General features: G+C 72.9%; 53 protein-coding genes (1 of these 53 running past the window's edge). 32 read left to right on the top strand and 21 right to left on the bottom strand.

Annotation, left to right across the window (positions count from 1 at the left end):
* Nucleotides 1-43: 43 nt before the first annotated feature.
* Complete coding sequence (locus ACFV57_RS25150) at nt 44-1,036, bottom strand: GlxA family transcriptional regulator (RefSeq protein WP_385236496.1); 993 nt, start codon at nt 1,034-1,036, stop codon at nt 44-46.
* Nucleotides 1,037-1,106: 70 nt separating this feature from the next.
* Between ACFV57_RS25150 and ACFV57_RS25155 the strand changes: the two genes are divergently transcribed.
* From ACFV57_RS25155 to ACFV57_RS25180, 6 genes are all read left to right on the top strand, one after another.
* Nucleotides 1,107-2,468, top strand: coding sequence for an APC family permease (locus tag ACFV57_RS25155; protein WP_385236500.1), 1,362 nt, complete (start codon nt 1,107-1,109; stop codon nt 2,466-2,468).
* Nucleotides 2,468-3,151: a hypothetical protein gene (locus ACFV57_RS25160; protein WP_385236503.1), complete on the top strand. Its 684-nt coding sequence runs from the start codon at nt 2,468-2,470 to the stop codon at nt 3,149-3,151. Before ACFV57_RS25155 ends, ACFV57_RS25160 begins: the two co-directional genes overlap by 1 nt.
* A 305-nt stretch (nt 3,152-3,456) precedes the next feature.
* Nucleotides 3,457-4,410, top strand: a complete 954-nt coding sequence (locus ACFV57_RS25165) for an alpha/beta fold hydrolase (RefSeq protein WP_385236506.1) — start codon at nt 3,457-3,459, stop codon at nt 4,408-4,410.
* A 160-nt stretch (nt 4,411-4,570) separates the two neighbouring features.
* Complete coding sequence (locus ACFV57_RS25170; protein WP_385236509.1) at nt 4,571-5,809, top strand: MFS transporter; 1,239 nt, start codon at nt 4,571-4,573, stop codon at nt 5,807-5,809.
* A 19-nt stretch (nt 5,810-5,828) separates the two neighbouring features.
* Entirely contained in the window at nt 5,829-7,226 is a 1,398-nt protein-coding gene (locus ACFV57_RS25175) for an aminotransferase class V-fold PLP-dependent enzyme (protein ID WP_385236512.1), read from the top strand.
* A gap of 66 nt (nt 7,227-7,292) precedes the next feature.
* Nucleotides 7,293-7,793, top strand: coding sequence for a peptidylprolyl isomerase (locus ACFV57_RS25180; RefSeq protein WP_385236515.1), 501 nt, complete (start codon nt 7,293-7,295; stop codon nt 7,791-7,793).
* Nucleotides 7,794-7,874: 81 nt separating this feature from the next.
* Here the strand turns inward: ACFV57_RS25180 and ACFV57_RS25185 are convergent, their stop codons facing one another.
* The 6 genes from ACFV57_RS25185 to ACFV57_RS25210 all read right to left on the bottom strand — a co-directional run bounded on the left by ACFV57_RS25185 (nt 7,875) and on the right by ACFV57_RS25210 (nt 14,751).
* Nucleotides 7,875-7,952, bottom strand: coding sequence for a 50S ribosomal protein bL37 (locus ACFV57_RS25185; protein ID WP_370443954.1), 78 nt, complete (start codon nt 7,950-7,952; stop codon nt 7,875-7,877).
* 179 nt (nt 7,953-8,131) lie between these two features.
* Complete coding sequence (locus ACFV57_RS25190; RefSeq protein WP_385236519.1) at nt 8,132-10,363, bottom strand: ArnT family glycosyltransferase; 2,232 nt, start codon at nt 10,361-10,363, stop codon at nt 8,132-8,134.
* Nucleotides 10,364-10,413: 50 nt separating this feature from the next.
* Entirely contained in the window at nt 10,414-11,316 is a 903-nt protein-coding gene (locus ACFV57_RS25195) for an SAM-dependent methyltransferase (RefSeq protein WP_385236522.1), read from the bottom strand.
* A gap of 383 nt (nt 11,317-11,699) precedes the next feature.
* On the bottom strand, nt 11,700-12,761 hold the full coding sequence (locus tag ACFV57_RS25200) for a trypsin-like serine peptidase (protein ID WP_385236526.1): 1,062 nt from the start codon (nt 12,759-12,761) through the stop codon (nt 11,700-11,702).
* Between the two features lie 189 nt (nt 12,762-12,950).
* Entirely contained in the window at nt 12,951-13,751 is an 801-nt protein-coding gene (locus ACFV57_RS25205) for an SDR family oxidoreductase (protein ID WP_385236529.1), read from the bottom strand.
* A 49-nt stretch (nt 13,752-13,800) separates the two neighbouring features.
* Entirely contained in the window at nt 13,801-14,751 is a 951-nt protein-coding gene (locus ACFV57_RS25210; protein ID WP_385236532.1) for a DUF4429 domain-containing protein, read from the bottom strand.
* 282 nt (nt 14,752-15,033) lie between these two features.
* Here ACFV57_RS25210 and ACFV57_RS25215 point away from each other — a divergent pair, with 282 nt between their 5' ends.
* From ACFV57_RS25215 to ACFV57_RS25230, 4 genes are all read left to right on the top strand, one after another.
* Nucleotides 15,034-16,638: an alkaline phosphatase D family protein gene (locus ACFV57_RS25215; RefSeq protein WP_385236810.1), complete on the top strand. Its 1,605-nt coding sequence runs from the start codon at nt 15,034-15,036 to the stop codon at nt 16,636-16,638.
* Nucleotides 16,639-16,816: 178 nt separating this feature from the next.
* Nucleotides 16,817-18,136 carry a multidrug effflux MFS transporter gene (locus tag ACFV57_RS25220; RefSeq protein ID WP_385236535.1) on the top strand — a complete coding sequence of 440 codons (1,320 nt, stop codon included), beginning with the start codon at nt 16,817-16,819 and terminating at the stop codon, nt 18,134-18,136.
* Nucleotides 18,137-18,192: 56 nt separating this feature from the next.
* Nucleotides 18,193-19,290, top strand: coding sequence for a serine hydrolase domain-containing protein (locus tag ACFV57_RS25225; protein ID WP_385236538.1), 1,098 nt, complete (start codon nt 18,193-18,195; stop codon nt 19,288-19,290).
* A gap of 90 nt (nt 19,291-19,380) precedes the next feature.
* Nucleotides 19,381-20,367 (top strand): small ribosomal subunit Rsm22 family protein, encoded by a 987-nt coding sequence (locus tag ACFV57_RS25230; protein ID WP_385236541.1) that lies wholly within the window; start codon nt 19,381-19,383, stop codon nt 20,365-20,367.
* Nucleotides 20,368-20,395: 28 nt separating this feature from the next.
* Here ACFV57_RS25230 and ddaH read toward each other — a convergent pair whose 3' ends face one another.
* Together ddaH and ACFV57_RS25240 are read right to left on the bottom strand one after the other, a co-directional pair.
* Nucleotides 20,396-21,226 (bottom strand): dimethylargininase, encoded by an 831-nt coding sequence (ddaH, locus tag ACFV57_RS25235; protein WP_385236544.1) that lies wholly within the window; start codon nt 21,224-21,226, stop codon nt 20,396-20,398.
* A 107-nt stretch (nt 21,227-21,333) separates the two neighbouring features.
* A complete protein-coding gene (locus ACFV57_RS25240; protein ID WP_030019783.1) occupies nt 21,334-21,522 on the bottom strand; it encodes a DUF6243 family protein in 189 nt (62 codons plus the stop codon).
* 121 nt (nt 21,523-21,643) lie between these two features.
* Between ACFV57_RS25240 and ACFV57_RS25245 the strand changes: the two genes are divergently transcribed.
* Nucleotides 21,644-22,246 (top strand): TetR/AcrR family transcriptional regulator, encoded by a 603-nt coding sequence (locus ACFV57_RS25245; protein WP_385236547.1) that lies wholly within the window; start codon nt 21,644-21,646, stop codon nt 22,244-22,246.
* 175 nt (nt 22,247-22,421) lie between these two features.
* The gene (locus tag ACFV57_RS25250; protein WP_385236550.1) at nt 22,422-23,171 is read left to right on the top strand and encodes a bifunctional DNA primase/polymerase; all 750 of its coding nucleotides are present in this window, start codon (nt 22,422-22,424) and stop codon (nt 23,169-23,171) included.
* Between the two features lie 34 nt (nt 23,172-23,205).
* On the opposite strand, the gene ACFV57_RS25255 is transcribed toward ACFV57_RS25250, so the two are convergent.
* A complete protein-coding gene (locus ACFV57_RS25255) occupies nt 23,206-24,183 on the bottom strand; it encodes a hypothetical protein (protein WP_385236553.1) in 978 nt (325 codons plus the stop codon).
* Nucleotides 24,184-24,513: 330 nt separating this feature from the next.
* Here ACFV57_RS25255 and ACFV57_RS25260 point away from each other — a divergent pair, with 330 nt between their 5' ends.
* On the top strand, nt 24,514-24,837 hold the full coding sequence (locus tag ACFV57_RS25260; protein ID WP_385236556.1) for a nuclear transport factor 2 family protein: 324 nt from the start codon (nt 24,514-24,516) through the stop codon (nt 24,835-24,837).
* Between the two features lie 36 nt (nt 24,838-24,873).
* Here ACFV57_RS25260 and ACFV57_RS25265 read toward each other — a convergent pair whose 3' ends face one another.
* Genes ACFV57_RS25265 through ACFV57_RS25275 form a run of 3 tightly spaced genes read right to left on the bottom strand, consistent with a single transcriptional unit; the run spans nt 24,874 to nt 27,921 of the window.
* Nucleotides 24,874-25,728, bottom strand: coding sequence for a heme ABC transporter ATP-binding protein (locus ACFV57_RS25265; protein ID WP_385236559.1), 855 nt, complete (start codon nt 25,726-25,728; stop codon nt 24,874-24,876).
* A complete protein-coding gene (locus tag ACFV57_RS25270) occupies nt 25,725-26,867 on the bottom strand; it encodes a FecCD family ABC transporter permease (protein ID WP_385236562.1) in 1,143 nt (380 codons plus the stop codon). The genes ACFV57_RS25265 and ACFV57_RS25270 overlap by 4 nt, the downstream gene beginning before the upstream one ends.
* A gap of 1 nt (nt 26,868) precedes the next feature.
* Nucleotides 26,869-27,921 (bottom strand): hemin ABC transporter substrate-binding protein, encoded by a 1,053-nt coding sequence (locus tag ACFV57_RS25275; protein ID WP_385236565.1) that lies wholly within the window; start codon nt 27,919-27,921, stop codon nt 26,869-26,871.
* Nucleotides 27,922-28,060: 139 nt separating this feature from the next.
* Between ACFV57_RS25275 and ACFV57_RS25280 the strand changes: the two genes are divergently transcribed.
* The 3 genes from ACFV57_RS25280 (at nt 28,061) to ACFV57_RS25290 (ending at nt 32,142) form a co-directional block, all read left to right on the top strand.
* On the top strand, nt 28,061-29,506 hold the full coding sequence (locus ACFV57_RS25280) for an HtaA domain-containing protein (RefSeq protein WP_385236568.1): 1,446 nt from the start codon (nt 28,061-28,063) through the stop codon (nt 29,504-29,506).
* A 45-nt stretch (nt 29,507-29,551) separates the two neighbouring features.
* Nucleotides 29,552-31,177, top strand: a complete 1,626-nt coding sequence (locus tag ACFV57_RS25285) for an HtaA domain-containing protein (protein ID WP_385236571.1) — start codon at nt 29,552-29,554, stop codon at nt 31,175-31,177.
* A 260-nt stretch (nt 31,178-31,437) separates the two neighbouring features.
* The gene (locus ACFV57_RS25290) at nt 31,438-32,142 is read left to right on the top strand and encodes a PhzF family phenazine biosynthesis protein (protein ID WP_385236574.1); all 705 of its coding nucleotides are present in this window, start codon (nt 31,438-31,440) and stop codon (nt 32,140-32,142) included.
* A gap of 86 nt (nt 32,143-32,228) precedes the next feature.
* Here ACFV57_RS25290 and ACFV57_RS25295 read toward each other — a convergent pair whose 3' ends face one another.
* Together ACFV57_RS25295 and map are read right to left on the bottom strand one after the other, a co-directional pair.
* Nucleotides 32,229-32,918, bottom strand: a complete 690-nt coding sequence (locus ACFV57_RS25295) for a heme oxygenase (biliverdin-producing) (protein WP_385236576.1) — start codon at nt 32,916-32,918, stop codon at nt 32,229-32,231.
* 199 nt (nt 32,919-33,117) lie between these two features.
* The gene (gene map / locus ACFV57_RS25300; protein WP_385236579.1) at nt 33,118-33,975 is read right to left on the bottom strand and encodes a type I methionyl aminopeptidase; all 858 of its coding nucleotides are present in this window, start codon (nt 33,973-33,975) and stop codon (nt 33,118-33,120) included.
* 67 nt (nt 33,976-34,042) lie between these two features.
* On the opposite strand from map, the gene ACFV57_RS25305 reads away from it, so the two are divergent.
* Nucleotides 34,043-34,279 (top strand): hypothetical protein, encoded by a 237-nt coding sequence (locus ACFV57_RS25305; RefSeq protein ID WP_385236582.1) that lies wholly within the window; start codon nt 34,043-34,045, stop codon nt 34,277-34,279.
* Nucleotides 34,280-34,351: 72 nt separating this feature from the next.
* Here ACFV57_RS25305 and ACFV57_RS25310 read toward each other — a convergent pair whose 3' ends face one another.
* Nucleotides 34,352-35,674: an MFS transporter gene (locus tag ACFV57_RS25310; RefSeq protein ID WP_385236585.1), complete on the bottom strand. Its 1,323-nt coding sequence runs from the start codon at nt 35,672-35,674 to the stop codon at nt 34,352-34,354.
* 346 nt (nt 35,675-36,020) lie between these two features.
* Here ACFV57_RS25310 and ACFV57_RS25315 point away from each other — a divergent pair, with 346 nt between their 5' ends.
* The 10 genes from ACFV57_RS25315 to ACFV57_RS25360 all read left to right on the top strand — a co-directional run bounded on the left by ACFV57_RS25315 (nt 36,021) and on the right by ACFV57_RS25360 (nt 45,032).
* Nucleotides 36,021-37,154, top strand: coding sequence for an exo-alpha-sialidase (locus ACFV57_RS25315; protein ID WP_385236588.1), 1,134 nt, complete (start codon nt 36,021-36,023; stop codon nt 37,152-37,154).
* Nucleotides 37,151-38,536, top strand: a complete 1,386-nt coding sequence (locus ACFV57_RS25320; RefSeq protein WP_385236592.1) for an ABC transporter substrate-binding protein — start codon at nt 37,151-37,153, stop codon at nt 38,534-38,536. The genes ACFV57_RS25315 and ACFV57_RS25320 overlap by 4 nt, the downstream gene beginning before the upstream one ends.
* Nucleotides 38,537-38,601: 65 nt before the next feature.
* Nucleotides 38,602-39,528 carry a carbohydrate ABC transporter permease gene (locus tag ACFV57_RS25325; RefSeq protein WP_385236813.1) on the top strand — a complete coding sequence of 309 codons (927 nt, stop codon included), beginning with the start codon at nt 38,602-38,604 and terminating at the stop codon, nt 39,526-39,528.
* Nucleotides 39,525-40,439, top strand: a complete 915-nt coding sequence (locus ACFV57_RS25330) for a carbohydrate ABC transporter permease (protein WP_385236595.1) — start codon at nt 39,525-39,527, stop codon at nt 40,437-40,439. The genes ACFV57_RS25325 and ACFV57_RS25330 overlap by 4 nt, the downstream gene beginning before the upstream one ends.
* A 13-nt stretch (nt 40,440-40,452) precedes the next feature.
* A complete protein-coding gene (gene npdG, locus ACFV57_RS25335) occupies nt 40,453-41,202 on the top strand; it encodes an NADPH-dependent F420 reductase (protein WP_385236598.1) in 750 nt (249 codons plus the stop codon).
* A 259-nt stretch (nt 41,203-41,461) separates the two neighbouring features.
* Nucleotides 41,462-41,767, top strand: coding sequence for a hypothetical protein (locus ACFV57_RS25340; RefSeq protein ID WP_385236601.1), 306 nt, complete (start codon nt 41,462-41,464; stop codon nt 41,765-41,767).
* 157 nt (nt 41,768-41,924) lie between these two features.
* Entirely contained in the window at nt 41,925-42,131 is a 207-nt protein-coding gene (locus ACFV57_RS25345) for a hypothetical protein (RefSeq protein ID WP_385236604.1), read from the top strand.
* 85 nt (nt 42,132-42,216) lie between these two features.
* Nucleotides 42,217-43,458: a helix-turn-helix domain-containing protein gene (locus ACFV57_RS25350; protein WP_385236607.1), complete on the top strand. Its 1,242-nt coding sequence runs from the start codon at nt 42,217-42,219 to the stop codon at nt 43,456-43,458.
* Between the two features lie 93 nt (nt 43,459-43,551).
* A complete protein-coding gene (locus tag ACFV57_RS25355; RefSeq protein WP_385236610.1) occupies nt 43,552-43,866 on the top strand; it encodes a hypothetical protein in 315 nt (104 codons plus the stop codon).
* Nucleotides 43,863-45,032 (top strand): methyltransferase domain-containing protein, encoded by a 1,170-nt coding sequence (locus tag ACFV57_RS25360; protein WP_385236613.1) that lies wholly within the window; start codon nt 43,863-43,865, stop codon nt 45,030-45,032. Before ACFV57_RS25355 ends, ACFV57_RS25360 begins: the two co-directional genes overlap by 4 nt.
* Before the next feature lie 101 nt (nt 45,033-45,133).
* On the opposite strand, the gene ACFV57_RS25365 is transcribed toward ACFV57_RS25360, so the two are convergent.
* Nucleotides 45,134-45,922 (bottom strand): site-2 protease family protein, encoded by a 789-nt coding sequence (locus ACFV57_RS25365; RefSeq protein WP_385236616.1) that lies wholly within the window; start codon nt 45,920-45,922, stop codon nt 45,134-45,136.
* Nucleotides 45,923-46,073: 151 nt separating this feature from the next.
* On the opposite strand from ACFV57_RS25365, the gene ACFV57_RS25370 reads away from it, so the two are divergent.
* Together ACFV57_RS25370 and ACFV57_RS25375 are read left to right on the top strand one after the other, a co-directional pair.
* A complete protein-coding gene (locus ACFV57_RS25370) occupies nt 46,074-46,541 on the top strand; it encodes a DUF6578 domain-containing protein (protein WP_385236619.1) in 468 nt (155 codons plus the stop codon).
* Nucleotides 46,538-50,140, top strand: coding sequence for a BTAD domain-containing putative transcriptional regulator (locus tag ACFV57_RS25375; protein WP_385236621.1), 3,603 nt, complete (start codon nt 46,538-46,540; stop codon nt 50,138-50,140). The genes ACFV57_RS25370 and ACFV57_RS25375 overlap by 4 nt, the downstream gene beginning before the upstream one ends.
* 24 nt (nt 50,141-50,164) lie before the next feature.
* Here ACFV57_RS25375 and ACFV57_RS25380 read toward each other — a convergent pair whose 3' ends face one another.
* The 3 genes from ACFV57_RS25380 to ACFV57_RS25390 form a co-directional block, all read right to left on the bottom strand.
* Entirely contained in the window at nt 50,165-51,007 is an 843-nt protein-coding gene (locus ACFV57_RS25380) for an ABC transporter permease (RefSeq protein WP_385236623.1), read from the bottom strand.
* Nucleotides 51,004-52,068: an ATP-binding cassette domain-containing protein gene (locus ACFV57_RS25385; protein WP_385236625.1), complete on the bottom strand. Its 1,065-nt coding sequence runs from the start codon at nt 52,066-52,068 to the stop codon at nt 51,004-51,006. Before ACFV57_RS25385 ends, ACFV57_RS25380 begins: the two co-directional genes overlap by 4 nt.
* A gap of 87 nt (nt 52,069-52,155) precedes the next feature.
* Nucleotides 52,156-52,614 (bottom strand): Lrp/AsnC family transcriptional regulator, encoded by a 459-nt coding sequence (locus ACFV57_RS25390; protein WP_385236628.1) that lies wholly within the window; start codon nt 52,612-52,614, stop codon nt 52,156-52,158.
* 62 nt (nt 52,615-52,676) lie between these two features.
* Between ACFV57_RS25390 and ACFV57_RS25395 the strand changes: the two genes are divergently transcribed.
* Nucleotides 52,677-53,426 carry an AzlC family ABC transporter permease gene (locus tag ACFV57_RS25395; RefSeq protein ID WP_385236632.1) on the top strand — a complete coding sequence of 250 codons (750 nt, stop codon included), beginning with the start codon at nt 52,677-52,679 and terminating at the stop codon, nt 53,424-53,426.
* Complete coding sequence (locus ACFV57_RS25400; protein ID WP_385236635.1) at nt 53,419-53,748, top strand: branched-chain amino acid transporter permease; 330 nt, start codon at nt 53,419-53,421, stop codon at nt 53,746-53,748. The genes ACFV57_RS25395 and ACFV57_RS25400 overlap by 8 nt, the downstream gene beginning before the upstream one ends.
* A gap of 93 nt (nt 53,749-53,841) precedes the next feature.
* Here the strand turns inward: ACFV57_RS25400 and panB are convergent, their stop codons facing one another.
* Nucleotides 53,842-54,747 (bottom strand): 3-methyl-2-oxobutanoate hydroxymethyltransferase, encoded by a 906-nt coding sequence (gene panB / locus ACFV57_RS25405; protein ID WP_385236638.1) that lies wholly within the window; start codon nt 54,745-54,747, stop codon nt 53,842-53,844.
* A 177-nt stretch (nt 54,748-54,924) separates the two neighbouring features.
* Here panB and ACFV57_RS25410 point away from each other — a divergent pair, with 177 nt between their 5' ends.
* On the top strand, nt 54,925-55,514 hold the 5' end (the start) of the coding sequence (locus ACFV57_RS25410; RefSeq protein ID WP_385236641.1) for an MFS transporter. The gene runs 1,033 nt beyond the window's last position; only the first 590 of its 1,623 coding nucleotides appear in the window; it begins with the start codon at nt 54,925-54,927; its stop codon lies off the right edge, out of view.

A 55,514-nucleotide genomic window follows, 5' to 3' on the forward strand; every position in this document is an offset into this window, starting at 1 on the left:
GCTCCGGAGCGGGCCGCGCACCGCGTGACCTGGCGGCCGGGCCTCAGGACGCGGCGCTGCGCAGCTGCCGCTGGGTGGCGGCGCGGTGCCGGAAGACGTGCCGGTAGGTCTGCGGGGAGACGCTGGTGACCCGGCCGAAGTGGTAGCGCAGGTTCGTCGCGGTGCCGAAGCCGCTGTGCCGGGCGACGCTGTCCACCGGTTCGTCCGTGGTCTCCAGCAGTTCCTGCGCCAGCCGCACCCGCTGCTGGAGCAGCCACTGGAGGGGTGTGGTGCCCACCGCCTCACGAAAGCGCCGCGCGAAGGTCCGCTCGCCGAGGTTCGCCACCCGGGCCAGCTGCGGCACGGTCAGCGGCTCGTGCAGGTGGTCGCGGGCCCACTGCAGGACCGGATTGAGCTCGTCGCCCTCGCGCGGGCGCACGGGCGGCTTCGTGTACTGCACCTGCACGCCTTCGCGGTGCGGCGGCACGACCATCCGCCGGGCGATCTCCGTGGCGACCGCCGAACCGTGGTCCTGGCGTACGAGGTGCAGGCACAGGTCGATGGCGGCACCGCTGCCGGCCGAGGTGAAGACGTTGTCGCTCTCGGTGTAGAGCACCGAAGGCGAGAAATCCACGTCCGAAAATCGCTGGCCAAAATCCGCCGCGTTCATCCAGTGGGTGGTGGCCGGACGGCCGGTCAGCAGACCGGCGTGCGCGAGCACGTACGCGCCGGTGCACAGGGAAACGATCCGGCGCCCCAGCTCGTGGGCCTTGCGCACGGCGGCGATCAGGGACGCGGGCGGATCGAGCTGGACGGGGCGGGCACAGGCCGCCACGATGACGGTGTCCGCCTCCAGCAGGTCGTCCATGTCATAGGGCGCCTCGATCCGCAGGCCGGCCGGGGTCCGCAGCGGCGCCGGCTCCGCCGCGCACAGCCGTAGTTCGTACCAGGGATCGGCGATGTCGCTGCGGTCGATACCGAAGACCTCGCAGGGGACGGCCAGTTCGAAGGTCGGCGTCGCATCGGTGACCGCGATCGCCACGACATGACGGGGCATGGCAGGAACTTAGCGCACGTCGGCAGTTCTGCAGGTGTTCCGGAGGGCTTGTTCACGTCAAGCTACCGACGTGACGGAGACGTTGATCAAGGGAGCTGCCCAGGAGGGCCGGCTCACGGCGGTACAGGGCACCGCCCTGTACGTCGGCGCCGTGCTGGGCACCGGGGTGATCGCCCTGCCCGCGCTCGCCGCCGAGGCCGCGGGCCCCGCCTCGCTGCTGGCCTGGATCGCCATGGTGGTGGTCTCCGCGCCGCTGGCGGCCTCCTTCGCGGCGCTCGGCGCCCGGTTCCCCGACTCGGGAGGCGTGTCGACGTACGCGCGGCTGGCGTTCGGCGACCGGTTGGCGGCCGTCGTGGGCTGGTGCTTCTACCTGGCGGTGCCCACCGGTTCGAGCGCGGCGGCCCTCTTCGGGGGCGCGTACGTCTCCGAAGCCCTGGGTGGTTCCACGGCCACCACCGTCGCCACGGCCGTCGGCCTCATGGCGGCGGTCACCGTGTCCAACGCCGCCGGTGTGAAGATGGCCGGACGCTTCCAGCTGGCCTTCGTGGGTCTGCTGGTGGTGCTGTTGCTGCTGGCGCTGGCGCTGTCCCTGCCGCACGCGCGGGCGGCGAACTTCCAGCCGTTCGCTCCGCACGGCTGGTCGGCGATCGGCCCGGCGGCGGCGCTGCTGGTGTGGAGCTTCGCGGGATGGGAGGCGATCACGCATCTGGCGGCGGAGTTCCGCCGGCCGGCCCGTACCGTACCGCTGGCCGCGGGCCTGGCCGTCGTGATCGTCGGCGTGCTGTACGTGTCGGTCGCCTTCGCCGTCATCGCCGTACTGGGACCGGGCGCGGCGGACACCGAAGCGCCGCTGGGCGAACTGATGGCGCGCGGCCTGGGAGGCCAGGCCCGCCTGCTCGCCGCCGGGGCCGCCCTGCTGCTCACCCTCGGCGCGATGAACGCCTACTACGCGGGCGCGGCCAAGCTCGGCGCCGCCCTGGGCCGGGACGGTGCGCTGCCGGCGTGGCTGGCCCGCGGCAGCGTGGTCGGCGAGGTGCCGCGCCGCAGCCTGTGCGTGGTCTCCGTACTGGGCTTCGCGGCCCTGTTCGCGACGGTCCTCACCCACACGGGCACCCGCCCGCTGGTGCTGCTGACCACCGGCTCCTTCGTCGCGGTGTACGCGGTCGGGGTCGCCGCCGCGATCCGGTTGCTGCCGCGCCGCAGCAAGGGGCGCGCGGCGTCCTTCGCGGCGCTGGCCGCCGTGCTGGTCCTGCTGGCGATGTCGGGCGGCTATCTGCTCTGGCCGCTGGCCGTCTCCGCGGCGGCCCTGCTGTACGTGGGGTGGCGCCGGCGGCGGGCGCCCCGGGACGGCCCGCCGGCCGCCCCCACGGACGGGCCCTCCGCGGCCCGGCCCGCCACACCGGACGTCGTCGAGGCCACGGAGGTCATGTGATGGGAAACGAACTGCTGTCCGGCGCGGGGGCGCGGACGCCCGGTGCGCGGGACGACGCGGCGCCGGATCTGGAGACCCTGCGCGCCGCCGTCGCCGCGTTCACCGGCGGGGCGTCCGCCGCGGCCGCGGACGGGGACGGGGCGGTCCTCGATCCGGCGCTGCACGGCCATCGCCGGGAACTGCTGCGCTGGCTGAATTCCTGGGGCTGCCGGCTGAGGTATCCCCGGCCGGGCGAGATCGACCTGTTCGAGGTCGGCGTGCGGGACTGGTGGAGCCGGTGGGCCGCAGCTCTGCCCGTCGGCGGTTTCCTCGCGGAGCTGACCGACCCGCAGGTCGACGCCGTGGCGGGGAGCTTCGAAGATCTGTCGGCGGTGCCCGTGGGGGCTCCGGAACGGCCCCGTCCGCTGGGGCCGACGGCCGCCTCCAAGCTGCTGTACCGGCTGTGCCCGCGGGCCGTCATGCCGTGGGACGAGGCCATCGCCCGCCGCCTGCACGGCGCCCGGGACGCCGCCGCCTTCGCGGCCCACCAGCGTCTCGGGCGGTCCTGGGCGCGGCAGCTCCTCGCCGGGACGGGGCTCGACGAGCAGGCGGTGGCGGTCGAGCTGGGCGGACCGGGCCGCTCCCTCGCGAAGATCCTGGACGACTACTGCTACCTCCGATTCACCCGGGCGGCGGAATGGTGACACCTGCCGCGTACGAATCCGGCCACTTGGAGCACTCCATTCCGGCCGAATGGCGAGAATGGCCCGCCGGTTTTTCCCGGGAGCCCGGCGGGCGGGCCCGGCCGGTATGAAGCGGCCCCCGATACCGGCTGTATATGGCAGGAATTCTGTGCCCACTGACGCTTCTGCTGATTGCCGCCCGGCGGGCGCCTCCGGAATCCTTGAACAGCGGTGCGTCGGGATGCCGGACACCGCGGCCGGCGGGTCGACCGCGAAGGCGGAAACCGGCCATGGCCCCATGCGTACGTGAGTGAGGAAAGAGCAGGATGATCCCAGCCGCAGAGACCTTCGACGGCACGTGGCCCTACCGGCCGCATTTCACCGACGCAGCGGGATTCCGGCAGCACTACGTGGACGAGGGAGCCGAGAGAGCCGAGGGAGCCGGGAGCGGCGGCCCCGTCGTGTTCCTGCACGGCGAACCGACCTGGGGTTACCTCTGGCGCCACCTGATCGGCCCGCTCGCCCGTGAACGGCGGGTCGTCGTCCCCGACCACATGGGGTTCGGCAAGAGCGACACCCCCGCGGACCGCACCTACCTCGCCGCCGAGCACGTGGACAATCTGGAGACGCTGCTCGTCGACGTCCTCGACCTGCACGACATCACCCTGGTCCTGCACGACTGGGGCGGCCCCATCGGCACCGGGTTCATGCTGCGGCACCCCGACCGCGTCGCCCGGATCTTCGCCACCAACACCGTGCTCCCGCTCGGCCTGCCCGGTTACGACAAGCTGATGGCCGAGAACATGGCCGACAGCCACTGGTTCCGCTGGGCGGGCGCCGCCCACGCGAACGGCACGCTGGAGCGGGCGCTGGGCGGCGCGGGGGACAGCGTCACGCACCTGATGCTCTCGTTGCAGACCATCGCCCGCCCGCAGATCGTCACACCCACCTGGGTACGGGCCTACGCCGCGCACTTCACCGACCGGGCCGCCTGCGAGGGTGTGCTCCGCTTCCCGCAGCAGCTGGTGGCCCCCGACCCGGAGGCGGCCCCCGCGCCGGAGCCGGACCCGGCCGCCGTCGCCGCCGTACGCGCCAAGCCCGCCATGCTCGTGGAGGGGATGCGCGACACCGCGCTGCTGCCCCGCCACGTCATCCCCGCCTTCCAGCTCGCCTTCCCCGACGCCCCGGTGATCGAACTGCCGGACGCCGGGCACTTCCCCTCCGAGGACGCCCCCGAGACGCTGCTGGCACTCCTCCAGCTCTTCCTGCAGACCACCTGACCACACCGGCAACGTCACCCTCGACCGGGTCACCGACACACGCCGCGCAGCTGAGGCCCCCCGGTTCCCGGCAGCCCCTTTCCAGGGGCCGCCGGCCGACCGCTCCCACCCGGCCCGCGCGTCACCTCGGGGCCCGGTCCGTCCTTGGAGGTGCTCTCCCATGTTCCGCCGTGTATGGCTGCTGATGCTCGCGGTCGGCACGTTCGCCATCGGCACCGACGGTTACGTCATCGCCGGTCTGCTGCCCGAGATGGGCCGCGACCTCGGCGTCACCGACAGCCAGGCCGGCCAGTTCGTGACCGTCTTCGCCCTGGCCTACGCGATCGGCGCCCCGCTGCTGGGCGTCGCGATCGGCAGCCTGCCGCGCCGCCCGCTCCTCATCGGCAGCCTCGCCCTGTTCGCCGTGTCCAACCTCGCCGCCGCGCTCGTCGACTCGTACGGGACGATGCTCGCCGTGCGGGTCCTCGCGGCGCTCACCGCCGCCGTGTTCACCCCGGCCGCGGCCGCCGCCGTGCCGCCGCTGGTGCCCGCCGAGGAGCGCGGCCGGGCGCTGGGCACCGTGGGGGCCGGCATCGCCGTGGCCACCGCCGTCGGCGTGCCGCTGGGCACCTTCATCGGCGGGGCGTTCGGCTGGCGCACCACGTTCGTGGTCGTGGCCGGGCTGAGCGTGCTGGCCACGGCCGGCCTGATGTGGAAGCTCCCGACGATGCCGCCCGAGCCCGCGGCCGGCATCGCGACCCGGCTGTCCGTGGCCCGGGTCCGCGGCATCCCGACCGCGCTCGGCCTGACCGTGCTGTGGATCTCCGGCGCGTTCGCCGTCCTGACCTACATGAGCCCGGTCCTGGACGCGATCGCCGGCATCCACGGCGGCATGCTCAGCATCTGGCTGATGATCTTCGGTGTCGCGGCGGTGGCGGGCAACGCGCTGGGCGGCCGGGCCGCCGACCGGCTGCCCACCACCCGGCTCATGGTGATCAGCACCTGTGGCCTGACCGTCGCCCTGGCCTCCTTCGGCGCGCTCGGCTCGCTGGGGGTGCACGGCTCGCTCGGCGCCGCCCTGTCGGCCGTGGCCCTGGTGGTCTGGGGCGTCTTCGGCTGGTCCTTCGCCCCGCTCCAGCAGCACCGCCTCGTGGAACTGGCACCGCAGTCGGCGGGCGTCGTCCTGTCGCTGAACGCCAGCGCCATCTACGCCGGAATCTCCCTCGGCGGGTTCCTCGGCTCCGTCGCCCTCGACCACTCCGGTCCCTTCGCCATCGGCTGGACCGCCGCCGGCCTGGAGATCCTCGCCGTCGCCGCCGCGGTCGCCATCGCGGTCCGCGCCAAGCGGCACCAGCAGGACACCCCCTCGACCTCCGCGGCTACGCCCACGAGCGCGGACAGCACCTCACTGCCACTCTGACCACGAACGGGGAACCGCCTTGAACGCCTCGCTCAGCCCCTCGCACAGACCCTCGCCCACCACGGAGCCCGGCGCCGGCCGGAGCGCCCTGAGCCGCCGCGGCTTCGCCACGGCCGTCATCGGCGCCACCGCGGTCGCCGGATTACCGGCGGCCACGGCCCAGGCGGCCCCCGTCCGGGCCGGCTCCGCCGCGCCCGCCGCCCCCCGTGCCTTCGACCCGCAGGACTGGGCCTCCGTACGCGACCAGTTCGCCCTGTCGCGCGACTACCTCCAGTTCTCCGCGTACGTCCTCGCCTCACACCCCCGGCAGGTACGCGACGCCATCGACCGCACCCGCGACCAGCTGGACGCGGACCCGATAGCCGTCGGCGCCGGCTTCGTCGACGAGGACCGCAGCCTGGAGGTCCGCACCTCCCTGGCCGGCTACCTCGGCGGCCACCCGGACCACGTGGCGCTGACCGACAGCACCACCATGGGCCTCGCCCTCCTCTACGGCGGCCTGAAGCTGCGGCCCGGCCAGGAGATCCTCACCAGCGAACACGACTTCTACGCCACGCACCAGGCGCTCCGGCTGCGCAGCCAGCGGGACGGCACGCCCGTCCGCAAGATCCGGCTGTACGGCGATCCGGCGCGCGCCACCACCGACGAGATCGTCTCCCGTATCGTCCGCGCCCTCACCCCGCGCACCCGCGTGCTGGCCCTGACCTGGGTCAACTCCGACAACGGCGTCAAGCTGCCGGCGCGGGCGGTGGCCGACGCGCTGCGGGACGTCAACGCGCGGCGGGCCCGCGCCGACCATGTCCTGCTCTGCCTGGACGGGGTGCACGGCTTCGCCGCCGAGAACGTCACCATGGCGGACCTGGGCTGCGACTTCTTCGCCACCAGCACCCACAAGTGGCTGCACGGGCCGCGCGGCACGGGCCTGCTGTGGGGCAAGCCCGAGCACTGGCCCCTCGTGCGGCCGGTCATCCCCAACTTCAGCCGGGAGGGCTACGAGGGCTGGGTCGGCGGCCGGGACCCGGTGGCGGCCCCCGCGATCCTCGGCACGCCCGGCGGCTACCACTCCTTCGAACACCGCTGGGCCGTCCCCGAGGCCGTCCGCTTCCACGAGATGATCGGCCGGGCCCGGGTCACCGCCCGCATCAAGTCCCAGGCGGCCCTCCTCAAGGACGGCCTGCGCGAGCTCCCCGGCGTGCGCGTGCTGACGCCCGACGACCCGTCGATGTCGGCCGGCGTCGTCTGTTGCACGGTCGAGGGCTGGACCGCCGCCCGCGCGGAACACGAACTGCGCGCCGCCCATCGCGTCATCGCCACCGAGACCCCCTACGCCGAGCCGCACCTGCGCTTCGGCCCCACCGTCGTCACCGGCCCCGAGCAGATAGGGAAGGTCGTCAGGGCCGTGGCCGCCCTCCGCTGACCGGGGCCTTGCGGCTACGCCGACCTGCGGCGCTGCGGGGGCAGGGGAAGTGGAAGGATGGGTTCTATGAGTTCAAACGTATTCTTCGACATCACCATCGACGACGTCCCCGCAGGCCGCATCACCTTCAAGCTGTACGACGACGTCGTGCCCAAGACCGCGCGCAACTTCCGTGAGCTGGCCACCGGCGAGCACGGCTTCGGTTACGCGGGTTCGCCGTTCCACCGGGTCATCCCGGAGTTCATGCTCCAGGGCGGCGACTTCACCCGCCGTAACGGCACCGGCGGCAAGAGCATCTACGGCGACCGTTTCGCGGACGAGAACTTCAAGCTGAAGCACGACCGCCCGTTCCTGCTGTCCATGGCGAACGCCGGCAAGAACACCAACGGCTCGCAGTTCTTCGTCACCACGGTGGCCACGCCGTGGCTGGACGGCGCGCACGTGGTCTTCGGCGAGGTCGTCGAGGGCTCGGACCTGGTGAAGAAGATCGAGGGGCTCGGCTCCCGCTCCGGCGCCACCTCCGCGAAGATCGAGGTGGCGTCCTCGGGCGTCGTGGACGCCGCGTAACGGGTCCGCCGCGCCCCAGACAGCGAAGACCCCCGGGACCTGGTCCCGGGGGTCTTCGCGTCGTCCGGCGGGCGTGGCCGCTCAGGACTGGGGACGGCTGCCGTGATTGGCGCCGTTCTTACGACGTGCCTTCTTCTTACGGCGTCGCTTCGACGACATGGCGTCTCCTCTCCGCAGGGGCATTGCTCCGTATTTCTACCATTTCATACCGGTGCCCTGCCTCGGGGTCCCGGGGCCGGATACCCGCCTCACGGATCGCCATACACCTCGTGAGACACCTCACGGTGAACGAGGCGAGGGGCGGCAGGGCACGGGGGAGCGGAGCGGGAAACGCGCGGTCAGGAGGCGGAGGAGCAGTCGTAGAGGGGTTCGGGGAGGGAGGGGTCGCCGGCAGCCGCGTACGCCTTCGGGTCGACCTCGGCGCAGGCCGAGCGGACCCAGGCGTTGATCTTCGCGGTCTCCGAGCGGCCGCCGCCCGCCGCCCGGGTGGGGTTGAGCAGGGCGAACCGCAGCTGCCCGGACGCGACCAGGTGCCGGTACCCGTCGAGGGTGACCGAGGTGGCCATCCCGGCGAAGCCGCCCAGCGGCAGGATGGGCAGGCCGGTGTGGGTGATGGCCCGGGACCGGGCCCAGCCGCCGTCGGCGGAGAGGGTGTACCTGGCGTCGCCGTCGTGCCGCCGCACGTAGTCCAGCAGGCGCTTCTGGGCGGCGGTCAGCGGGGCCTGCGACATGTCGTACGAAGCGCCGCCCGCGCCTCCGTAGACCGCGCCGCCCGGCGCCCCGGCCGTGGCGTTCTGGCCGCCCGGACCGGCGTGCGCCTCGAACGACGAGCCCGCGTACCGCTGGTCCAGTACGGACAGCGACCAGGCCGCCGGAGCGGCGAACAGGGCGACGCAGGCGGCGGTCAGGGAGGCCAGGGCGAGGCGGCGTACGCGGCGGCCGGTGGCGCGGCCGTAGGACAGCAGGCTCAGGACGCCGGTGAGGGCCGCCGTGATGACCACGGGGACGAGCCAGGGTGCGAAGTCCGTGTGCGCGGCGGCGAGGGAGGACGCCCAGGCCGTCTGTACGGCGAGGGCCAGGGGGAACAGGCAGCGCGCCGGGCCGCTCGCGGCGGCGCGGTGGACGCGCCACAGGGTGACGGCTCCGGCGGCGGCCAGCGCGGCCAGCGCGGGGGCCAGGCCGGCCACGTACGCCGTGTGCGGGATGTCGATCAGGCTCAGTACGGCGGCCGTGGTCAGCAGCCAGCCGCCCCACACCAGATATCCGCCGCGCAGCCGGTCCGTACGGGGGCGCCGGCCGCGCAGGACCAGGCCGTGGACGAGGCCGATCAGGGCGAGCGGGTAGAGCCAGCCGATCTGCGTGGTGAAGCGGGAGGTGAGCAGCTTGTACCAGGTGTTCTTCTCGCTGCCGAGGCTGACCGTCTTGCGGACGCCGGGAGAGCTGCCGGGGCCGGTGCGCGGGGTGCCGCCGGACCGGCCGCCCTCGGCGGTGGGCGGGGCCGCCGCGCCAGGGCGGCCGGGCCCGTCGGGCCCCGTGCGCGGGCCGGGGCCCCCTGGCCCGCTGTCGGCCGGGCGGCTGAAGCCGTTGTACTCGAAGACCATCGACAGCGCGCTGTTGTTCGTCGAGCCGTCCGCGTACGGGCGTACGTCCTTCGGGGTGAACGTCATCATCAGCACCCACGAGAACGACACCGCGAGCAGCACCACGCCCGAGGTCAGTACGTGGCCGATCCGGGCGCGCAGGGTGACCGGGGCGGTGACGAGGTAGCCGACGGCGAGGGCGGGGACGATGAGCCACGCCTGCATCATCTTGGCCTGGAAGGCCAGCCCCACCCAGACACCGGCCCACACCAGCGAGCGCAGGCGGGCGCCGCGTACGGCGAGCTGGTAGCGGTCGACGGCCAGCAGCAGGCACATGATCAGGGCCGCGTCGGGGATCGCGTGGCCGAACATGGAGGCGGTGACGGGGGTGAGGGTGAGGAGCGCGGCGGCCAGCAGGCCGGTGGCGGGACCCTGCCAGCGCCGTACGACGCGGTACAGGACGAGGACGCAGACGACGCCCTCGACGCACTGCGGCAGGGTGAGCGCCCAGTCGTGGAAGCCGAAGAGGCGGGCGGAGAGGGCCTGCGGCCACAGGAAGCCGCCGATCTTGTCGAGCGTGATGGTGGCCGAGGGGTCGTAGGCGGTGAAGAGGAACGCCTTCCAGCTCTCGGTCATGCTGCGGGCGGCGACGGAGTAGTAGGGGGCCAGGCCGCTGGTGGTGATGTTCCACGCGTAGAGGAGCCCGGCGAGAGCGGCGACGCCGAGCAGGGCGGGGCGTGCCCAGCGGGGCTGGTCCCCTGGGGAGCGCCAGAATTCGAGGCGGCGGCGCGGCCGTCGGCCCGGCGCGGTGCGCGGGGGCCCGGGCGCGGGAGTGCGCCGGGCGGGAGACGGAAGCGGCGCGGACCCGGTGGGGGCGGCGGACGGGGCAGCGGCGGCGGGTGAGGTGGAGGCGTCGGCCGGGGCGGGGGAGGCGGCGGAATTCGGTGCCGCCGGGGAAACGGGCAGGCCGAAGGGAGGTTTGGCGAACATGGGGGAAATTCAGCTCTCGGGTCGGTGCGGGCGGGGCGGCCGGCCCCGGGTCAGCTCTCCGGCTTGCTGAGCAGCAGCAGGTAATAGTCCACATGGTGCTGGCAGAACGTACGGAACGGTTTCATCAGCGGGTCGGTGTGGGCGACCGCCTCTTTTCCGAAACGCTGCTCGATCTCGTCGCGCCGCTCGTTGTAAAGGGCGTACATCAGCTCGCCGCACAGTGCGACGTTCGATGTCATGTTCTGCACCCGGGCGACGCGGAAACCGGCTTCCTCGATCTCGTCGGAGAGTTTCGCGAAGGAGGTGGGCGGCGGGGATGTCCACAGCCGGGTGAAAGCGTCCACCTCCGTCCGGTCGGCGGTGCCGCGCCGGGTGAACTCCGTCATCAGCAGGTGGCCGCCGGGGCGCAGCACGCGCCGGGCCTCGCGCAGTCCGGCGGGCCGGTCGGACAGGTGGGGGAAGCAGTCGATGGACCAGGCGGCGTCGAAGGAGTCGTCCGCGTGGTCCAGGCGCATCGCGTTGCCGTACGCGAAGTCGACGCGGCCGGCCAGCCCGGCGGTGCTCAGCCGCTCCTCGCAGCGGGCGAGCTGGCTCCCGCTGACGGTGATGCCGGTGACCCGGCCGCCGGTGCGCTGCGCCAGCCGGATCGCCGGGCCGCCGGTGCCGCAGCCGATGTCGAGCAGGCGGGCGTCCGGCGGGAGCCCGGCGGACAGGATGTCCGCGAGGTATTCGGTCTGCCGGTCCTGGGCGAGGTCGCAGAGGTCGAGGAGGGAGGTGACCGGGGTGCGTTCGCCGTGCGGGACGTACATGCCGACGTGCAGGGCGCTGCTGCCGAGCACCATGGCGAGCAGGTCGCCGAACCGGTCGTACATCGCGCCGACCTCTTCGGGAGCCGGCGCCGGACCGCCGCTCCCGCCGGTGCCGTCGCTCGTACCGTTGTCAGTCAGCGTCATGAAAGTCCCCTCGGCGACGGGTGGTCGGGCAAGGAATGGGTGAGCCTGGAGTGCTGTACTTCCGCTCAATGGACGCTAGCACCGGAAAGGGCCGGGTGGGGGGCTTACATTCCACAAGGACCGGAATCGGACAAGTAATTCAAGATCCATGAACCGATGGCGTGCCGGAGTAATTGTGATCGGCTGGGCGGCGTCGATGAGTTTTCCATGAGAAGGACATGAAAAGCGTGAGAATTGGGCTCCGGGCATACCGCGCCCTGCATAATCCGTGCGTGAATTGACGTGCCGCCCCGGAAACGAGAGCTCCGGGGAACCCCGTGTGCGGTGCTGCCGTCCGGAGGAGGGCCCGCGGGCCCTCCTCCGAACGGCTCGTGCGGGTGGGGTCAGCTCGACTGCGCCTCGTCGTAGAGGTTCTCGGCGTCGTCACCGAAGTACGGCCCGAACATCGTGTTCGGCAGGAAGGTGTAGCCGAAGCTGTTCACCGAGGACTGCAGGCCGGTGCCGGTGGCCTCGTCGAAACCGGTGAACCAGGGGCCGCCGCTGGAGCCGCCCGTCATGTTGCAGGACAGGCCGTGGTCCGTGGAGAACAGCGGGTCCTTGATGGTGTTGCCGCTGCAGTAGATGAGTTTGCTGCCGTCGTACGGCGAGGCGGCGGGGTAGCCGAAGGCGTACATCGGCTTGTTGTAGCCGGTGTTGAAGGCGAGGCCCTGGCCGCCGACGACGTCGGTCAGCTGCTGACCGCCGACCGGGGTGACGACCGCGGCGCCCACGTCGTAGTTGATGTCCTCGCTCGCCGTCCACTGCGGTGTCGCGAGGGTCTTGGCGGCGGACCACTTGCCGTACGGGTCCTGGCCGTCGTGGTAGCCGGGCACGAAGACCCAGTTGGTGTGCCAGGCGCCGTTCAGCTTCACGCAGTGCCCCGCGGTGATCACCGTGCTCTTGTTCGCGCTGGTGACGGCGTTGCCCGAACAGGAGGCGGTGCGGCCCTGATAGGTGAAGAACACCCGGCCGGCGGTGTGCGTCACGGCGCCGCCGCCGGTCCACGGGCCGCCCGCCTGCGGGAAGGACCTGAGCGCGGGGGCGGGCGCGGTGGTGCGGGGGAGGCTGGGGCGTACGGTGCGTTCGGCGCCGCGCCGTACGGACGGGGAGGCCGTGTCCGCCGCCTTGCCGGAAGGTTTCGCCGACGCTTCGGGGCCGGCCGTGCGCAGGTCGAGCGGGGTCGCCTCGCGCATCCGCTGCGCCGTCCAGAAGCCGGCCGCGGAGGAGGACGCACCCGTGGCCGCGGTGCCCGCGGCGCCGGCCGTGCCCGCCGTACCGGCCGCGCCGGCCGGGCCCGCCTGGAGAGCCGAGACGAGCAGGGCGCCGACGGCGGTCAGGGCACCGGCGACCGCACGGGACACACCGCGACCGCGGGTGCCGGGGAATGTGCTGACGATTCGTCTCACGCGTGACTCCTTCTGCGGGGCCGCGTGGTGGCGAACCGCGCGGCCGTCGACTACGTGGCCGCGGGTCCCGCGGCCCGGCAGATGAGCGGTGCGGATGGACGTGCGTCAGGAAGAGTCCCACCGGACGCGCCGTCTGTCAGGAGCGCGTCGCGGGGAAGTCCGGAAGCCGGTCGGTGGCCGGCGGGCGTGTCAGCCGCGGCCGATGTACGGCATCGCCGTCGCCATCACCGTGGCGAACTGGACGTTCGCCCCGAGCGGCAGCCCCGCCATGTGCAGGACCGTACGGGCCACGTCCGCCGCGTCCATCACCGGTTCGACCGCCGTGGTGCCGTTGGCCTGCGGGATGCCGGTCCGCATCCGTCCGGTCATCTCGGTCGCCGCGTTGCCGATGTCGATCTGCCCGCAGGCGATGTCGTACGGGCGGCCGTCCAGGGAGAGCGACTTGGTCAGGCCGGTCACCGCGTGCTTGGTGGCGGTGTACGCGATCGAGTGCGGGCGCGGCGTGTGCGCGGAGACGGAGCCGTTGTTGATGATGCGGCCGCCGCGCGGGTCCTGCTCCTTCATCGTGCGGAAGGCGGCCTGGGCGCAGAGGAAGGCGCCGGTGAGGTTGACGTCGACGACCGTGCGCCAGTCGTCGTACGACAGTTCGTCCAGCGGTACCGGCGGCCCGAACGTACCGGCGTTGTTGAAGAGCAGGTCCAGCCGGCCGAAGCGGTCGCGTACGGCGGCGAAGAGGGCGTCCACCTGGTCGGGGCGGGACACGTCGGACGGCACGCACAGGGTGCCGGGGCCTCCGGGGCCGTGTGTGGCCTGCGCCGCCCGGCGGGCGGTCTCCTCCAGGGCCTCCGGGCGCCGTCCGGCGAGCGCCAGCGACCAGCCGGCCCCGGCGAGGGCCAGGGCGACGGCGCGGCCGATGCCGGACCCGGCACCGGTGATCAGGGCGGTCGGTGCGGCCGGTGCGGGTGCGCGCGTGGTGTCGGGTGTCGTCATGGCGGCAGGGTAGGGCGCGGGGCGGGCGCCCGGGGAGTCGGCTCTCCGCTCAGCCGGTGCCGTGGAAGTCCTTGAGTACCGCGGCCTTGGCGGCGGAGAACTCCTCGGCGGTCAGGATGCCGTCGCGGTGGAGTTCGCCGAGCTCCCGCAGGCGGCGCAGCAGTACGTCGGCGCCGTCCCCGCCGCTGCCGGCGCCCGTGCCGCCCGCGTCCGCCGCCTTCTCCAGGGCCGGTGCGGCCGGTGGCCCGGCGACCGCCCCCGCCTCCGGCCCGGCCACCGCTCCCGGCGCGGCCCCGCCCGACGGGTGCGGCAGCCGCGCCGCGACCGCCGCCGCGAGCAGGGCGGTGCGGCCGCTCTCCTTCTTGAAGCCCCACAGCTCGATGGCGTTCGGGTCGTGCTCCGGCTTGAGCTTCGCCGTGACGCCCTTCGGCCGGAAGCGCAGATAGCCGGATTCCAGGCCGGAGGCGGGGCGCCAGTCCACCCCGGCCAGGTCCGCGAGGGCGAAGTCCCGGGCGCCCGCGTGCTTCTTGCTCTCGCTGGTGGTCCAGCGCCAGTCGATGTGCACATGCTCCCCGTCGAAGGTCGCCACACCGTCCACGCCCGCGGCGGACAGCGGTACGGCGGGCCCCGGCAGCAGGTAGCGGTCGGTGGGCCCGGTCGCCACCTGGTCGAGGAGCATGGCCTGGCGCACCTCGTCGGCGAAGTACTCGGCGACGCCGGTCCGGTCCGGGTCCACGGCCACCTGGTACGGGTTCGCGTCGTCCGGCAGGCCGCCGCCGGTGACGTACAGCAGCGGGTCCGCGCCGTCCCGCAGCCGCAGGCGCAACCGCCCGCCCTTGCGGGCCGGTTCGTAGGCGATGCCCGCCAGCGCCTCCAGGGGCACGGAGGTCTCGCCCAGGTCCTGCCGCAGCCGGTGCACGCCCCGGTCCCGCCCCGGCACGATCCACACCCGGTCGCCGTCGAAGGACCAGGTGCCGTCGCGCGCCATCAGTTCAGCCATGCCCGAATCCTACGGAAACGCCGCCCCGGTGGCGGAGGGTGCGATCCGCCGTCACCGGGGCCGCCGGGCCCGCCGTGATTGTCCTGTGGCGTCCGATACGGGCGCAGACATCACCCGGTTGTCATGCGTGCGTCGAGCGTGCGACAGCGGAGCGCCGTACTCCGCCCCTCCAATCGCTGGTGACAACACCAGTCCAGGGAGGGGCAGATGGCCCGTCAAGGTCAGTACGAGCAGGACGCGCGGCCCGAGCAGGGGCCCCAGGGCGCACCGCACACGCAGGAGATGCGGGCCGCCGCCGCACAGCTCGCCCGGCGCCGCTTCCTCACCGGCACCGGGGCCGCCGCGGCGCTGGCCTTCGCGGCCAACCTGCCGGGCACCGGCGTCGCGTACGCCGCCGCCGAGGCCGATGCCCGCAAGATCACCGAGAATCCCTTCACCCTCGGCGTGGCCTCCGGCGACCCGCTGCCCGGCTCCGTCGTGCTCTGGACCCGGCTGGCCCCGAAGCCGTACGAGCCGGGCAGCGGTATGCCCCAGGCGCGCGTCACGGTGCGCTGGGAGGTCGCGTACGACGAGAAGTTCCGGCGCCTGGCGGGGCGCGGACGGGCCGAGGCGCACCCGGAGTTCAACCACGCGGTGCACATAGAGGCCACCGGCCTCGCGCCGGACCGCGTCTACTACTACCGCTTCCGCGCCGGGAACTGGATCAGCCCGGTCGGCCGCACCCGCACCGCCCCCGCGCGCGGCGCGAAGAACAACGAACTGCGGCTGGGCGTCGTCTCCTGCCAGGCGTACCACGACGGCTACTACACCGCCCACCGCCACCTCGCCGCCGAGGACCTCGACGTCGTCTTCCATCTGGGCGACTACCTGTACGAGTACCCGGTGGACGCCGTCGGCGGCGCCCGCAGGTACACCGACCGCAAGCTGCCCGCCCGCTTCAACCGCGAGACGGTGACGCTGGAGGACTACCGGCTGCGGTACGCGCTCTACAAGTCCGACCCCGACCTCCAGGCCGCGCACGCCGCGCACCCGTTCATCGTCACCTGGGACGACCACGAGGTGGAGAACAACTACGCCGACGACATCAGCGAGAACAACGCCCCCAAGGGTGAGTTCCTGCTGCGCCGGGCCGCCGCCTACCGCGCGTACTGGGAGAACCAGCCGCTGCGCCGCCCGCAGCGCCCGTACGGCCCGGACGCCAGGCTCTACCGCCGCGTGCACTACGGGCAGCTCGCCCAGTTCGACGTCATGGACACCCGCCAGTACCGCTCCGACCAGGCGTACGGCGACGGCTGGCACGCCCCGGGCCCCGAGTCCACCAACCCGGCCCGCACGCTGACCGGCAAGGAGCAGGAGCGCTGGCTCATCGACGGCTGGCGGTCCTCCACGGCGCTGTGGAACGTGCTGCCGCAGCAGGTCACCTTCTCCGAGCGGCGCAACGCCACCGGGCCCGGCTACAAGCTCAGCATGGACTCCTGGGACGGCTACCCGGCCTCCCGCGAGCGGGTGCTGAAGGGGGTGGAGGCGGCGGGCGTGGACAACCTCGTCGTGCTGACCGGTGACGTGCACGTGCACTACGCGTTCGACGTCAAGCGGGACTTCCGGGACGAGAAGTCGCGCACGGCGGGCGTGGAGTTCGTGACCACCTCGATCGCCAGCGGCGAGGACGGCGCGGACAAGCCCGCCAACTGGGGCACGTACATGGCGGCCAACCCGCACATGAAGTTCTACAACGGCCGCCGCGGCTACCTGCGGGTCACGCTGGACCGGGAGAAGGCGCGCGCCGACTTCCGCACGGTGTCGGCGGTCACGAAGCCGGGGGCGCCGGTGATCACGGCCGGGTCGTTCGTGTCCGAGGCGGGCGACCCGGGGCTCAAACCGGCCTGAGGCCCGTACGACGGGGGCCGGCCGTGCGGGCCCGCGGCGGGCCCGCCCGCTGGTCCTAGGCCCTGCGACCCGGTTCCAAGGTCGCAGAGCCCCGTCCGAAGGTCTGGCCGAAAGCGCGCCGGGGGCCGTTCCGTGCATGACACCATGGTCAGGCCATCAATCATCCATGGAGACACTCATGACGGACCCCGGTACCGGAACGACGGAAACCCAGGACAGCGTTCCGATAGCCGAGCGGGACGTGGCGGCGGCGCCCGCCGCGTCCCGCCGCACCAGCCTGCTCGTCACCCTCATCCTCGGCGGCCTGACCGCGGTGCCGCCGCTCTCCATGGACATGTACCTCCCGGCCCTGCCGGAGGTCACCAACGCGCTGCACAGCCCGGCCGCCACCGTCCAGCTCACCCTGACCACCTGCCTCGCGGGCATGGCCCTGGGGCAGATGGTGGTCGGTCCGATGAGCGACAAGTGGGGGCGCCGCCGCCCGCTGCTCGTCGGCATGATCATCTACATCGTGGCCACCGCGCTGTGCGCCCTGGCCACCAACGCCGAACTGCTCATCGCCTTCCGCCTGCTCCAGGGCCTGGCGGGCGCGGCCGGCATCGTCATCGCGCGGGCCGTCGTACGCGACCTGTACGACGGCGTGGCGATGGCGCGGTTCTTCTCCACCCTGATGCTGATCTCCGGCGTCGCCCCCGTCGTCGCGCCGCTGATCGGCGGGCAGATCCTGCGGATCACCGACTGGCGCGGCGTCTTCGTCGTGCTGACCGTGGTCGGCATCCTGCTCACCCTGCTGGTCTGGCGCCGCCTGCACGAGACGCTGCCGCCCGAACGCCGGCACTCCGGCGGCCTCGCCGAGGCCCTGCACACCATGCGCTCCCTCCTCGCCGACCGCGCCTTCTCCGGCTACCTGATCGTCGGCGCGTTCGCCTTCGCCGCGCTGTTCGCGTACATCTCCGCCTCGCCGTTCGTGATCCAGGAGATCTACGGCGCCTCCCCGCAGACCTTCAGCCTGCTGTTCGGCGTCAACTCCGTGGGCCTGGTCCTGGTCGGCCAGATCAACGGCAAGGTGCTGGTCGGCCGGGTCAGCCTGGACGTGGTGCTGGGCATCGGCCTGAGCGTGATCACCGCCGCCGCGACGGCGCTGCTGCTGATGGCCGGCGGCGTCTTCGGCGACGTCGGACTGTGGCCGATGGCCGCCGGGCTGTTCGTCCTGATGTCCGCGATGGGCCTGGTCATGCCGTCGGCGAACACCAAGGCGCTGCTGCGCTCCGGACACGCGGCGGGCTCCGCCTCGGCCCTGCTGGGCACCTCCACCTTCCTCCTGGGCTCCGTCGCCTCGCCGCTGGTCGGCATCGCGGGCGAGCACACCGCCGTACCGATGGCCGTCGTCCAGCTCTCCTGTGGCGTACTGGCGCTGCTGAGCTTCCTGGGACTGTGCCGCCCGTGGCAGCGTAGGGAGGAGACCGCCACCGGGACCGGCGAGAGGACCAGGCTCTGAACGCAACGGGACTGCGATACGGCACCCCCGCAGCGGCGGGGCTGGACCCCGCCTGGATGCGGCGCCTCCTGAGCGGGGTGCGGGAGGCGACCGAGGGCCCGGCCCCCTGGTGCGCGGGTGCCGTGGTGCTCGCCGGGCGCGGCCCGGTGGTCGCCGCCGAGGAGGCGGCGGGCTGGGCGCTGCGCTACGCGGGGTACGACCCCGGGAGCGACCGCGGGGTGGAGCTGCCCCCGGAGCGCCGGGAGCCGATGCGCGTCGGCACCGTCTTCGACCTGGCCTCGCTGACCAAACTGTGCACCGCGATCGTGGCGGTGCAGCAGGTGGAGCGGGGCCTGCTGGACCTGGGTGCCGCGGCGGCCCGGTGGCTGCCGGGCTTCGCCGCCGGAATCACCGTCCGCCACCTGCTTACGCACACCTCCGGTCTGCGTCCGGAGCTGCCGTTCTACGAGCGCCGGGGGCGCGCGGCCCAGATGGAGCTGCTGTGGCAGGAGGCGGCGGCGCCCGCCGGGCCGCCCGGCGGCGCGTACCGCTACTCCGACCTCAACCTCATCGCCCTTCAGCTGGTCCTGGAACGGCTCACCGGGCAGCGGCTGGACGCCCTCGTGGCGCAGGGGATCACCGGCCCGCTGGGCATGGCCAGTACGGCGTTCGGGCCGCTGGCCCCGGCGGGCGTGGCCGCGACCGAGGACCAGCGGCGGCCGTGGGCCAAGGCGGACCGCGGCATGGTGCGCGGGGTGGTGCACGACGAGAACGCGTGGGCGCTGGGCGGCGTCGCCGGGCACGCGGGCCTCTTCTCCACGGCGCAGGACCTGGCGGTGCTGTGCCGGGCACTGCTCGGCGGCGGCGCGTACGGCCCGGCCCGCATCCTCGGCAAGGAGTCCGTGGGGCTGCTGCTGGACCCGCCGGGCCTCGGATTCGGCGTGGACCAGCCGTGGTTCATGGGTGAGCTGGCGGGGCGCGGCGCGGCCGGGCACACCGGGTTCACCGGGACGAGCCTGGTGCTGGACCGCGCGACCGACACGTTCCTGGTGCTGCTGGCCAACACCGTCCACCCGCGGCGGCGCGAGGCGGGCAGCGCGCCGCGGGCGGCGGCGGCGACCCGCCTGGCGCGGGCGGTACGGGCCGCAGGCAGGCCGCCGGGGACCGGGCCGTGAGCCCCGGGACCACCTTGCGGCGGGCCGGGGAGCCCCGGCGGGCCGCGGGACGGGGCCGGGCGCCCGCCCCGGCCCCGTAAAATGGCCCGAATGCACGACGAACTGCGCGCCGCACTGGCCGGCCTGCTCGACGGCCTGCCGCCCACGCAGGCCGCGCGGGCCGTCGACCGGCTGATCGCCAACTACCGGGGCCGGACCCCGACCGACGCCCCGGTGCTCAGGGACCGCGCGGACGTCGCCGCGTACGCCGCCTACCGGATGCCCGCGACCTTCGAGGCCGTGTGCCACGCGCTGGACGCCTTCGCGGCGCGGCTGCCGGACTGGGCGCCCGCCTCCCACGTGGACATCGGCGGCGGCACCGGCGCCGCGACCTGGGCCGTGGCGGCCACCTGGTCCGGCCACCGCACGACCGTGTACGACTGGGCCGAACCGGCCCTGGACCTGGGCCGCGAACTGGCCGCCGGCGTGCTGCCGGACACCGACTGGCAGCGCCGGGTCATCGGCGCGGGCATGACCGTCCCCGAGGGCACGGACCTGGTCACCGTCTCGTACGTGCTCGGCGAGCTGCGCCCGGAGGACCGCCGGGCGGTCGTCGGCGCCGCCGCCCGCGCGGACGCCGTCGTGCTGATCGAACCCGGCACCCCGGAGGGCTATCTGCGCATCCGCGAGGCCCGCGAGCAGCTCACCGACGCCGGGCTGCGCGTCGTCGCCCCGTGCCCGCACAACGGGGGGTGCCCGATCGTGCCGGGCGAGGACTGGTGCCACATGGCCGCCCGGGTGACCCGCTCGTCGCTGCACCGCCAGGTCAAGGGCGGCTCGCTGCCGTACGAGGACGAGAAGTTCAGCTACGTGGCGGCGGTGCGGCCGGAGGTGGCCGACCGCTCCGCGGCCGGTGGGCTGCCGCTGCTCCCGTCCCGGATCGTCCGCAAGCCCCAGCTCCGCAAGGGCCAGGTCCTGCTGGACCTCTGTACGGAGGAGGGGCTGCGGCGCGACACCGTCACCAAACGGCACGGCGAGCGCTACAAGGCCGCCCGCGACGCCGAGTGGGGCGACGCCTGGGAGCGGCCGGCCGGCTGAGAGCCGGTGCCGGCACCCCGGCCGGGCGTCAGGCCGTCCGTAGCTCCTGCGTGCAGCACTTGACGCTGCCGCCGCCCTTGAGCAGCTCGGTCAGATCCATGCCGACGGGCTCGTATCCGCGCTCCCGCAGCGGCTCGAACAGCCCCACCGCGGCCTGCGGGAGCAGCACGTGCCGGCCGTCGCTGACCGCGTTCAGGCCGAACGCCTCCGCGTCCGCACGCGAGGCGGTCAGGGCGTCGGGGAAGAGGCGGGCCAGCACCGCGCGGCTGCCCGCGGAGAAGGCGCCCGGGTAGTACATGACCTCGGAGTCCGTCGCGTCGTCCAGGACGCACAGCGCCGTGTCGAGGTGGTAGTAGCGCGGGTCGACCAGGTCCAGGCCGATCACCGGGCGGCCGAAGTACTCCTGTGCCTCGGCGTGCGAGAGGGGGCTGCTGCGAAAGCCGCGCCCGGCCAGCAGCCAGGAGGCGGTGACGGCGAAGTCGCCCTCCGCCTCGTTGACGTTCTCCGGCTCGCGGACCTCGGTGAAGCCGTGGTCGCGGAACCACGCCGCGTGCACGGCCGCCTCGCCGCGGCGCTCCTCGAAGGCGAACCGCGCGCCGAGCACCCGGCCGTCCACGACGGTGGCGCCGTTGGCGGCGAAGACCATGTCCGGCAGGTCCGGGCGGGGGCGCAGCTCCTCGACGGTGTGGCCGAGCGCGCGGTAGCGGTCGCGCAGCACCTCCCACTGGGCGAGCGCCAGCGGCAGATCTACGGGTTTGTCCGGGTCCATCCAGGGGTTGATGGAATAGCTGACCTTGAAGTGGGCCGGCGGGCACATCAGGTAGCGCCGGGTGCGGGCGCTGCGCCGCGGTGTACGCAAGGAGGGCTCCTCACGGTGGACGGGACTCGGGAGGCGTACGTGGTGGCGTACGCGCTCAAATCGTCCACCGTGAGGAGCCGTTGCGCAGTGATCCGTTCGGGTGGTTTTCACCCCTGGCGGGTTTCTCCGGCGCCGCGCTGCTCCTGGAGCCTGCGCAGCAGGGCCCGCCGCTGTGCCATGGGGTCCGTGCCGCCCCCCACGCCGTTGCCGCCCCGGCCGCCGCGCAGTGCGCCGCGGGAGAGCTTGCTGCGGGTGCCGCCGACGCCGAGCATGTTGCCCGCGCTGCCCTTGCTCATGGTGATCTCCTTGGTCCGCCGACTGGCGAGACGCTGCGTCTCGCTCGATACCGAGTCTGTGCGAGACGCTCCGTCTTGTCAAGACGATACGTCTCGCCTCATGCGTCGGTAGACTCCGGGCATGGCCAACAAGACAGCCCCCGACGCCACCCGTCGCAGCGAACGCTCGCGCCGCGCCATCTTCGACGCGGCCCTCTCCCTCGTCGGCGAGGTCGGCTACGACAAGCTCACGATCGAGGGCATCGCCGCCCGCGCCGGCGTCGGCAAGCAGACGATCTACCGCTGGTGGTCCTCCAAGGCTGCCGTCCTGCTCGACGCCTTCACCCAGGACGTCGACGGGTACGAGGCGGGCATGCCCGACACCGGCGACCTCGCCGCCGACCTGAAGTTCGTCCTGCGGGCCACCGCCGACGAGTTCAACGACCAGAAGTGGCAGGCCCCCTACCGGGCGCTCGCGGTGGCTGGCGCGAACGACCCGGAGCTGTCGGCGCGGTTCGTCGAGCGGCTGCTGGAGCCGGGCATCAAGGTCTACGTGGACCGGATGCGGGCGGCGCAGGAGGCGGGGGAGATCGGGCCGGAGGTGGATGTGCGGGTGGCGGCCGAGATGGTGCTCAGCCCGTTCTCGCAGCGCTGGCTGATGCGGACCGGAGAGCTGACGTACGCGTACGTGGACACGCTGGTCGACACGGCGCTCGCCGGTCTGCGGCCCCGTACCACCGCGTGAGGCGCGTTCCCCGGGGGTGCGGAAGGTAAAGGAAGGTGAACGAAGTGGGGTGGAAACCTGCCGTATTGGCAGTATTCGCCCGTTCTCCGGTCACCCCGGATACGTACTCCGGTCACCCGAAGAGGAGGATGGTGGCAGCATTGATCCCAGACCACCGCTCGAAGTGAGGGGATAGATGGAACGCAAGAGCAGGTTCTCCCAGTGGCTTCGCCGGCCGAGGAGCGGTTCGGACGGCGGCGATACGGACACGGGATCGGCGGCCGCACAAGGCCGCGAGGACCTGCTGCTGGCAGTCGCCGACGCGGGATTCCCGCTCGCCCCGGCAGCCCACCCCTCCGGCTACGGCTGTTCCTGTGAGCGCATCGGCTGTCCCACGCCCGGACGGCACCCCGTCTCCTTCGGCTGGCAGACCGTCGCCAGCACCGACCGGGAGAAGGTCGCCGCCTGGGCGCGCGCCTATCCGCAGGCCAATTTCATCACCGCCACCGGCATCGCCCACGACGTGCTGGACGTCCCCGTCGAGGCGGGCCGCAGCGCGCTGGAGCGGCTGGAGGCCGCGGGCGTCGAGGTCGGTCCCGTCGCGCTGAGCGGCGCCGCGCTCGGACAGGGCCGGATGCTGTTCTTCACCGCCACCCGCGGCACCCCGGACGACGAGGACGAGTGGTGGCCCTGCGAGCTGGACTGCCATCCGGAGACCATGGACGAGCATCCGGGCCTGCGCTGGCACTGCCGCGGCAGCTATGTCCTCCTGCCGCCCTCCCGGCTGCCCGGCGACCAGCCCGCGGTGTCCTGGCTGCGCGGCCCCGAGCGGCCGGTGCCGGACCCGCTGTCGCTGCTGGAGACGCTCACCGACGCCTGCGCGGAGTACGCGGACCAGCAGCCCGACCACGACCACGAAGCGGCGGCCTGGCCGATCGGCCGCTGACGCACGCTCCCGCCGCCGGGGCCTGCCGCAGCCCCTACAGGGACTTGGCGGACGTCTTCGCCTCCAGCCGGTGCAGGAAGGCGATCTTCCCGGCGGCGCCCTCGGCCGGGACCTTCACCACCTGTTCCGACAGGGTCGTGAAGGTCATCCGGTTGGACGCCTTCGCCGGACCGTCCATGATCCCCTTTATCTCCGCGGGGATGTTGATCCGCGAGCCCTCGGCGACGGTCTTCTGCTGGTGGTAGTAGGTCGAGAAGAAGACCAGCGCCCCGCCGTCCTTGGTGCGCAGCGCGACCGGCGGGAAACCGGACGCCTGGTCCTCGTACTGGATGCGGACGCCCGGCTGCCGGCCCTGCTGGGTCCGCAGCGCCCGCCACCGGTCGGTGTGCGGCCCGGGGGCGAAGACGTCGCCCTTGCCGGTGTTCAGATACGTCGCGAACGTCGCGCCCAGCTTGCCCGGCGCCAGCTTGAGGCCGGAGTCCCTCGCGTCGGCGGGCACCACCTCGGCGTAGCCGTCCCGGTCCGTCTTGAACTGCGGGATCTCGTTCTCGGCCAGCGTGGAGAGGTAGCTCGCCTTCCACTTGGCGCCGACGCCGTCGCGGGTGAACACCAGGAACCACCGCGCGTTGTTGCGGTTGCTGACCGCGTCGGCCAGGAACACCTTCGGCCAGCCCGCCTGCTTGGGCACGGTGAAGTGCGGGCTGGACAGCGCCAGCGGCGGGAACTTGGGGTTGCCCTGCGGACTGACCGTGTGCGCCGCCTTGGTGAGCGCCTGGTCGACGGCGAGCAGTGAGTCCGTCTCGTAGCCCGGGTTCAGCTTCGGGTCCAGCTTGCTGTTGGACGCGTTGAAGCCCTCGGTGAACTGCTGAAGGGCCTTGGTGGCCTCGGCCTTCGACACCGTCGGCAGCATCTCCCGTTCGCCGTGCACGGTCATGCACCCGCTCAGTGTCAGCAGCGCCGCGCTCGCGACGGTCATCGCTACGGGCACCCGGAACGGCGACCTGCGTGTCATGGGGCTCGGGCTCCTTCGGGGCGACCGGGGCCGGGGCGGCCTGGGCGACCGCCGGGGTGGCACGATTCGGCGCAACCCTACCGGGGGCGGTGAGGCGGGCGGGCGCGGGGACCGTATCCGGTGTCCGCACCGTGATCTGCCGGGCGGCCGGGGCGCCGTTCCCGTCCCCGGTGGACGGGCAGGCGCGACGCTCTCGTGTTCCCGTTCCCTCGTCCGAACGGGTTCTTCGGTTCCCGGAAGCGTGTGCTGCCGGTGACGGCGGGTAGGCCGGGATGCCGCGGGCTCGGACGGTCCTGCGGCCCCGCCCCTCCGACTCTCAGGAGCTTGATCGTGTCCATCGCTGCCGACCGGCTTTCCGATCCCGCGGTGCGTGCCTTCGTCACCGCCCTCAACGCGCAGGACCGAGGGGAGTTCCAGGCCGCCCTCGCGCCGGGCGCGACCATGTCCGACGACGGCACGGAGCGGGACCTGGCCGACTGGACCGAACGGGAGGTCTTCTCCTCCAACGGGCGCATGGAGGTCGAGTCCGAGGCGGACGGCGGCCGGTCCTTGACGGCGCTCTACAGCAACGACACGTGGGGCGCGATGCGGACCCGTTGGGCGTTCACCGTCGAGGACGGCAAGGTGAGCCGTTTCGAAACGGGCCAGGCATAGGGATACCCGGTCCGGGCGCCGGGGCCGAAGAACGATTCAGGCCTCGCGCAGCGGCATGACCAGCGGGGCGCCGGTGCGCGGGTGTCCGATCACCTCGACCGGCTGCCGGTAGACCCGGCTCAGCAGCTCCGCGCCGAACACCTCGCCGGGCGGGCCCTGTACGGCGACGAGCCCGTCGTGCAGCAGGGCCGCCCGGTCCGCGTAGGCGGCCGCCAGTCCCAGATCGTGGAGGACGACGGCCACCGCGGCGCCTGCCGCCGCCCGCTCCCGGCAGAGTCGCAGCACCAGTTCCTGGTGGCGCAGGTCCAGCGCGGCGGTCGGCTCGTCCAGCAGCAGCAGCGGGGCCCGTTGCGCCAGGACGCGCGCGAGCGCGACCCGGGCCCGTTCGCCGCCGGACAGCGCCGAGAACGGCCGCTCCGCGAAGCCGGTCACCTCGGTCGCCGCCATCGCCTCCGCCACGGCGGCCTCGTCCTCGTCCTCGCGCGGTGTCCCGGCCCAGGGCGCGCGGCCCATCCGTACGACCTCCTCCACCGTGAAGGGGAAGGACAGGTCGGCGGACTGCGGCAGGACGGCCCGGCGCAGCGCCAGTTCGGGCGCGGTCCAGGCGGTGGCCGGGCGGCCGTCGATCCGTACCTCGCCGGTCGCGGCGGGCAGGTCGGCGGCGAGCGCGGCGAGCAGCGTGGACTTGCCCGCGCCGTTCGGCCCGACGAGCGCCAGTACCCGGCCCGCCGTCACCTCCAGGTCCACGCCGTCCAGGACCGTACGGCCGCCCACCCGTACGCCGAGGCCGCCGGCCTGCGCGTAGGCGGTGCCTTCGGGAACGGGGCCGGGCAGCGCGCGGGCGCGTCCCGCGAACCACGTACCGAGCACCGGAAACCGGCCGCGGCTCATGCCCAGCCCCCTTGCTTGCGACGGGTCCTGCGCAGCAGCCAGAAGAAGAAGGGGCTGCCGCACAGGGCGGTCAGGACGCCCAGCGGCAGTTCCGCCGGCTGGGCCGCCGTGCGGGCGACGAGATCGGCGACGACCAGCACCAGGGCGCCGCCCAGGGCACTGCCCGGGATCAGGAAGCGGTGCCCGGGACCGGCCGCCATCCGCAGCAGGTGCGGGACGAGCAGGCCGACGAAGGTGATGACGCCGGCCACCGCCACGGCCGCCGCGGTGAGCAGCGCGACGACCAGGATGAGGACGACCCGCAGCCGCTCCACGTCGACACCGAGGTGCCGGGCGGGGCGTTCGCCGAGCGCCAGGAGGTCCAGTCTGCGGGCGTAGCAGGGCGCGACGGCCAGCCCGGCGACGGCGCACGGCAGGACGGCCAGGACCTTGGGCCACACGGCCTGGGACAGCGAACCGAGCTGCCAGAAGGTGATCTGGGAGACCTGCGCGTTGTCCGCGAAGAAGAGGAACAGGCCGATCAGCGCGCCCGCGAAGGCGTTCACCGCGATGCCGGTGAGGATCAGCGTGACGACCTCGGTGCGGCCGCCGGAGCGGGAGAGCGCGTAGACGACCAGGACGGTCACCAGACCGGTGACGAACGCGCAGGCCGGCACCGTCCACGTACCGAGGAAGCCGAGGCCGAGCGCGATGGCGCCGACGGCGCCGACCGCCGCGCCCGACGAGATGCCGATGACGCCCGGTTCGGCCAGCGGATTGCCGAACACGCCCTGCATGAGGGCGCCCGCGCAGCCGAGCGAGGAGCCGACGAGCAGCGCCAGGACGACGCGCGGCAGCCGTACGTTCCACAGCACGCTCTCGCCGACCCGGTCCAGCTCCGCGCCGCCGAGGTGCAGATGGTGCAGGAGCGAGCCGAGGACGTCGCCGAGCGGGATGCGGTAGGCGCCGAGACCGGCGGAGAGCAGACAGCCCGCGAGGAGGGCGAGGGCGAGACCGGTGGTCAGCAGGGCGGCGCGGGGGCGGGGGCGGTGGGGGTGTGCGGGGGCTGCTGCGGGGGCCTCCGGCGTGCTCGCGTCCGCATCCGGTTCCGTGTCCGCGCCCGTACCCGTGCCAGGCTCCGTGTGGGGGAGTGGGGTCATCTCACTTCCCCTTGGCGTGGATCTGCTGGACCAGGGAGCGCAGGACGGCGTCCGTGCGCGGCCCGTAGTTGAGGAGCACGCCGTCGTCCACGGAGGCCACCCGCCGGTCCATCCCGGCCGGTGTCTGGGCCACGCCGGGGATCTTCACCAGCCCCTCGACCCCGCCGACGGACGCCAGGCCCTTGGTCATGACCAGGATCACGTCCGGCGCGGCCTTGGCCAGCGCCTCGCTCGTGATCGGGGTGAAGTCCTTCTTCAGGCCGGACTCCTTGCCCGCGTCCACGCCGCCCGCCGCCTCGATCAGCGAGTCCGCGCCGGACCCGGCGCCGCCGATGAGGTAGACGGAGGCCGAGCCGCGCAGGTAGAGGAAGGCCACCCGGGGCCGGTCGGCCGCCTCCGCGCCGCCGTGCGGGATCTCCTTGCGTACGGCGGCGATCCGCTCGCCGGTCCGGGCCTTGAGGGTGTCGCCCGCCTTCCGTACGCCGAGCGCGGCCGCCACCGCGTCGATCCGGGTGCCGACGTCGGCCAGCCGGGTCGTGGGGTCGAAGGTGACGACGGGGACTCCGGCGTCCCGGATCTGGCCGATGGCCTCCGCCGGGCCCGTGGTGGTCTCCGCGAGTACGACGTCGGGCTTGAGCGACAGCACGCTCTCCGCCGACACGTCGTGCGCGCGGGTCACCACGGGCAGCTTCTTCGCCTGCTCGAAGGTGGCAGTGATGTCCCGTGCCACGACCCGGTCGCCGAGTCCGAGGGTGAAGACGATCTCCGAGAGGGAGCCGGTGAGCGGCACGATCCGGTCGGCCTTGCGGACCGTCACGTCCTGGCCGGGGCCCGCCGACCCTACGGTGGCGGGCAGTTCGGGCCGGGGCGCGGGGCCGGGCAGCGGCTCGACGCGGTCGGCGGCGGGCCGGGCGGCGGCCTTCCCCGAGGGGGCGGCGGCGTCCGTGCCGCCGCCGCAGCCGGTGAGCGCGAGGGCGAGCGCCAGAGCGGCGGCGAGCAGCCCGACGGGTCGTGACAGGCGCCGGCTCCCCTGCTCCCGGAAGGTTGCTGTCACTGTCCCGCCTTTCTGTGTACGCCGGTTGCCCGGGGCCCGGTGGTGTGGGAGGGGTCCGGGGACTGTCCCGGGGTTCCGCTTCGAGCGGGCTTAGCTTAGGTTAGCCTTACCTTAACCGCTAGCCCTGAAGGGGTTCCCGATGCTGCCGTTCAGACCGGCCCGCGGCCGTATTCGCGGCCGCGCCCGCGTGCTCGCCGCCGCCTTCCTGATGGCACTGCTGGGCACGCTGCTGCCCGCGCTGCCTGCGGCCACCGCGCACGCCGCGGCCCGCACGGTCGCGGGCGGACGGCTGGACTGGGGCATCAAATCCTCCTTCCAGTCGTACGTCACCGGGCCCATCGCACACGGCAGTTGGACCCTGAACGGCGGCGCCGCCACGGTCGGCGACAGCCGGTTCCGCTTCCACTCCGCCACCGGCAGCTACGACCCGGACAGCGGCGCCCTGACGGCCGGCTTCTCCGGCGGCGTCCACTTCACCGGCCACCGCAAGCCGGACGGCTCGTACGAGATGGACCTGACCATCAGCCGCCCCCAGGTCGCCGTCGCCGACGGCCGCGGCACCCTCTACGCCGACATGACCAGCAAGGAGAAGGGCACCGGCCGCGTCACCACGGCCGCACGGGTGCCGCTGGCCACGCTGGAACTCGGGGGCGTCGACACCCGGGGCGGCGGCACGCCCATCGCGCTGACGAACGTCCCGGCGAAGCTGACCGCGCAGGGCGCGCGGGCCTTCGCCGGCTACTACACGGAAGGCACGCAGCTCGACCCGGTGAGCCTGTCGGCGGACGTACGGGCGGACGGGGAACGGAGCACGGCGGCACCGCAGGCGTCCCCGTCCGGCGACGACACCGACAAGGGCAAGGACGCCCGGCACGGGTCCTTCACCGAGGCCGCCGTCGACTGGGGCGTCCGCCGCACCTTCCGCGAGTACGTCACGGGCAGCATCGCCCAGGGCAAGTGGCAGCTGTCCGACGGCGCCCAGGACGGCGGCGCGCTCTTCCGCTTCCCGCACGGCAAGGGTACGTACGACGCCGAAGCAGGCACCCTGAAGGCCGGCTTCACCGGAACCCTCCGCTTCACCGGCAAGAACCTGGACCTCACCCTCACCGCCGTCTCGGTCACGGTCGAGGACGGCCGCGGCACCCTCGCCGCCGACGTCACGACCGGCGGCAGGACCGGCAGGGCCACCCCGCTGGCCACCTTCGAGGCGAAGCGGCTCACACCCGAGAAGGGCCTCATCAAGCTCACCGAGGCACCAGCACAGCTCACCGCCGAGGGCGCCGAGGCGTTCGGCGGCCTCTACCGGGCGGGCACGGACATGGACCCCGTCTCGCTCGCGGTGGCCGTCGACAAGAAGGCCGCGCTGCCCGCCCTCCCCGACCTCGGCTCCGACCCCAAGGCCGCGCCCGCGGACGGCAAGCAGGCGAAGCAGGCCGCCCCCGAGCAGGCCGCTGCCGCCTCGTCCGGCTCCGCCCGCACCGTCATCCTCCTCGTCGCGGCCGGCGTGCTGCTCGTCGCCGTCGCCGCCTTCCTCGTCCTGCGCGCCCGTCGTCGTACGACACCCACGGCACCCCCGCAGGACTGACCCCACCCCACCGCACCCCACCCCACTCAAGGAGAGCCACCGACCATGGCCGCCATACGCCGCCCGCTCGCCCTCGCGGCAGCCATCGCCACCGCCGCCACCACCGCGGCCCTGAGCCTGCCGTCCGTCGCCGCTGCCGCCCCCGCGGCGGGCACGGCAGCACCCAAACTGGAGCTGAAGAACGGCACGCTCGACTGGGGCGTCAAGGAGTCCTTCCGCAAGTACGTCAAGGGCATGGCGCTCGGCGACATCACCACCGCCGACGGCGCGCGCCAGGCCCCGGACAACGGCCCGTTCACCTTCACGGACGGCACCGGCACGTACGACATGGGCACCCACGCCGTCGCCACCACCTTCAAGGGCAGTGTCCGCTTCACCTCGAAGGCCCACGGCTTCGACATCGAACTGGCGGACCTGAAGGTCGCCACCCAGGGCAGGACGGGCGCCATCACGGCAGACGTCACGGCGGCGGGCAAGACGCAGGACGACGTGGCGCTGGCGTCGCTCGACCTGTCGGCGGTGCGGCCGGGCAGCGGCTCGGGCGGCGCGATGACCTTCGCGAAGATCCCGGTGAAGCTGACCGCCAAGGGCGCCGAGGCGTTCAACGGCATGTACAAGGAGGGCCAGGAGCTGGACCCGGCCACGCTGTCGGTGACTCCGGCGAGCACGCCCGGAAAGCCCGCGCCGGGCGGGGACGGCAAGGACAACCAGCACGGCAAGGACGGCGAGAACGGAAAGGGCGACAAGGGCGGCCAGGAGGACAAGGCGGGAGCGCAGACGGGCAGCAGGTCCGGCGGCGGTTCCGGCACCCACCACGGCTCGGGCTCGGGCTCCGGCACCGGTTCCGGCGGCGAGCAGCCGTCCACCACCCCCGACTCCTCCGGGGCCGCGCCGTCCGCCGCCGCCTCCGGCAAGATCGTCGACGGCACTCTCGACTGGGGCGTCAAGAAGTCCTTCCGCGACTACGTCACCGGCCCCATCGCGCACGGCAAGGCCGAGCTCGCGGGCGGTGCCGTCACCTCCGCCGCCGGCTACCGCTTCCCCAAGGGCCACGGCACGTACGACGCCGCCAAGGCCGACCTCGCCGCGCAGTTCAACGGCTCGGTGCGCTTCACCGGCCACGAGGGCGTCCTCGACCTGAAGTTCAGCAACCTCAAGGTCAAGGCGAGCGGCACCAAGGGCACCCTGGTCGCGGACGTGTCGGCCAAGTCGCGCGCCACCGGCAAGGTCACCAACACCCCCGGCATGGCGGTGGCCGACCTCAAGGTCCCGGCCGGTGCCCTCACCGCCAAGAACGGCGTCGTCACCCTCAAGAACGTGCCCGCGACGCTGACCGCCGCCGGCTCCAAGGCATTCGAGAACATGTACCAGGCGGGCCAGGCCCTCGACCCGGTGACGGCCGCCGTCTCGGTGGACCCGAACGCCCAGCTGCCGGACGGCGGCGCGGCGGACACCTCGGGCACCCCGGCCGCGGGCGGCTCGGCCGGCGGCAGTGGGAGCGGCAGTGGCACGGCGAGCTTCAGCAGCGGCAGCACCGCTGGCTCCGGCAGCGCATCGCTGGCGGCCACCGGCGTCTCCGCGTCCAACGGCACGCTGGCGGGCGTGGCCGGCGCCCTGATCGTGGCGGGCGGCGCCGCCACCTTCGCCGTGCGCCGCCGCACCGCCCGGTGACCATGACCGGCCGGTCCGCCCGGTGATCCGCCGCGGCGCCCGGTAACCCTCCGGACCGTCCGGCAATTCCCCGGACCCCCACATCCCCCGGGCTCCGCACCCCACGGGCCGCCTCCCCACACCCCACACAGGCGCGCCCCGGACCCAGGGGGCCGACCGTACCCGCCGCGCACGCCTCCGCGCGGCGGGTACTTCGGCGTTCTCGCGCGCACCCGCACCCCGGCGGGCCGAAGCCGCCACAGGCACGATGGAATACGGTCATGACAGCGCCACCGGCCCCCGAACTGCACGTCGTACGCGTCTTCTGCGGCCCCGGCGGCAGGGGCGGCAACCCCCTGGGCGTCGTACGGAACGGAGCCGCCGTACCGGACCGGTCCGCGCGCCAGGCCCTGGCCGCCGAACTCGGCTACAGCGAGACGGTGTTCGTGGAGGGGACCGGCGCCGACGACGACGCGGACGCCGGACGCCTCGACATCTACACCCCCGGCGTGCGGCTGCCTTTCGCCGGACACCCCCTGGTCGGTACGGCGTGGCTGCTGCGGCACCTCGGACAGCCGGTGACCGTGCTGCGCCCGCCGGCCGGCGAGGTGCCGGTGGCGTACGACGGGCAGTACGTGTGGGTGCGGGGGCGCCCGGAGTGGGCCACCGGGCGCCGTACGCGGGAGTTCGCGGCGCCTGCGGACGTGGACGCGCTGTCCGGGCCGCCGCCCGGGGACGGCCCGCTCTACGTGTGGGCGTGGCAGGACCGGAGCGCGGGCACGGTGCGCGCCCGCTTCTTCCCCCGCCGCGGCGACGGCATCGTGGAGGACGAGGCCACGGGCGCCGCGGCGCTCACCCTCGCGGGCGAGCTGGGCCGTGCCCTGGACATCCGCCAGGGCACCGGCTCCCGCATCCTGGCGCGCCCGCACGAGGACGGCACGATCGCGCTGGGCGGCCGCGTGCTGCCCGTATCGCCGAGGGCCTGACGGGAGCCGGTGCCCTGGGACAAGCTGTGGATGTGAAGGCAGCCGCGGTCCCGGGAGGAACCGGACCGCCGCTCGCGCTCACGCGTTCACGCGCTCAGCGGAAACTCGTCCCCCAGCTCCTGGAACACCGCCGTGTTGAGCGCGAAGGCCCGCTTGCACTCGTCGACCACCCGCTGCTTCTCCAGGTCGTCCACCGGCAGCGCGTCCAGCAGCTCCCGGTACTCGCGCTTGAAGGCGGCGGGGTTGCCTATGCCCTCGAAGACGTAGAAGCGCACGCCGTCGCCCTTGCGGGCGAAGCCCCAGGTCTTCTCGGCCGTGCCGCGGATGATCTGGCCGCCGGAGAGGTCGCCGAGGTAGCGGGTGTAGTGGTGGGCGACGTATCCGGCGGGCCACCGGCGGGCGCATTCGGTGACGCGCTCGGCGTACGCGGCGGTGGCCGGCAGCGGCTCCAGTCCCGTACGCCAGGAGGGGCCGCCCAGGTGGGCCAGGTCCCGCTCCAGCTCGGCCGTACGGGCCAGCTCCGGCCGGATGAACGGCCCGGCGACCGGGTCCCCGGCGAGTGCCTCGGAGGCGTCCTCCAGCGCGCGGTAGACGAACCACAGCTGCTCGGTGTAGCGCCGGTAGGCCGGGACGCCGAGTTTGCCGCCGAGCAGGTCGCCCATGAAGGACGAGTTCTCGGCCTGCGTGTGCTGCTCGTGCGACGCGGTGCGGATCAGGGTGGAGAACGGCACGGATGCGTCGGACGGCGCGGACGGGGTCGAGCTGGGCGCGGCCAAGGCGGACCTCCGGGGACCGGTGGGGTGCGTACGGGTTCAGATTGTGGTTGGTTAGGCTTACCTAAGTCAACCTGTTCCCGACGTCGTGTCGGTAACGTTTCCGACAGCGTGTCGACAACCTTCCCGACATTATGTCGGTAAAAACCCCGGGGAAAAGGCCCCCGCGGCACCGAAGTCGCGGGGGCCCGGAAAACGGCGGCTACGGAAGCGTGAGGATCTCCGCGCCGGTCTCCGTGACGACGAGGGTGTGCTCGAACTGCGCGGTGCGCCTGCGGTCCTTCGTCACCACCGTCCAGCCGTCCTCCCACATGTCGTACTCGTGCGTGCCCAGCGTCAGCATCGGCTCGATGGTGAAGGTCATGCCGGGCTTGATGTCGGTGGTGTGGTGCGGGCTGTCGTAGTGCGGGACGATCAGGCCGGAGTGGAACGACGAGTTGATCCCGTGGCCGGTGAAGTCGCGGACGACCCCGTAGCCGAAGCGCTTGGCGTACGACTCGATGACCCGGCCGATGATGTTGATCTGGCGGCCCGGCTTGACCGCCTTGATCGCCCGGTTCAGCGACTCGCGGGTCCGCTCGACCAGGAGCTTGGACTCCTCGTCCACGTCGCCGCACAGGTACGTGGCGTTGTTGTCGCCGTGTACGCCGTTGAGGTAGGCGGTCACGTCCAGGTTCACGATGTCGCCGTCCTTCAGGACGGTCGAGTCCGGGATGCCGTGGCAGATGACCTCGTTGACCGAGGAGCACAGGGACTTCGGGAAGCCGCGGTAGCCGAGGGTGGAGGGGTAGGCGCCGTGGTCGCACATGAACTCGTGGGCGACCCGGTCCAGTTCGTCGGTGGTCACACCCGGCGCGATCAGCTTGGCGGCCTCCTCCATCGCCTGGGCGGCGATCCGCCCCGCGATGCGCATCCGCTCGATCGTTTCCGCGTCCTGCACCTCGGGACCCGTGTACGGGGTGGGCGCGGACTTGCCCACGTACTCGGGGCGCGCGACGGAGGCGGGGACGGGGCGGGTGGGGGAGATCTTCCCCGGGACAAGAAGCGACTGGCCAGACATGCCAGCGAGTGTATCCGTGGCCCATCGGGCAGGATGGCGGCACAGGAGTCGCAGACAGGAGGCCGTGATGGCGCTGTTCAAGAGGCGGACGGCCGGCAAACCCGGCGAATGGTACTACTGCCTCAAGCACGGAACGGTCGAAGAGGGCCCCGAATGCCGCGCCGCCGACCGCTTCGGCCCGTACGCGACGCGCGAGGAGGCGGCCCACGCGATGGAGACCGCCCGCGAGCGGAACCTCGAATGGGAGACCGACCCCCGGTGGCACGAGAAGAGCGGCGAGAAGGGGCCGGGGGAGTCCGCCTAGGGCCGAAGGGGTGCGCGTACGGGTGGGCGCCGCGCGCCGGGGCGGGGCGGCTCCCCGGGCGTGGCCGCCCGGCTACGCCGCCGTCGTGGTCTCCGCCCGCGCCCCGCGCGCCTCGCGCATCCGCACCGCGTGCTCGTTGGTCCGCGCGTCGTACGCCAGCAGCTTCGGGAGCGCCGCGGCCAGCCCCACCACCCCGGCCACACACAGCACGCCGCCCGCCCACACCGACGTCCGTACGGACGTGACGGCCGCCATGCCGCCCGAGCGGACCTGGCCGAGCTGCGGTCCGACGGAGTACGACAGCAGCTCGATGCCCGCCAGCCGGCCGCGCAGCTCGTCGGGGATGGTCTGGTTCCACATGGCCGACCGGAAGATGCCGCTGACCATGTCGCACGCCCCGGCCGCGGCCAGGCTCAGCAGGACCAGCCAGACGTTCGACGCCCAGCCCGCGGCCGTCATGGCCAGGCCCCAGGCCGCCGCCGCGTACAGCACCGCCCGCCCGTGCCGGTGCACCCGTGAGGTCCAGCCGCTGGTCAGGCTGACCAGGCAGGACCCGACCGGCAGCGCCGCATACATCAGGCCCAAGGCCCACGGCGCCCCCAGATCGTCCGCCAGGAACGGGAAGATCGCCATCGGGAAGGCGAAGAGCATGGCGGTCAGGTCGACGGCGTACGTACCGAGCAGTTCCTTGCGGTTCCAGGCGTAGCGCGCGCCCTCCCAGATGCCGCGCAGCGACGGCTTCTCGGCGTCGTGCGAGGCCGGGGAGGCCGCCAGCCCGACCGCGAGCGCGACGGATACCGCATACGTGACGGCGTCGATCGCGTACGCCCACCGCAGCCCCGCGTAGGCGAGCAGCACACCGGCCAGCGCGGGTCCGGCGATGGCGCCGACCTGCCAGCGCAGGGCGTTCAGCGCGGACGCGGCGGGCAGCTGCTCGTGCGGGACGATACGCGGCACGATCGAGTCGAGGGCCGGGCGCTGGAGTCCGGTGAGCGCGCTGGTCGCCGCCACGATCACGTACAGCGGCCAGATCAGCGGGTCCGGCAGCAGGCTGTTGACGAGCAGCAGCACCGACAGCAGCCCGAGCGCCGCCTCGGTCCACAGGATGAGCTTGCGGCGGTCCATGGCGTCCGCGAGCGCACCGCCGTACAGGCCGAAGACGATCAGCGGCACGATCTCCACCGCGCCCACCGCACCGACCGCCAGCGTCGAGCCGGTCAGCTCCTTGAGCTGAAACGGTACGGCGACGAGCGTCAGGAACGACCCGAACACGGTCACGGCGCCCGCGCACCACATCCGGCGGAAGTCGGCGGAGGAGCGCCAGGGCGCCAGGTCGGGAAGCAGGGCGGCGGCGCGGCGGGAACGTTTCGGCGGGGGGTGGTCTTCTTCGGTCACAAGGGACCATCGTGCGGCCGGGCCGGTCGGTGGGCAACCGAATTGAATGCGGGCCCGGCCGGCGCGGCGGACGGCTCCGTCCGGCAGCCCGCGGGGCCGACGCCGTGGCGCGACCGTTCATCCCTCAACCGGCCCCGCTCACGCGGATATCGGCGCCCAACGGCAGATGGATTCCGGATGGCTTCGAGGCGTCGGACGCATGGCGCTCCGGTGCCCGGCGCGCCGCGGTGACGCGGTCGGGTGGAGTGCCGCGCCAGACGTGTGCCGTGCCTTGACGGCCAGTTGGGGGCTCCCTATGGTCACGCTGACAGAGGACGTCCTACGTCCGGCCGTTGGGGGAGGACCCATGGCTCACGAGACTTCCCTTCCGTTCCGCGCCGGGTCCGAGGGCTACGCGAGCTTCCGCATCCCGGCCGTGGTCACCACCCGCCCCCCGGCCGCGGGCGGGGACACCACCGCCACCGCCACCGGCACCCTGCTCGCCTTCGCCGAGGGCCGGGTGCACAGCGCCGCCGACCACGGCGACATCGACATCGTGCTGAAACGCTCCACCGACGGCGGCCGCACCTGGGGCCCGCTCCAGGCCGTCGCCCGCAACGGCACCGGTACGGCGGGCAATCCGGCGCCGGTCGTGCTGGACAGCGGCCGGATCGTCCTCGTACAGGTGCGCAACGCCGCCACCGCCACCGAGGACCGCATCCGCCGCGGCCTGGTGTCCGCCGCCGACGGGCGGCGCGTATGGGTGCAGCACAGTGACGACGACGGCGCCACGTGGAGCGTGCCGCGTGAGATCACGGCGCAGGCCAAGCGCTCCAACTGGCGCTGGTACGCCACCACCCCCGGCCACGCCCTGCACCTGCGGTGCGGCCCGCACGCCGGCCGTCTGGTCGTCCCCGCCAACCACTCCATCGCCCCCACCGTCTCCGGCGACAACGGCACCGAAGGCCGCTACAACGGCGGCCACGTCCTGCTCAGCGACGACGACGGCGCGAACTGGCGCATCGGCTACACGGACAGCAACCCCAACGGCTACATCAACGCCAACGAGACGACCGCCGCCGAACTCCCCGACGGCACCCTCTACTTCAACACCCGAAACGACTCCCCGGCCCCCGGCAACCGCGCCGACGCCCACTCCGCACCCGCGGCCGGCGGCGAACGGCTGATCCGGCCCTTCCGGCCGCAGGCGGGGCTGACCGGGCCCGTCGTCGAGGGCAGCGTGCTGCACCTGGGCGAGCCCGATGTGCTGCTCTTCTCCGGCCCCGCCGACCCGGACGCCCGCGCGCTGATGACCGTACGGGCCAGCCGTGACCGCGGTCTGACCTGGTGCGCCGCGCACACCGTCGACGGGCTGCCGGCCGCCTACTCCGACCTCGTACGGATCGACGCCGCGACCGTGGGGCTGCTCTACGAGACGGGCGACTTCAGCGCCTATTCGACGATCACCTTCCGCCGTATCCCCGTGGAGGAGCTGGCATGAGCACCGGTACGTACGACAGCGACCGGGACCGGGGCCACGACCGGGGCCGGGGCCCGGAGCCGGGCCGGGTCCGCCGCCGGTCCCTCCTCGGCGGGGCCGCCGCAGCCGCTGCCGGGTTCACGCTGGCCGGCTGCGGCGACGGGGACGACGGCGCGGCGCCGAAGGAACGCAAGAAGGGCCAGAAGATCCAGCTGTCGTTCTGGTCGTGGGTGCCGGGCATCGACAAACCGGTGGACCTGTGGAACAGCGAGCACCCGGACGTACAGGTCGAGGTGGAGAAGGTGTCCGCCGTCGACGGCCGCCAGTACGCCAAGATGCACGCCGCCGTCAAAGCCGGGAACCCGCCGGACCTCGCCCAGATCGAGTTCCCCGTCGTCCCCGGCTTCCTGCTCGACAGCGCCCTGCTGGACCTGTCCGCGCTCGGCGCCGCCCGCTACAAGGACCGGTTCGTGGGCTGGCAGTGGCAGCAGTCCGTGTTCGGCAAGGGCGTCTACGCCATTCCCCAGGCGTCCGGCCCGATGGGATTCTTCCTGCGCAAGGACCTCTTCGACCGGTGGAGCATCCAGCTCCCGCAGACCTGGGACGAGTACGAGGAGGCGGCGAAGGCGGTCCGCCGGCAGGGCGCCTGGATCGAGACGTTCGCGCCCACGAACGGCAACCGCTTCGCCGGGCTGTCCTGGCAGGCGGGCGCCAAGTGGTACGCCACCCAGGGCGACACCTGGATCGTGCACATCGACGACGAGCCCACCCGCAAGGTCGCCGACTACTGGGAGTCGCTGGTCCGGCGCAAGCTCGTCAAGACCATCCCGGACCGGCAGAACGCCTGGTACAAGGACATCCAGACCGGCGCCATCCCCGCCTGGATAGGCGCCAGCTGGGGCGACGCGCTGCTGGCGGGCAACGCGCCCGGCACCAAGGGCAAGTGGCGCGTCGCCCCGCTGCCGCAGTGGCAGAAGGGCGCCAACGTGCATGCCAACTGGGGCGGTTCGACCACCGCCGTCTTCGCGAAGGCCGCCTACCCCAAGGACGCGCTGGACTTCGCCCTGTGGCTCAACTCCGACCCGAAGTCCATCGCGCTGCTGATCGACGGCGGCTACGGCTTCCCGAGCGCGAAGAAGGGCTACGCGACCGCCGACCTCGACGTGTACCGGGACTTCTTCGGCGGCCAGGCGTACAGCAAGGTCTTCGCGGACGCGGGCGCGCACGTCGACACCAGCTGGCAGTGGGGGCCGGGCGTGGACACCCTCTACCAGCGGCTCGGCGACGCCTTCACCGAAGCGCTCGACAACGGCAGCTCGTTCCGGTCGGTGCTGAAGACCGTGCAGGGGCAGACCGTCGCCGACCTGCGGGGCAAGGGCCTGAAGGTGGAGAGCGGCGGGTGAGCCGACCCGACCGCGGCTTCAGTGGCGGTGGCGGTCGCAGCCGCAGCCGGGCCGACGCCGGTCGCGTGCGGCGGGCGCCCCGCCTCACCCGTACCGAAGCCCGCAACGCCCGCGCCGCCGCCGGTTTCGTCCTGCCCTTCCTCGCCCTCTTCCTCCTCTGCTTCATCGCCCCCATCGTCTACGCCGTCCACCAGAGCCTGTACCGCACCGAGCGCACCGGCCCGCTCGGCCTCGGCGGCCAGGAGCGCGAGGTCTTCGCGGGCCTCGCCAACTACGCGCACGCGCTCGCCGACGACCGTTTCCTGACCGGCTTCGGCCGGGTGCTGCTCTTCGGCGTCGTTCAGATACCGCTGATGATCGCCCTGGCGACCGTACTGGCCCTCCTCCTGGAGAGCGCGAGCGCCCGCGGCGTCACGTTCTTCCGCAGCGCGTTCTTCCTGCCGTACGGCGTCCCCGGCGTCATCGCCTCCATCCTGTGGGGCTTCCTGTACGTACCGGGCATCAGCCCGCTCGTGGAGATCGGCGGATCGCTCGGCCTGCATGTGGACTTCCTCGCCCGCGACACCGTCCTGTGGTCCATCGCCAACATCGTCACCTGGCAGTTCACCGGCTACAACATGCTCGTACTGATCTCCCAGCTCAAGGCCGTACCGGAGGAGCTGTACGAGGCGGCGCGGATCGACGGCGCGAACGCCTGGCACATCGCCCGGCACATCAAGATCCCGCTGATCCGGCCCGCGCTCGTCCTGACCACCGTCTTCAGCATCATCGGCACGCTTCAGCTGTTCGCCGAGCCGATGGTGCTGCGGCCCCTCGCCGCCACCATCGACTCCGGCTTCACCCCCAACCTGCACGCGTACAGCGAGGCGTTCGTGAGCAACAACCAGCACGTCGCGGCGGCCGAGGCGGTGCTGCTGGCGCTGGTCGCCTGCGTGCTGTCGTTCGGCTTCCTGCGGCTGGTCGGGCAGCGCGGGAAGGAGGACGGCCGGTGAGCCGTACCACCGTGCGCAGGGACCCCGCACGGCCGTCCGGCGCCGCCGCCCGACCGCCCGGCGCCGCCACACAGGCCCCCCTCCAGTACCGCATCATCACCGCCTCCCTCCTCACCCTCGCCGCCCTCTACTTCCTCGTCCCCGTCTACTGGCTCGTCGTCTCCGCCACCAAGAACAGCGCCGACCTCTTCGGCACCTTCGGCTTCTGGTTCGCCCACCCGCGCCCCCTGGAACACCTCCGCGACGTCCTGACCTACGACCACGGCGTCTACGTCCGCTGGTTCGCCAACTCCCTCCTGTACGCGGGCATCGGCGCCCTCGCCGCCACCCTGCTCTCCGCGGCGGCCGGCTACGCGCTCGCCAAGTTCGCGTTTCCGGGCCGGGAGGCCGTCTTCAACCTCGTCCTCGCCGGCGTCCTCATCCCCGGCACGGCCCTCGCCCTCCCCCTCTACTTCCTCTTCAGCTCCATGGGCCTCGCCAACACCTACTGGGCCGTCCTGCTCCCCAGCGTCGTGAGCCCCTTCGGGGTCTACCTCTGCCGGATCTACGCGGCGGCCGCCGTACCCGACTCGCTCCTGGAGGCGGCCCGCATCGACGGCGCCGGGGAGGCCCGGATCTTCGCCGGACTGGGCCTGAGACTCATGACCCCGGCCCTGGTCACCGTCTTCCTCTTCCAGTTCGTGCACATCTGGAACAACTACTTCCTGCCGCTGGTCATGCTCTCCGACGCCGACCTGTACCCCATCCAGCTCGGCCTGACGTCCTGGACCGGCTACGCGGACCGGCAACCGGAGCTGTACCAGTACACGGTGGGCGGCGCGTTCCTGTCCGTACTGCCGCTGATGGTGCTGATGACCGTCCTCCAGCGGTACTGGCGTACGGGGCTCACCGAGGGCAGCGTGAAGGCGTGACAGTATCGCTGTCATGACTACTCCTGACGATGCCCGGACCGGCGACGGCGCGCAGCCCGTGAACGTCGCGACCGAAGCCAAGAAGGCCCTCAAGCGGGACCCCTGGGACCTGCCCGACGTGTCCGGCCTGGTCGTCGGCGTCCTCGGCGGCACCGGCGACCAGGGGCGCGGCCTGGCCTACCGGCTCGCCCGCGCGGGCCAGAAGGTGATCATCGGCTCGCGCGCCGCGGAGCGCGCCCGGGCCGCCGCGGACGAGCTGGGGCACGGCGTCGAGGGCGCGGACAACGCGGAGTGCGCGCGGCGCAGCGACGTGGTGATCGTCGCCGTCCCGTGGGACGGCCACGCCAAGACCCTCGAATCGCTCCGCGGGGAACTCTCGGGCAAGCTCGTCGTCGACTGCGTCAACCCCCTCGGCTTCGACAAGAAGGGCGCCTACGCGCTCAAGCCGGAAGAGGGCAGCGCCGCCGAACAGGCCGCGGCCCTGCTCCCCGACTCCCGGGTGACCGCCGCCTTCCACCACCTGTCCGCCGTCCTCCTCCAGGACCCGGAGATCGCCGAGATCGACACCGACGTGATGGTGCTCGGCGAATCCCGCGCCGACACCGACCAGGTCCAGGCCCTGGCCGCCCGCATCCCCGGCATGCGCGGCGTCTTCGCCGGCCGCCTGCGCAACGCGCACCAGGTGGAGTCGCTGGTCGCCAACCTGATCTCGGTCAACCGGCGGTACAAGGCGCACGCGGGGCTGCGGATCACGGACGTGTGAGGGGCGGGCGGGCTCGCCCGCACCGGGCGGACTCGGGCGGACCGGCCCGCCGGTGATCCCTTGCCCGCGCTCCCAGGCACCCATATCCTGAAAGGCTTTCCACCTCCGTGGAGGGCTTGCGCCCGGTACGTCGGGCGGGGATGCCCGGTGCGTCGGGCGGGAAGGGGCGTGCCCTCATGCGGTGGTCGACCCGGTGGTTGCCCTGGCCGCCCGCCCGGAAGGTCCGGGAGTCCGGGCGGCGGGTTCCGGAAGGAACGCGATGTCCCGTACGGACAGAACGAAACCACTGTGGGTACGCCACGCGGAGCACAGCCCCCGGCCGGTCCATGATCACCGCTACGGCCCCTGCGACCTGCCTCCGCGCCCGGCACGGGAGCCGGCCCACACCCGCTGCCGGTGGGCGGACCCCGGCGTGATGCTCCTCGGCCGCACCTGCTGCGCGGGCTGCCACCAGCGCGGCTGCGTCAGGGAATGGCAGGCGATGGTCAGGACCGGCAACCGCCGGGAACGCTACGCGGCCCGCCGCGAGGCCCGCCGTCACCTCACCGGAGCGGACGGCGACTGACCCCGCCTCCCGCCGCGTCCCCCGGGCGGCCACCCGGGACCATCGGCCCCGGCACCGGGACGCACGTCCCGTCCGCCGGGGCCTCGGCCGAGGCTCCCGGAGCCATGGTGGACACTGGAGAAAACACCACACACCCCCTCGCACAGGAGCCGACCCCATGCCCCGCCTCGCCGTCTTCGCCCTCGTCGTCTGCGTCCTCGCCGTCGCCGCGGCCGTCGTCTCCTTCGTCCAGGGCAGCTGGCTCGGCATCGTCTGGATCCTGATGGCGGGCGTCTCCAGCAACATGGCCTGGTTCTACGTCCGCAAGGCGAAGCTGGACCGCGAGAGCCGCGCGAACCGCGAGGGGGCGGCGGTGGCGGGCTGAGGGCCGGCCGGGGCCCGGCCCCGGCGCCTGTGGGGCCTGGCGTTCGCACGAGCCCCTACTCTGGTGCCAGAGGTAGGTGATTGCCATGTCTCCGGAGATCTCGTCCAACATCCGCAAACACCGCCGTTGCCTGGGGTGGAGCCAGGAGCGTCTGGCCGAGGCGGCCGGAGTGTCCCTGGGGACCGTGCGCAAGCTGGAACAGGGCGGTGTAGCACGCGTCGAAACGCTGGCGCAGCTCGCGGAAGCCCTCGACGTCGAGACGGCAGCACTGTTCGCTCCGGCCGCCAGCCCCGAACCGATCCGTGACGACGGTCCCAGCCGTCAGCAGCTGCTCGAACTCCGCCGTCACCTGATGCCGCCCGTGGGGCTCGCCGATGTGGCCAGGCCACTCGGGGAGGGCGCGCCCCTGACTGGGCTGCTGCGCGACATCGACGACGCACACGCGCTCTACCAGGCCGACCGCTACGACTCGGTCGCCCGGCGGCTGCCCGGCATCCTCTCCGCCGCCGAAGGACGGGTGCGCATGGCCGACGGGGACGAGCAGCGGCACCAGGCGCTGATGACCCGGGCGCGTGCCCTGTTCCTGACGGGCAAGTACCTGACGCAGGTCCGGCAGTACGACTTGGCCTACCAGGCCCTGGCCTCGGGCATCCGGGATGCCCGTGAGGTCGATGAGATGTCCACGGCCGCTGTCGGCGTCATCGGGATGTGCTGGCTCCTGCTGCGGCAGGACCGCTTCGCCGAATGCGCGGATCTGGCATCGGACACCGCCGACGTGGTGGAGCCCCGGATCTCGAAGGCGGCTCCGGAGGAATTGGCCATCTGGGGGGAACTGCTGCTCCGCGTCGCCGCGGCCGCAGTCCGCAACAACCGGAAGGCGGAGGTGAAAGACGCCAGGAGAATGGCCGCCACTGCCGCGCACGCCATCGGCCGCGAACACACCGATTTCCGCACCCACTGGGGGCCGTTCGGACCGGCCACTGCGGAGATCAAGGTCATCGAAGATCTGTCGTTGAAAGGCGACGCGCGGGGTGTGCTGCGGCGAGCGGATACCGGGCCGCTCCACCTGGACAGCCTCAAGGCCCACGGCACGCCCACCAGCAATGTGTGGGGCCGATACCGGCTGGACGTAGCGCAGGCTCACGGCCTGGCCGGCGCCCACCATGACGCCACGGGCGAACTCATGGGTATCTACCGGTCACACCCGGAGTGGATGCGGCATCAGCCGATGGCACGTCGCGTATTGGAGAAGGTGCTGGCGACCCGGACGCGAACGCTCACCACAGACATGCGAACTCTGGCCTCCCATCTGGGAATCAACGGCTGACTGCTACGCAGCGTGGTGGTTGCGCGGACCTTCTCGCCGAACTGCTACGCGGAGTGTCTGTGATGCACTGCACGCAGGCGCCATGGTGTCCTCATGAACACACACCGAGGAACCCTCGACCGCCCCGTACACCTGCTCGACCCGTTCGCCGGGGACATCGATCCCGCTCCCAGGGAAGGCTGTGCCCGTTGCGTCGTGGAGGCCGAGCGCCGGGCCGGGGCGCGGGTCGCGGGGCTCGTCTTCGTGGCCGTGGAAGCGAGTCACGAGATCCGGCGGCATCCACGCCACTGGCCCGCGATGAGCGGCAACCCGCAGGACGACAGCGACAGCGGCAACAAGCACGGTGGCGGCGGCTCCGACGAGGGCGGCAACACGAACGACGGTCAGGGTCCGGCGGAGGGCCGGTGACCGTGCACGACGCAATGGCGGCGGGTCCGGAAAGGCTCGCCGCCGTGCTCATGGAAAAGGGCGCGCTGACGAGCGACTGGCTGCCGGCTTACGAGGCGGTGCCGCGTCATCTGTTCGTGCCCGAGGTGATCTGGCCCGGCCGGGCCGGTATGAACCGGCAGGACGAGCGGGTGATCCGTACCGAAGATCCCGGGACGTGGTGGGCGGCCGTACACCACGACGCGCCGATCACGACGCAATGGGACGACGGGAATTACACCGGGCCGGGCAAAGGCAAGGTCCCGTCCAGCTCCAATTCCATGCCGACCATGGTCTTTTCGATGCTGGACGCGTTGAACGTCGAAAAGGGCCACCGGGTGCTGGAAATCGGCACCGGTACCGGCTGGAACGCGGCTCTGCTGTCCCACCGGGCCGGGGCCGGGAACGTCGTCACCGTGGAGGTGGACGAAACCAACGCCCGGGACGCGCGGCGACGCCTGAAGACGGCCGGGTTCGAGCCGGTCACCGTGGTCGGGGACGGAGCCGAGGGGTACGCCGGGGGAGCCCCGTACGACCGGGTGATCGCGACGTGTTCCATCGGCAGCGTCCCCCGCCCATGGGTGACGCAGACGAGACCGGGCGGAATCATCGTCGCCCCCTGGGGGCCGGTTTACGGCGGCGAGGCGGTGGTCCGCCTTTCCGTGGCCGAGGACGGCACGGCCACGGGACGTTTCGTGGGTTCCTCGGCATTCATGCGGCTGCGCGCCCAACGCAATGGGCGCAAGCACGTACGGGAATACCTCGGTGGCCGCGCATGGCCGGCGGACGGAATACGCGGTACGACCACCCTTTCCCCGGACGATATCGGGGACTGGCACGTCATGTTCGCCATCGGCGTGCAAGTGCCGGACGCGTTCCCGTGGATGGAGTCGTACGAGGACGGCTCCTACACGCTGTGGCTCCGGGACACGGAGGTCACGTCCTGGGCGACGGCGGACCACGTACCGGGACACCGGGAATTCGAGGTCTGCCAGCACGGGCCCCGGAACCTGTGGGACGAGGTGGCCGCCGCGTACCGCTGGTGGGAGCGGCAGGGGCAGCCGGGCTTCGAGCGCTTCGGGCTGACCGTGGACGGCGACGGCGAACGGGTGTGGCTCGATTCGCCGGACAGGCCGGTGCCGGGCTGACGGGGGCGGGCGGCGGCGGCCGGTGCCTCGTACCGTGCATCTCGTACCCCGTACGGTCACGGCGTGGCCGGCCGCTCGCCCGGCCCGCTCAGCCCGCCCGCTTACGGGATCTGCGGCTCGCCCTGCCAGAACCTGAACAGTTCCTGGCCGAAGTACGTGTCCCAGTTCGTGATGCCGAGGCCGCGGAGGATCGCGTCCACCGCGTCGAAGAAGATGTGGTTGATCTCGGGGACCCACAGGAGGCCGAAGACGGCGATCAGGCCGAAGGGGGCGAAGGGTTCGACCTGGCGGCGGATCTTGTAGGAGAGCCAGGGCTCGATGACGCCGTAGCCGTCCAGGCCGGGGACCGGGACGAAGTTCAAGATGGCGGCCGTGACCTGGAGGAGGGCCAGGAAGGCCAGGGCGTAGCGGAACTGCTGGGGGACGCCGTCCATCGCGCCCAGCCAGAAGGGGGCCGAGACGACCGCCGCGAAGAGGATGTTGGTGAGGGGGCCCGCGGCCGAGATGAGGCTGTGCCGCCAGCGGCCCTTGATACGGCCGCGCTCGATGAAGACCGCGCCGCCCGGCAGGCCGATTCCGCCCATGATCACGAAGATCACCGGCAGCACGATGCTGAGCAGCGCGTGGGTGTACTTGAGCGGGTTGAGGGTGAGATAGCCCTTGGCGCCGATGGAGATGTCGCCGCTGTGCAGCGCGGTGCGGGCGTGGGCGTACTCGTGCAGGCACAGCGAGACGATCCAGCCGGAGACCACGAACAGGAAGACGGCGAAGCCGGGGCTCGCCGCGAGCCGGCCCGTCCAGACGGCCCACCCCGACACCGCCATGACGGCGACGAGCGCGAGGAAGACCGGGCTGACGCGGCGGTCGGCGCGCTGTGTTGCTGAGGTCATCGTGTGGTGCTCCTGGTGTCGCTGGGCGGGGCCGGGTACTGCCGGGTATCGCTGTGGTGGGTGACGGGCAGGCATGACCGTATCCGTGCACGGGCGGCCGCGCACGGAAAACGACAGGCGGCGGGCGGGAGGTTCCGGGCAGGCTGGCCCCATGGCGGATTCGGGCGCGGAGCGGACGGTACGGGTGCTCCACCGGGACTGGGAGGTGGAGTGCTGCGGCACGCCGTTCGCGGTCGGGGACGAGGTCGCATGGCCGCTGGTCTTCGAGAGCGTCGCGGAGGCGGACGCGGCCGTCTGGGCGGACTGCCTGGACGAACGGGGGCTGCTGCGGGTGGCCACGCTGCACGGCGCCGCGCCGGAGAAGGGCTCGGGGGCGCCGTGGCCGGCCGGGCACGTCCGGTCGATAGATGTGGTGGTGGTCGGGTACGGCGGGGACGGGCGGCCCGTCCCCGGGGAGCGGTGGCTGCGTCCGGTGGAACGGTGCCCGAAGCGGTTCGCGGCTCGGGTTGTGGATCGGGTTACGGGTGGGGGAGAGGGCGGGGTGGCGGGTGCTCGCCGCCACGGTGAGTGCGGTGTGGTTGTCGGGGTGGATGTGGCGCGCGGGGAGTCCGGACCATGAAGCAGTCGCCCGTACAGGACAATGGGTCGGTGCGCTACGGAATCCTCGGGACGGCCCAGGCCCACCGGAGCGACGGGACGCCCGTCGCCCTCGGTGGCCCGCGCCTGCGCGCACTGCTCACGGCGCTCGCGCTGCGGCCCGGCCGCGCGCTCACCCCCGAGCTGCTGATCGCCGACATCTGGGGTCCGGAGCCGCCCGCCGACGCGACCGGCGCGCTGCAGGCCCTGATCGCGCGGCTGCGCCGCTCCGTCGGCCGGGACGCGATCGCCTCCGTACACGGCGGGTACCAGCTGCGCGCCGACCCCGCCGACGTCGACCTGCACCGTTTTGACCAGCTCGCCGCCGAGGGGGCGCAGGCCCTCGCCGACGGCGACCCGGTCAAGGCCGCCGTGCTGCTCGACGACGCCCTGGCGCTCTGGCGCGGTCCGGCGCTGGCCGACCTTCCGGAGGCGACGGGCGAGGCCGTACGTGCCGAGCGCGGGCATCTGGACGCCCGGCGTACGCGGCTCGCCGCCGACGTCGACCTCGGCCGGCCCGGCCAGGCGCTGGCCGCGCTGACGGCCCTGTGCGAGGACCACCCACTCGACGAACCGTTGCAGGCGCTGCGCCTGCGCGCGCTGCGGGCCGCGGGCCGTACGGCGGAGGCGCTCGACGCGTACGCCTCGGTACGGGCCGCGATCGCGGACCGCCTCGGCGCGGCGCCGGGCCCGGAACTGCGCGGACTGCATGCGGAGTTGCTGCGGGGCGGTTCCGATTCGCGGGGCGGTTCGGATTCGCGGGTCGATTCGGGACCGCGGGTGGGGCCGGGGCGCGGGGGGTCGGATGGTCAGGCTGGTGCTGGTGCTGGTGCTGGTGCTGGTGCTGGTGCTGGTGTGGCGGGTGGGGGTACGGGTGAGGGGGGCCCCGGCCCCGTCACCCGCGCCGCACCCCCCGCCCGTCCCGGCAACCTCCGTACCCGGACGACCTCCTTCGTCGGGCGGGAGGACTACCTGACGGTGATCCGCGCCGACCTGGCGGCCCACCGTCTGGTGACGCTGCTCGGGCCGGGTGGGGCGGGCAAGACGCGGCTCTCCCAGGAGAGCGCCGAGGCGGCCGCCGCCGCGGCGCCGGACCTGTGGGCGGACGGCGTGTGGTTCGCGGAGCTGGCGCCCGTGGACGATCCGCAGACCGTCCCGGAGGCGGTGCTCACCGCGCTCGGGGCGCGCGAGACCGTCGTACGCGGTACCACCGCCGAGGAACTGCGCGCCGTCGCCGACCCGACCGTGCACGACCCGATGGCGCGCCTCGCCGAGCACTGCGCCGGCCGGCGGATGCTCCTCGTCCTGGACAACTGCGAGCACGTGATCGGCGCCGCCGCCGAGCTGACGGACCGGCTGCTGGCCGAGTGCCCCGGTGTGACCGTGCTGGCCACCAGCCGGGAGCCGCTGGCCGTGCCGGGGGAGGCGCTGCGGCCGGTGGAGCCGCTGCCCGACCCGGTCGCGCTGCGGCTGCTGGCCGACCGGGGCGCCGCCGCCCGGCCCGGGTTCCGCGTCGAGGACGACCCGGTCGCGTGCGCGGAGATCTGCCGGCGGCTCGACGGGCTGCCGCTCGCCATCGAACTGGCCGCGGCGCGGCTGCGCCTGCTCACCCCGCGGCAGCTCGCCGACCGGCTGGACGACCGGTTCCGGCTGCTGACGAGCGGGAGCCGCACCGTACTGCCCCGGCAGCAGACCCTGCGCGCGGTGGTCGACTGGTCCTGGGACCTGCTCGACGACGCCGAGCGGGCCGTACTGCGCCGTCTGTCCGTCTTCTCCGGCGGCTGTGACCTGGCCCTGGCGGAGGAGGTCTGCGGAGACGGGCCGGAAGGGCCGTCCGACGAGGCGGTCAAGGAGGGTGCGGGCGGTACGGGTGGTGCGGCGGGTACGGATGGTGCGGAAGCTGCCGCCGCCCCGGCCGCTCCGGCCGCTCCGGACCCGCGGGTCCGCGTCGGGCCCCGCGATGTGGCCGGCCTGCTCGGTTCGCTGATCGACAAGTCGCTGGTGGTCGCCGCCCCGGGCGGTGACGGGCGGATGCGCTACCGGCTGCTGGAGACGGTCTCGGAGTACGCCGGGGAGCGCCTGGACGAGGCGGGGGAGCGGCCCGCCGCCGAACGGCGCCACCTGGTCGCCTACCGCGAACTGGCCCGCAACGCCGACCCGTTGCTGCGCGGACCGGCCCAGAGCGCCTGGCTGGAACGCCTCGAACTGGAACACGACAACCTGCGGACCGCGCTGCGCCGGGCCATCGCGGGCCACGACGAGCACGAGGCGCTGTGCCTGGTGCTGTCCCTCCAGTGGTTCTGGTCGCTGCGCGACCACCGCGCCGACGCCCGCGCCTGGGCGGCCGCCGCGTCGGCGCTCGGGCCCGACCCGTTCGCGCTGCCGGTCGAGCCCGCGCCCGCCCTGCACGCGCGGCCCATCGACGCGCCGCCGCCGATGGACCCCGAGCAGTTGGAGGAGGCGCGCCGCGAGGTCCGGCTGGTGGAGCTGGCCAGTGTGGAGAGCGATCTCGATGTGCTGCGCAGACCGGAGCGGCGCGACGAGCTGACCGGCATCCTGACGGCCTACCGCAGCGGCCTGCCGCAGACCTGCAAGGTGCCGGGCGCCCTGTGGTACTACGCGGTGCTGCTGACGGGCCGGTTCGCCGACCTGGCGCACCTGTCCGACGAGGCGGTGCGCGCCTGCCGGAAGTTCGGCTACGACTGGGAGCTGGCCTTCGTGCTCCAGCTGCGGTCCAAGATCTTCAACGACCGGCCGGACGGCCTGGCCCAGGCCCGCCGGGACGCCGACGAGTCCCTGGAGATCTTCGTCCGGCTCGGTGACGCGTGGGGCGCGGCGGAGGCCCTGGCGGGGCGCGGTGAGGCCCGCGAGGGGCGGGGCGAGTACGCGCTCGCGGCGGAGGACTACCGGGAGGCCATGCGCTACGCCGAGGATCTCGGCGCGCCCGGCCAGTCCCTGATGCTGCGGACTCGGCTCGGCAGCGTCCTCGCCGAGGACGGCGCGGAGGAGGCGGGCGAGCGGCTGCTGCACGAGGTGCTCCGGCTGGCGAAGGAGGGGAACAGCGGCCGCGACGCGGCGCCGTTCGCCCACCTCACGCTCGCCATGCTCTTGTCGTGCGACGGGCGGCTGCGGGAGGCGCGCGTCCATCTGGAGGCGGTGCGGGAGCTGTTCGGGGCGCGCGCTCCGGAGATGTTCCGGGGAGTCGTACTGGCGGCGCTGGTCGGCCTGGACATCGACGAGGGGCAGTACGAGGACACGCTGCCCCGGCTCCGGTCGGCGCTGTCGATGATGCAGGACCAGCTCGCGCAGATGGTCGCGCCGGACCTGCCGGTCATGCAGCTCATCACCGGGGCGCGGGCGCTGCTGGGCGTACGGGGCGCGTCGGCGGCACCGGACGCGGCGCGGCTGATCGGCGCGTTCGAGGCGCTGCGCGGCAGGTCCCGCCGGCCGCCGCGGATCGTCCGGGAAAGCCGTACGGCCGCCGAGGCCGAGGTCCGCGCGGTGCTCGACGACGCCGCCTACGACCTGGCGTACGCCGAAGGTGGTGGCCTCTCATTGGAAGAGGCCACCGCCCTCATCTGACGCGAGCCGGGCGAAGGTGACGCGTCAGGTCTTCTTGCGGAACTTGTTCACCGCCAGGGGCGCGAACACCAGGGTGATGCCGGCGGTCCAGGCCAGGGTGATCAGCACCGGCTGGGCCACCGCGCCCTGGCCGTTCATCAGGGCCCGGGCCGCGTCCGCGAGGTTCGACAGCGGGTTGACCTTGGTGAAGGCCTCCATCCAGCCCGGCATCGTCGTGGGCGGGGCGAATATGGAGGAGCCGAACTGCAGCGGCATCAGCACCATGAAGCCGATGCCCTGCACCGCCTGCGGGGTCTTCATGGTCAGCCCGAGCAGCATGAAGATCCAGGTCAGCGAGGAGCCGAAGAGCAGCGCCAGGGCGACGGCCGCCAGCAGCTCCAGCGGGCCGGTCCGCAGGTCGAAGCCGATCAGGAACGCCAGCGACAGCAGGATGACCGTGGAGACCAGCATCCGCCCGGACTCCACGAGCATCTTCGCCGTCAGCACCGAGGAACGGGCGATCGGCATCGTGCGGAAGCGGTCCATCACCCCCTTGTTGAAGTCGTCGTTGACGCCGGAGCCGACCGACATGGCGATGTTCAGACCGCCCATGGCCAGCAGGCCGGGGATGATGTAGTTCACGTACGCGGAGCGGTCGCCGCCGAGGCTGCCGCCGACCGCGCCGCCGAAGACGTACACGAACAGCAGCGTGAAGACGATCGGCATCAGCAGGGCGTCGAACATCGACTCCGGGTCGTTCTTGATCTGCATCATGTTGCGGCGCGCCAGGGCGCCCGTGTGACGCAGATGGGCCCGCAGGCCGATCCGGCCCTCGTCGGCACCCGGCCGCTGCGGCTTGCCCGGCGCCGCCACCGTCGCGGCACTCATGCCGAAACCTCCTCGTACTGCTTGTCCTGTGCGGCCTGCGGAGTCTGCGGGTCCTGCGGTCCGTCCTGCGGGCCGCCGGCGCCGGCCTCCGAGGTCTTCTGGCCGGTGATGGCCAGGAACACCTCGTCCAGGCTGGGCAGATGGGTGTTGATGCCGGAGATCACGAAGCCCCGCTCGCCGAGCATCCCGACCACGGCGGACAGCTGCTCGTCGCTGACGATCGGCACGTTCACCACGCCGTCCTCGTGGTCGGCGGTGGCGCCCGCGATGCCGTCCAGGCCGGCCTGCGCGATGGCACCGGCCATCCGGTCCAGCTCGGCGGCGTGCGCCGGGCGTATCTGGAGCGTACGGCCGCCGACCTTGGTCTTCAGCTCGTCGACCTTGCCCTCGGCGATGACCCGGCCGCGGTCGATGACCGTCAGCTCATTGGCCAGCTGCTCGGCCTCTTCCATGTACTGCGTGGTGAGCAGGACCGTCGCGCCGTCCCGCACCATGCTGCGGACCTCGTCCCACACCTCGTTACGGGTGCGGGGGTCGAGGCCGGTGGTCGGCTCGTCCAGATACAGCACCGCGGGCCGGCCGATCATCGAGGCGGCCAGGTCCAGGCGGCGGCGCATACCGCCGGAGTACTTGGCGGCGGCCCGTCCCGCGGCCTCGGTGAGCGAGAACCTCTCCAGGAGCTCGTCCGCCCGCGCGCGGGCGTCCTTGCGGGACAGGTCGAGCAGCCGCCCGATCATGTAGAGGTTCTCCCGGCCGGAGAGCTTCTCGTCGACCGAGGCGTACTGGCCGGTGAGGCCGATCGTGCGGCGCAGCGCGCGCGGCTGGCGCACCACGTCGAAACCCGCCACCGTCGCCGTGCCGGCGTCCGGCACGAGCAGCGTGGACAGACAGCGCACCAGCGTCGTCTTTCCCGCACCGTTCGGCCCGAGCACGCCGAGTACGGTGCCTTCCCTCACATCGAGATCCACCCCGTCCACGGCCTTCACGTCGCCGAAGTGCTTGACCAGCCCCCGCACTTCGACGGCGTTCCCCGCGCCGCTGGATGTCGTCTTTCGCGTCATGCCCCCACGATGACAGCCCCCACTGACAAACGACCGACAGCCGACCGACAGCCGGGGCCGGCCCGCCGGTCGGCGGGCGGCGCCGCCTCACCGGTCGGCCTTGATCTCCTTCATGGTCATGTGGGATTCGAGGCGCAGGACGGCGGGCAGGCAGCTGAGCCGGTCGGTGAGGAAGGCTTCGTAGGCGGCGTGGTCGGCCACGGCGACGCGGATGAAGTAGTCGGGGCGCCCGTACATGCGGCGGAACTCCATGACCTCCTCGTAGGAGGCCACGGTGGCCTCGAACTCCTCGAAGCTCTTGCGGTCCTGGGCGTAGATCTCCACGGCGACGAAGACCTCCAGGCCGCGGCCCACCGCCTCGGGATTGACGACGGCCCGGTATCCGGTGACGACGCCGGCCTCCTCCAGCCGCTTGACCCGGCGCAGGCAGGGCGGCGGGGTCAGGCCGACGCGCTTGGCCAGCTCGACGTTGGTCAGCCGCCCGTCCTGGCGGAGGTGAAACAGAATGTCACGGTCCACCGCATCAAGAGTTATTTCATTGCGCACGGAGCCATTGTAGGGCGATAAGAGGAAACCATATAAGGTCGAATTCTTTCTAAGATTGCGCCATGGAAACAAGCCCTGCCGTCACCGGGGTCCGTCCTCGGCCCGCCCCTGCCCCCGAGCCCGCGCGACGTTCCGAGGCCCCCGCGGCGTTCAGGGAGTCCGCCGGCGCCGTCCTGGGATTCGTCCCGCTCGGCCTCGCCTTCGGGGCGCTGGTGACGCAGTCGGGGCTGGACTGGTGGTGGGCGGGGCTGTCCGCGGCGCTCGCCTTCGGCGGCTCGTTCGAGTTCCTGCTCATCGGCCTGGTCACCGCCGCGGCCCCGCTGGCGGCCATCGCGCTGTCCTCGTTCATGGTGAACGTCCGGCACGTCTTCTACGCACTGTCCTTCCCCGCGCACCGCATATCCGGCCGCCTCGGCAGGACGTACGCCACCTTCGCGCTGTGCGACGAGGCGTATGTGCTGGCCACCCGCGAACAGGCCCGCTCCTGGCCCGGCCGCCGCATTCTGTGGATGCAGTGCTTCCTGCATCTGTCCTGGGCGGGCAGCGCGATAGCCGGAGCCCTGCTCGGCTCCCTCATCCCGGAGCGCGTCACCGGCCTGGACTTCGCCCTGACCGCTCTGTTCGCCGTCCTCGCCCTCGACGCCGTCCGGGACCTGCGCGGCGAACTGTCCACCCCCGGGCTCGCCCTGCTCAGCGCACTCGGCGCCCGGCTCCTGTTCCCCGGCGAAATGCTCCTGGCCGCCTTCGGCTTGTTCACCGCCGCCCTCCTGGCCCGTCAGTTCACCACCAGCAAGAAGCCGAGCCATGCCTGACACGCGTTACGCCGTCGCCGCCGTCCTCGTCACCGCCGCGGTCACCTGGGGCCTGCGCGCCCTGCCCTTCGCCGTCCTCACGCCCCTGCGTGCCAGCCGCACCGTCCAGTACCTCAGCGCCCGCATGCCCGCCGGCGTCATGGTGATCCTGCTCGCCTACTGCCTGCGCGACGTGTCCTTCACCCAGGCGAACAGCCTGGCCCCGCTGATCGCCTTGGCCGTCACCGTCGGACTGCATCTGTGGCGCCGCAACGCGCTGTTGAGCATCCTCGGCGGCACGGCCGTCCACGTGATCCTGGCCAGTACGGTCTTCGCGCACTGAGCGCGGCCGTCGCCGCGGAACGGGGAAAGGCCGGGCGGGCGTCTTCTTCGAGGCCGCCCGCCCGGCCTTCCTCCAGGTGGAGGCTGTCACGGCTCAGCGGAAGCTGTGCTCCTTCGCCGGGAACGCGCCGCCGACGACCTCCTCGGCGAAGTCCTTGGCCGCGGAGCCCAGGACGTCGCGGAGGTTCGCGTACCGCTTGACGAAGCGGGGCACGTGGCCGCTGGTCAGGCCCGCCATGTCCGTCCAGACCAGGACCTGCGCGTCGCAGCCGATGCCCGCGCCGATGCCGACCGTGGGGATGTGCAGCGAGCGCGTGACCTCGGCGGCCAGCTCGGCCGGTACGGCTTCCAGGACGACGGAGAAGGCCCCCGCGTCCTGTACGGCCTTGGCGTCGCGCAGGAGCTGCTGGGCCGCCTCCTCGCCGCGGCCCTGCACCGGGTAGCCCCCGTACGCGTTGACGGACTGCGGCGTCAGGCCGACGTGGGCCATGACGGGGATGCCGGAGGAGACCAGCAGCTCGATCTGGTGGGCGGAGCGCTCGCCGCCCTCCAGCTTGATCGCGCCGACACCGGCCTCCTTGACCAGGCGGGTGGCGTTGCGCAGCGCCTGGACCGGGCTCTCCTGGAAGGCGCCGAAGGGCAGGTCGGCGACGACGAGGGCGCGCCCGGTGCCGCGGACGACGGCCGCGGACAGGATCGTGATCTCGTCCATCGTGACCGGCACGGTGGACTCGTATCCGAGGTGGCAGTTGCCCATCGAGTCGCCGACCAGCAGCACCGGGATGCCGGCCTCGTCGAAGACGGAGGCGGTCATCGCGTCGTAGGCGGTGAGCATCGGCCACTTCTCGCCGCGCTCCTTGGCGGCGGCGATGTCGCGGACGGTGATCCGCCGCGAACTCTTCCCCCCGTACAGCGCCTTGCTGCTGTCGGTGGCGGGCGCGGTGGCGGGTGCGGGTGACTCCTGCGCGCCCTGGTTCGGGGCAGGCGAAAGCTGCGTCATGGTGACGGCTCCTGTTCATCATCTCGAAGCGCCCTGACGGCGTCTCCGGACTCCCTTCCATGCTGGCACGCGCGGCCGGGGGAGTGGAAGGGGCGCAAGGGAGGGCGGTACGGCGGGAACGCCCGGCCCCGGCAATACGGAACGGGGCCGTATCGGAAGCGGCGTACGCTGGGGCGCATGGCCAGCTCCTCCGCACCTTCCGGCATAGCCGACGCGCACCGGCACGTACCCGAGCACATCCACCGCCGCCGCTGGGCGATCCTGACCGTCCTGATGTTCAGCCTGCTGATCGTGGTGCTGGACAACTCGATACTCAACGTGGCGATGAAGACGATCGCCACCCCGGCCCCCACCGGCCTCGGCGCCACCCAGAGCCAGTTGGAGTGGGCGATCAACTCCTACACGCTGGTCTTCGCGGGGCTGCTGTTCACCTCCGGGCTGCTCGGCGACCGCCTGGGCCGCAAGAAGGTGCTGCTCTTCGGCCTGCTGGTGTTCGGCGTCGGCTCGGTGCTGGCCGCCGTCGCCGGGTCGCCGGGGCAGCTCATCGCCTTCCGGGCGGTGATGGGCCTGGGCGGCGCCTTCGTGATGCCCGCGACCCTCGCCGTCCTGATGAACGTCTTCGAGCGGGACGAGCAGCCCAAGGCGATCGGTATCTGGGCGGGCGCCGTGGGCCTGGCCGTCGCGATCGGCCCGATCGCGGGCGGTCTGCTGCTGGACCATTTCTGGTGGGGTTCGGTCTTCCTCGTGAACGTACCGATCGTGCTCGT

The organism is Streptomyces sp. NPDC059788 (assembly GCF_042732265.1).
Taxonomy (GTDB): Bacteria; Actinomycetota; Actinomycetes; order Streptomycetales; family Streptomycetaceae; genus Streptomyces.

What these genes read in the sequence shown, in the direction of transcription:
- ACFV57_RS25280 (WP_385236568.1), top strand. Translation starts at nt 28,061, where the DNA reads ATGCTGCCGTTCAGACCGGCCCGCGGCCGTATTCGCGGCCGCGCCCGC.
- ACFV57_RS25160 (WP_385236503.1), top strand. Translation starts at nt 2,468, where the DNA reads ATGGGAAACGAACTGCTGTCCGGCGCGGGGGCGCGGACGCCCGGTGCG.
- ACFV57_RS25210 (WP_385236532.1), bottom strand. Translation starts at nt 14,751, where the DNA reads ATGGCTGAACTGATGGCGCGCGACGGCACCTGGTCCTTCGACGGCGAC.
- ACFV57_RS25350 (WP_385236607.1), top strand. Translation starts at nt 42,217, where the DNA reads ATGTCTCCGGAGATCTCGTCCAACATCCGCAAACACCGCCGTTGCCTG.
- ACFV57_RS25285 (WP_385236571.1), top strand. Translation starts at nt 29,552, where the DNA reads ATGGCCGCCATACGCCGCCCGCTCGCCCTCGCGGCAGCCATCGCCACC.
- ACFV57_RS25400 (WP_385236635.1), top strand. Translation starts at nt 53,419, where the DNA reads ATGCCTGACACGCGTTACGCCGTCGCCGCCGTCCTCGTCACCGCCGCG.
- ACFV57_RS25370 (WP_385236619.1), top strand. Translation starts at nt 46,074, where the DNA reads ATGGCGGATTCGGGCGCGGAGCGGACGGTACGGGTGCTCCACCGGGAC.
- ACFV57_RS25190 (WP_385236519.1), bottom strand. Translation starts at nt 10,363, where the DNA reads ATGTTCGCCAAACCTCCCTTCGGCCTGCCCGTTTCCCCGGCGGCACCG.
- ACFV57_RS25245 (WP_385236547.1), top strand. Translation starts at nt 21,644, where the DNA reads ATGGCCAACAAGACAGCCCCCGACGCCACCCGTCGCAGCGAACGCTCG.
- ACFV57_RS25380 (WP_385236623.1), bottom strand. Translation starts at nt 51,007, where the DNA reads ATGAGTGCCGCGACGGTGGCGGCGCCGGGCAAGCCGCAGCGGCCGGGT.
- ACFV57_RS25230 (WP_385236541.1), top strand. Translation starts at nt 19,381, where the DNA reads ATGCACGACGAACTGCGCGCCGCACTGGCCGGCCTGCTCGACGGCCTG.
- ACFV57_RS25265 (WP_385236559.1), bottom strand. Translation starts at nt 25,728, where the DNA reads ATGAGCCGCGGCCGGTTTCCGGTGCTCGGTACGTGGTTCGCGGGACGC.
- ACFV57_RS25180 (WP_385236515.1), top strand. Translation starts at nt 7,293, where the DNA reads ATGAGTTCAAACGTATTCTTCGACATCACCATCGACGACGTCCCCGCA.
- ACFV57_RS25385 (WP_385236625.1), bottom strand. Translation starts at nt 52,068, where the DNA reads ATGACGCGAAAGACGACATCCAGCGGCGCGGGGAACGCCGTCGAAGTG.
- panB (WP_385236638.1), bottom strand. Translation starts at nt 54,747, where the DNA reads ATGACGCAGCTTTCGCCTGCCCCGAACCAGGGCGCGCAGGAGTCACCC.
- ACFV57_RS25290 (WP_385236574.1), top strand. Translation starts at nt 31,438, where the DNA reads ATGACAGCGCCACCGGCCCCCGAACTGCACGTCGTACGCGTCTTCTGC.
- map (WP_385236579.1), bottom strand. Translation starts at nt 33,975, where the DNA reads ATGTCTGGCCAGTCGCTTCTTGTCCCGGGGAAGATCTCCCCCACCCGC.
- ACFV57_RS25355 (WP_385236610.1), top strand. Translation starts at nt 43,552, where the DNA reads ATGAACACACACCGAGGAACCCTCGACCGCCCCGTACACCTGCTCGAC.
- ACFV57_RS25240 (WP_030019783.1), bottom strand. Translation starts at nt 21,522, where the DNA reads ATGAGCAAGGGCAGCGCGGGCAACATGCTCGGCGTCGGCGGCACCCGC.
- ACFV57_RS25165 (WP_385236506.1), top strand. Translation starts at nt 3,457, where the DNA reads ATGATCCCAGCCGCAGAGACCTTCGACGGCACGTGGCCCTACCGGCCG.
- ACFV57_RS25340 (WP_385236601.1), top strand. Translation starts at nt 41,462, where the DNA reads ATGTCCCGTACGGACAGAACGAAACCACTGTGGGTACGCCACGCGGAG.
- ACFV57_RS25375 (WP_385236621.1), top strand. Translation starts at nt 46,538, where the DNA reads ATGAAGCAGTCGCCCGTACAGGACAATGGGTCGGTGCGCTACGGAATC.
- ACFV57_RS25220 (WP_385236535.1), top strand. Translation starts at nt 16,817, where the DNA reads ATGACGGACCCCGGTACCGGAACGACGGAAACCCAGGACAGCGTTCCG.
- ACFV57_RS25320 (WP_385236592.1), top strand. Translation starts at nt 37,151, where the DNA reads ATGAGCACCGGTACGTACGACAGCGACCGGGACCGGGGCCACGACCGG.
- ACFV57_RS25305 (WP_385236582.1), top strand. Translation starts at nt 34,043, where the DNA reads ATGGCGCTGTTCAAGAGGCGGACGGCCGGCAAACCCGGCGAATGGTAC.
- ACFV57_RS25170 (WP_385236509.1), top strand. Translation starts at nt 4,571, where the DNA reads ATGTTCCGCCGTGTATGGCTGCTGATGCTCGCGGTCGGCACGTTCGCC.
- ACFV57_RS25215 (WP_385236810.1), top strand. Translation starts at nt 15,034, where the DNA reads ATGCGGGCCGCCGCCGCACAGCTCGCCCGGCGCCGCTTCCTCACCGGC.
- npdG (WP_385236598.1), top strand. Translation starts at nt 40,453, where the DNA reads ATGACTACTCCTGACGATGCCCGGACCGGCGACGGCGCGCAGCCCGTG.
- ACFV57_RS25185 (WP_370443954.1), bottom strand. Translation starts at nt 7,952, where the DNA reads ATGTCGTCGAAGCGACGCCGTAAGAAGAAGGCACGTCGTAAGAACGGC.
- ACFV57_RS25195 (WP_385236522.1), bottom strand. Translation starts at nt 11,316, where the DNA reads ATGACGCTGACTGACAACGGTACGAGCGACGGCACCGGCGGGAGCGGC.
- ACFV57_RS25270 (WP_385236562.1), bottom strand. Translation starts at nt 26,867, where the DNA reads ATGACCCCACTCCCCCACACGGAGCCTGGCACGGGTACGGGCGCGGAC.
- ACFV57_RS25315 (WP_385236588.1), top strand. Translation starts at nt 36,021, where the DNA reads ATGGCTCACGAGACTTCCCTTCCGTTCCGCGCCGGGTCCGAGGGCTAC.
- ACFV57_RS25150 (WP_385236496.1), bottom strand. Translation starts at nt 1,036, where the DNA reads ATGCCCCGTCATGTCGTGGCGATCGCGGTCACCGATGCGACGCCGACC.
- ACFV57_RS25395 (WP_385236632.1), top strand. Translation starts at nt 52,677, where the DNA reads ATGGAAACAAGCCCTGCCGTCACCGGGGTCCGTCCTCGGCCCGCCCCT.
- ACFV57_RS25345 (WP_385236604.1), top strand. Translation starts at nt 41,925, where the DNA reads ATGCCCCGCCTCGCCGTCTTCGCCCTCGTCGTCTGCGTCCTCGCCGTC.
- ACFV57_RS25250 (WP_385236550.1), top strand. Translation starts at nt 22,422, where the DNA reads ATGGAACGCAAGAGCAGGTTCTCCCAGTGGCTTCGCCGGCCGAGGAGC.
- ACFV57_RS25205 (WP_385236529.1), bottom strand. Translation starts at nt 13,751, where the DNA reads ATGACGACACCCGACACCACGCGCGCACCCGCACCGGCCGCACCGACC.
- ACFV57_RS25255 (WP_385236553.1), bottom strand. Translation starts at nt 24,183, where the DNA reads ATGACACGCAGGTCGCCGTTCCGGGTGCCCGTAGCGATGACCGTCGCG.
- ACFV57_RS25225 (WP_385236538.1), top strand. Translation starts at nt 18,193, where the DNA reads ATGCGGCGCCTCCTGAGCGGGGTGCGGGAGGCGACCGAGGGCCCGGCC.
- ACFV57_RS25365 (WP_385236616.1), bottom strand. Translation starts at nt 45,922, where the DNA reads ATGACCTCAGCAACACAGCGCGCCGACCGCCGCGTCAGCCCGGTCTTC.